Raw genomic sequence first — 57,671 nt, 5'->3', positions numbered from 1 at the left:
GGGCAGTTAACCCAGAGAGAAAATTCAGTGCATTGGTGCCAAACTGAATTTGGGGTTTTATCAGAAACTCACTCATGTCGTTATTACTCCTTACTGTCCCGATAAACCTTCTCAACAATGGCAACCACTGACATCGCTTTGTAACGTTCTTTGTTCAGTGCAAAATATTCTTCAGCCAACACAACATCGTTGATACCTGCACCCACACTATCCACTGCAACATACGTTTTATTTTTCAGTGGCTTAAGCTCATCATCTAAGGTGGCTATCATTAATAAATTGCTACCTTTAAGTTCTGGGCTTTTCTGTGTCGCTACTACGTGTCCGATTACCTTTGCGAGGATCATGGTTTATATCGCCTTATATCAATGAGTTATTTACTCAGACGTCCGAGAACTTCCTTGATAATGCGTTCCACGTTTTCTTCGGTAATATCACCTTGTTCAACCACTTGTTGCGCACAAGCACTGACCGTCGTTGCATAAGGAGATGCACCAAAGCGATCATCACCTTGAGTTTGACGTTGTGCAGTTGCGCATTCCGCATGAACAGGGGTTAAAGAAGGTGTACGAAAACGGTCATCATCAAGAATGCTGGTCTGGTGATTTGCGCTAGAAACAGAGCAAGCAGAAACAGCAGGTTGAGCAGCTTCTTGTGCTAAAGGACAAGGTTGTTTCAGCTCTTTAACGGTACGCACGCCATAACCTACTTTGCGAATATTCAGTAAGTTCATTGGACCGACATTGTCAGAGCTAGAACCACCACCTACAGCCCCACAGCCTAAAGTTAACGCTGGAGTAATATTAGTGGTTGCACCGATGCCACCTAATGCCGCCGGGGTATTAATCAGAATACGGTTAACCGGTTTTTCTAGAGAGAACTGACGAATAACATCTTCATTTTTGGTATGAATAACCAAGGTATGACCTAAACCTTCATTAGTCAGCAATTGCACCACGCGATCGCACGCTGATTTCCAATCTTCTTCAATATACATTCCTAAGATTGGGCATAATTTTTCGCGTGAATACGGATTTTTTGGTGAAACAGTATCTTGTAATGCGATTAATACACGCGTATTTGCTGGCACACTAAAACCTGCACGCTGACTTAAATAAATCGCATCTTTACCCACTACAGCAGGGTTAATTGTGCCGTTAGCACGCAGTAACATTGAAGCCACTTTGGTTGCTTCTTCATCATTCATAAAGTAAGCACCTTGCGCTAATAGCTCACGGTGAACTTCGTTATAAATGCAACGTTCAACGATAATGGATTGCTCTGATGCACAGATAACCCCATTGTCGAATGTTTTACTGGTGATGATATCGCTCACTGCTTTTTTGATATCTGCACTGCGTTCGATAAAGGCTGGGCCATTACCTGGACCACCACTGATGGTTGGCGTACCTGATGCATAAGCAGCACGTACCATACCTTCGCCACCAGTCGCTAAAATTAATGACACATCTTTGCTGTGCATTAATTCTTTTGTCGCTTCCAGTGTCAGTAATGTCACACCATCAACAATACCTGCTGGCGCTCCAGCCTCTAAAGCTGCTTTTTTAACAATTTCTAATGCACGGAAACTGCACTGTTTTGCATTTGGATGCGGAGAGAAAATAATCGCATTACCCGCTTTCAGTGCAATTAGGGTTTTATAGATAATGGTTGATGTTGGGTTAGTTGAAGGAACTAACGCCGTGATAACACCTAAAGGCACGCCAACATCCATGACTTTTTTCACTTTATCGTCATTGATAATGCCAACGGTCTTCATGTCTTTCATATGTTCATACACACGCAATGACGCGAAGGTATTCTTCAGCACTTTGTCTTCCCACTTACCAAAGCCTGTTTCTTCGTTCGCCATTTTTGCCAACTCTTCTGCATGACGAGCGGCTTCAAATGCAATGTGTTTTACAATACTGTCGATTTTTTCCTGCGAAAATTTAGCATAAACAAGTTGTGCATTTTTCGCGTTACGAACTAGCTCACGAGCCAGTTGTCTGGATTGCAAATCTTTATCTAATGCAACCATGTCTTCCTCCATACAGGAGTTAAAAAATTTAGCTGAATAACTTATTTCTTTGTTTTACAGCACGCCTGAAAAATCAGGCTTTGTGCTGTTGTGCGATTTTCTCGATATCGTTATGCGGTCTTGCAATAACACGAGAAGTCACCACGGTGCCGATACGTTTTGCCGCTTCAACACCTGACTCAACCGCTGCATTTACTGCACCGACATCGCCTTTCACCATTGCTGTCACTAAACCTGAACCGACGTTTTCATAACCAATCAGTTCAACATTGGCTGCTTTGCACATTGCATCAGCAGCTTCAATGCAAGCGACAAGACCTTTGGTTTCAACTAGACCTAGTGCTTCTTTCATATTTATTTCCTTCGTTATTCAGTCACTTTGTACTGGGCAACGATTTTTTGAATATCGTTATGTGGACGAGCGATGACTAATGAAGTCACAACAGTACCAACACGTTGAGCAGCTTCTAAGCCAGATTCCACAGCGGCTTTAACGGCACCTACATCACCTTTCACCATTGCAGTCACTAAACCTGAACCCACATTTTCGTAGCCGATTAACTCAACATTTGCCGCTTTACACATCGCGTCAGCGGCTTCAATACATGCCACCAGCCCTTGAGTTTCAATAAGTCCTAATGCATCACCCATACGTTCTCCTAAGGCAAAAACTATGCCTTGTGTTTGATAACAATTTTGTTGATGTCATTGTGAGGACGAGCAATCACGAGCGATGTAACAACTTCACCCACACGTTGTGCTGACTCCACACCTGAATCCACAGCAGCTTTCACTGCGCCTACGTCGCCTTTCACCATCGCAGTCACGAGACCTGAACCCACATTTTCATAGCCAATAAGTTCAACGTTCGCGGCTTTACACATAGCGTCAGCGGCTTCAATACATGCCACCAGACCTTTGGTTTCGATCAGACCTAATGCATCACCCATTTTCATTTCCTCCGAGAAGCCGTTTAACGGTTTACGTTTGCCCATTGTGTCTGCGTGGTGATTTTTTAAACGCAGACGTTGGTTTCAAAATCACTATAACGCGCAAAAAAGAAAACAAAACATAAATCCATAATATGAACACATATAGAATTTAACTCTATAATTTAGTGTTATTTATCTCTAAATTTATTTAATCATGCTGTTTATTTATTTTTTTCATCGTTATAAGTTTATTAATTTCCACAAAAAATAGATGGAAAAATAGACGAGTTAACTTTGTTAGGAGGATGTTGAAAAGGTGAAAAAAGGCAGTACATATTGGAAGAAAAGATGTGCGAGATATCACTGATATTTCAATGTGAGATCAATAATTGAAAAAGGCTAAATCGAGTCTATATACAAATCGTGCTATTTTGTGTTGATAACGTATTTATTTCATCTAGCTCCTTACAACAGGTATAGAAAAGTGGAAAGGAGCACGCTTTATCTAATATCTATATACAAGGCTTACACGAATAATAAAGTGGGGGGAGGTATCGTTTACTGGAAAGGCACAAACCTACGACTGAGCATTTATGCTTATTTAAGGAAAGCTTTCAGTTTGTACAACAAGAGAAGGTAAAAGAGAGAGAGTCATCACACAATAACAGTGAATATAAGTAAAAGAATGAAGCGTAATAAATTAGATCTTAAAACACTGAAAAGGTGGAAACAGATGTACCCACCTTATAAAAACAAGATTAGATAGGATCAGTTAATCAAATTTACTACCTGGTTTTAAGGTACAAATATAGAGGGGGGAATTGAGCGAACTTAATAGTAAAGTTTTCTCATTAAGCTTTTGTGCATTAATAAATAACCCATCATGACTATCTGACATTTCGCGCATAAAATAATCAAAAATCACATCAGGAGATTCATCAATTGATGATGCACTAGAATCCCATTGACTAACAAAATAGTGACGCTCTGTCGGTGAAACACGCTTGGTCGTATAATCAAATTTCACATAACGTTGTAAATACAACCATCCGGCTTTTGAAGTAGTATAGCCTTCAACAACAATTGATCCTTTACCATTGGCACCAAATGAAAAATGAATATTGCCATTTACATTTTCATCTTCCATATTTTCAAAACGCATAATGCCTTTGGTTGAGCAAACCATGACACCTTCATTTTTAATCGTTAATAATCTTGTTGCAGCATAAGTAGCGACCAAGATAAAAATCAGGGCCGATAAAAAACATAAAAGTTTCCCTGAAATTTTCATTAGTATTTCCAAGAATAGTAAAAGTAATTGTCGCAATAACTAAATGGATTATCTTCGTTCTTTGCACAGTGCGCTAAAAACACTCGCCCCAATCCATTTGTTTGTAATTTATCACCATAAAAGAAAACGAATCGCTCACCTTTCACACACTGTAAATTAAGCTTCTTTCTTACTGCGTCAAAATTGCGAACATAATTATCACTTACTGCAGAATTAATCATAGCTTCATTAGAAAGTAACTCACAATCATTGTGTGTTAATGGTGTCAATGAAATTGGCTTTGATTGATGTTGATTAAAAAAGATGATCACCGCAAGAAATACGGCACCTAATAGAAAACCAATGCTGGCTAAATACCAACAAATTTCTGGTTTTTGTTTTTGTTGCGGTGTTTCTTCTTGTGTAGGCTCTAAAGGTGTTTGCGTTAAAGATAAAGGTGTCGCTGTTTCAACAGCTATTTGATTTTCATCTTTAACTAAAATAGGTGCTTCTTCATTCGTTTGAGTTGAAGGTAATAGCGTTGAGTCATCAATGAGTTCAACTGAAATATCCGGATTAAACTCTAATCGCCCTTTCGCAATAGTGACAATGATATTTTCAATACCATAATGGCGAAATGTTTTTCGTAATAAACTCAAATATTGGTTTAAATTACTGTTTGATGAAACCAGCCCATTATCATCCCAAACACGTTTTAATACTTCATCACGGTTGACCACTCCAGGATGCTGAATAAAATAAAAAAGTAACGCATTTGCGGTAATAGAAAGATGTGTATCAACACTCTCTTTTTCTAATGATATCGCGCCATCCGTTGCGTCGTAATAAATTAAGGCATTTATTTTGTATTTCATTGTGCCCTCATTCATCCTGATTAAAATTACTGATTTGCTGTGTTTGCCATGTAGTCAAATGTCATTTCAGATAATCTTTCAACTAATGCGCTACGCTCCTCTTGTGAGATAGTAGGGCCTTCTGTTAATTCAGATAACCAAAGACCATCTGCGGCATAACGAATTAAAGTACCTAAATAACTATTATCTAATTTATCGCCTTTGGCTAAATGATCTAACATCCAATCTCGCCAGCATTTACGCATAATAGGCTCGTTTGGCATTGCTAAAGACAGTATGGCTAATTGGCGACTTTCGTCTGACTGTTTTAAATCAGAAATATAAGTTAAATATGCGCGAGAAAAACGCCCTGCTTCAATAGGATCATTTTCCATAATAACTGCAATTCGGCTATCCATAATCCCCAATAGCCGTTTAAATACTGCCTGCACTAATTCTAATTTTCCGGGGAAATGATGAAGTAGACCACCTTTACTAACACCCGCTTCTTTTGCTACGGCATTTAAAGAAAGAGAGGCTATTCCTTCATTAGCCACAATAATGCTTGCCGCTTCCAATAATTGCTCTTGAACTCGGATAGGGTCTTTTTTTCGGTGATGTGCAGTTGTATTCATGCATAGGATAATACCGACCAGTCGGTATGTTCCTTATTGATCAAAATCAATCCCTTTTAGACTCGTACTTATTATATGTAAATAATGTAGTTGACTTCACATTCCTTTATTTTTCAATCAAACTTAATTTAAAAAAATAAAATTATTTTACAGATTTGATCTTGATGATAAAGTAATAAATTTCAGATAAGGTGAATTTGATTTTTATCAAAAATCACTGTATTGATTAACTGTTTCATTAATAATGATAAATAAAATAAAGAAATCAATATTAAATTAATCTCTTTATTTAAAATTAAATTTATTTTTTATAAAAATAGAATTAGCATTATTTAAAGAGTATTAAATTTAGTGCCATTTTTAATTTTACTAAGAAACAACCTAAGAAGTTCATCATCTGTTGGAATGGTATCATAACTATTTTCCTCAGATAACGTATCACCAGAAGGTGAAGTATAAATATCCTCCTCATAAAAATCAATAGAATCAAAAACCTCACTATATGTATTATCAACTGTGACTAAGTTATTTTCTTCTATTGATTCATATATATTTTCTTCTGGAATATTTATTCCTTCATATTTATGTTCTTTTGGATTACCTATTTCTTCATATATATTTTCTTCTGGATTTTTTATTTCTTCATATATATGTTTTTCTGGATTATCTGTTGATTCATATCCACTTTCACTTGAATCATATATTGAATTATATCCACTTTCAACTGAACCATATATTGAATTATATTCACTATCAACTGAACCATATATTGAATTACATTCACTTTCATCTGAATCATCCATTTCACATTGGCTATTTAAAAACATTTTTACAGAAGAGAGCGAGCCACCTCCTAAGTGCTTGATATTATTACAGAAATTAACAAGCTCAAACTCATCGGATTTCGAACTTGTTGAAACCTGTCTAAAAGGCGTATTGCTATTAAATAAACCCGTTATACCAGAACTAAGATTAGAGAAAAAATCAACAATGTTATTTATTACTTTCCCTACTCCCGTTGTCAGTTGATTCGCCGTATCTCTAAATATAGAGGCAACATTCATAATATATCCTTATATTAATATCAATCAATTCAAATAACCTAAAAATACTAATAAAACCAAGAATTTTAAATATAAAAAAACCTCCTTTAAATAAAGAAGGTTTTTAATTCTTAGCGTGATAACTTTAATTAAATACTGGCTTTTAATGCTTGTTCTAAATCTGCAAGAATATCGTCGATATGTTCAATACCAATAGATAAACGGATCAAATCTCGTGAAACACCAGCGCGTTCTAATTCTTCATCATTTAATTGGCGATGTGTGGTTGATGCTGGATGACATGCTAATGATTTTGCATCACCAATATTCACAAGGCGAACAATGAGTTGTAATGCATCAATAAATCTAGCACCTGCTTCTGCACCCCCTTTGATACCAAAAGAGAGAATACCTGCGGGTTTACCTGACATATAACGTACCGCTAAATCATGCTCAGGATGATTGCTTAAACCTGCATATTTCACCCATGCAACTTGAGGGTGATTTTGCAGGTATTCTGCCACTTTCTGTGCATTTTCAGTGTGTCTTTCCATACGTAGTGCCAGTGTTTCTAAGCCTTGTAGGATCAAGAATGCATTAAAGGGGGATAATGCCGCACCTGTTCCGCGCAAAGGTGCAACACGACAACGGGCTATATAGGCAGCCGCACCAAAATGCTCAACATAATTGACCCCGTGATAAGAAACATCGGGCGTATTTAATATTTCAAAACGTGTTTTGTGTTCTGCCCAAGGGAATTTACCTGAATCAACAACAATACCACCAATTGAATTACCGTGACCGCCAATATATTTAGTTAACGAGTGAATAATAATATCTGCGCCATGTTCAAAAGGACGGCACAAATAAGGTGTTGCAACCGTATTATCAACAATTAAAGGTACACCATGGCGGTGAGCAACATCAGCCAATGCTTGAATATCGACAATATTTCCGCTTGGATTTGTGATGGTTTCACAAAATACTGCTTTTGTTTTATCGTCAATTAATGCTTCTAATGCAACAATATCATCATGGGGGGCAAAGCGTGCTTCAATACCAATACGAGGAAATGTATGCGCCATTAAATTATAAGTACCACCATAAAGTTTAGCGACAGAAACAATATTGTCACCCACTTGGGCAATAGTTTGAATAGCGTAAGTAATAGCAGCCATACCCGATGCCACAGCCACAGCCGCAATCCCGCCCTCTAAGGCGGCAACACGTTTTTCTAATACGTCATTGGTTGGATTCATTATGCGGGTATAAATATTACCAGGCACTTTTAAGTCGAAGAGATCAGCGCCATGCTGTGTATCATCAAATGCATAAGATGTGGTTTGGTAAATAGGTACAGCTACCGCTTTTGTGGTTGGATCAGGTGAATAACCGGCGTGAACAGAAAGTGTTTCAAGTTTCATTGCAATCCCTTTTTGTTGCATTTGTTCTTATCGTATTACTTATATTTTAAATAACTTAAATCAAAGTAAGCATTCTCAGTATATAAGTCATATAAATAAGCGCATATTGTCTATGTCGTATAGTGAAAAAATTTCAACTTAGATTAATGCGACCAAAGTACCATACCGCCAATAATGCAAAACGCCGCTTTTCACTGTTATATTTGAGTTAAGGATCTTGTTTTTCTCTCTATTTTATCGTTTTGAGTACTTTTATCTTTTTTTGACGAGTCGCTAACCAGCAAATTAAAGAGCCACCTGTCACCATCATTACACCCTGCCAAAATGAAAAAGAAAGTGCGGTAGACAATAATATTGAGGAAAATGCAGTAGAAATAACAGGAGTAAAGTAGGAAAGTGTGGCTAATAAAGTCACATTGCCTCTGATCATACCAATTGTCCATGCTGCATTAGCAAGCCCAATTGCTGCCCCCGTGATTAACAAAAGCGTGATGCTTTTTGTATCAATAATCCATTCAACTGGTGTTGAAAATAGGTATTGCCCCCATAATGCAAGTGACGTTAATAAGAAAAAAGGTACAATTCCATTATTCCCACCAGAAATAAGACGAGTTAAATTGCTATAAAACGCCCATAGAATGGCACCTGAAAACGCCAATATATAGCTTAATGGATTGTTTTGAATATTTTGCCATAAGCCTTCAATAGTTAGAGGATTATCTCCACTCACAACCCAGACTAATCCACTAAATGAACATAATAACCCTACGATCAGTAAAATAGAGAATCGTTGTTTATTGACTATGACAGCAAGTGCTAAGGTAAAACTAGGCCATAAATAATTCACCATTCCTAGCTCTATGGCTTGTGTTCTATCTGTTGCAAATCCTAATGCCAAGGATAAACACACTTCATAAGTAACAAATAATAGCGCTCCCCAAAAAAGGTAGCGTTTAGGAAAAAGTGATAGTTTAGGTACACCTAAGATCAAGATAAGAAACACTGTTCCTGTGGTATAAATCAATGCTGCACCACCAACAGGGCCAAAATACTCACTGATATTGCGAATTAAACCAACAATAGTGCTCCAAAGAAAAATAGCAACAATGCCATATAACGTCCCTTTTGATGCGCTAGATATCATTTTATGCCTTCAATTAAGTTTATTAACTCATTAATAAAAAGTTTTAATTACCTTTACGCTTTCAGCAAATAAATTCAACTTATATCCTTAAATAAAAATGCAATTTTCACCATAAAAAAGCCACCTTAAAAGGTGGCTCAGAACTATATTCAAATGTGATTAGCGTCCAGCTTTTAATTTTTGGTAATAGCTTTCGTATAATACAGTTGCATCACCCACATCATTTTGCCATTCACCTTTATTAATGATCTCTTCTGTTGGATAAAGAGAATTATCTTTAGTGATCACATTTGGCAGTAATTTTTGTGCAGCTAAGTTTGGCGTCGGATAACCAATATTCTCCGCAACTTTGGCTGCTATTTCTGGGCGTAATAAGAAATCGATAAGTTTATGAGCACCTTCGACATTCTTAGCATTAGCTGGAATAGCTAAGCTATCCATCCAGAAAATACCGCCCTCTTTTGGCCACACCATTTCAATCGGTGCCCCAGCATCACGAGCAATAAATGCAGAGCCATTCCAAATCATTCCTAAATTAACTTCCCCTTGCATATAAGGGTTAGCCGGGTTATCTGAGTTGAAAGCCAACACATTTGGCATCAACTTCTGTAGCTCTTTGTAGGCTTCTTCTATCTCTTTAGGATCGGTCGTGTTACCTGAATAACCTAGTTTTAATAATGCCATTTGGAAAACTTCACGCGCATCATCAGTTAATAACAGGCTATCTTTATATTCAGGTTTCCATAAATCTGCCCATGAAGTAATACTACTCACATCAACTTCATCACTATTAATACCAATAGCGGTCGCACCCCAAATATAAGGGATAGAGTAATCATTTTCTGGGTCGAATGACTTATGTAATAAGCTAGGATCGAGATTATCAAAATGTGTTAATTTTGATTTGTCGATTTTTTGTAACATCCCTTCATGGCTCATTTTAGAAATAAAATAAGTGGAAGGAACGACCAAATCATAAGCACCTTCTTTATAGGTCTTTAACTTGGTATACATGCTTTCATTGGATTCATAGGTGGAATAAATCACCTTAATCCCAGTTTCTTTCGTAAACTGTTCAAGCAAACCAGGCGGCACATACTCCGTCCAGTTGTAGAAATATAATGTCTTACCATCATCAGCCGATGCTGTGCTGATACTTAATGCCATTACGCTGGCAGCAAGTACAGAGGACCACTTTTTCATTTATGTTTCCTTCAGTGGTTGATGCGTTAATATCAAATAGGCAGCTAGCCTACCTCCAACAGATTGGTCATCAAGACCCCAAAAAGTGCGAGAAACTCGCACTAATACATGTCATTACGCTTTGCCAGTTCGGTCTCTTAAGATCAACTGACTAATTAACACTAATACTAAGGATAGACCTAAAAGGATGGTTGCAAGCGCATTCACTTCAGGTGAAACCCCAACTTTCACCATTGAATATATTTTTAATGGCAAAATCTCATAGCTTGGTCCCGTCACAAAAGAAGAAACCACCACGTCATCCATGGATAACGTAAAGCTTAATAACCAACCTGAAGCCACTGCTGGCATGGCTAATGGCATAATGATTTTACGTAAAATAGTAAATTCACCCGCGCCTAAATCTTTGGCAGCCTCCAACATCTTCACATCAAATCCACTTAATCGTGAATACACCGTTACCACAACAAAAGGTAGGCAAAATGTAATGTGTGAAAATAAAAGCGACCAAAATCCCAATGAAACACCTAGGATCATAAATAGAACAAGTAATGAAATTGCCATTACAATATCAGGTGACATCATGACAACAAACAACATACCACCGACAAATTTTTTGCCACGAAAACGGTAGCGATAGAGTGCAACCGCTGCTAATGAGCCAATTAATGTCGCAAATGTCGCAGAAGTGACCGCCATCGTTAATGAATGCCCAGCAGCTTGAAGCAGGCTGTCATTATTAAATAAAATGGCATACCAATCTGTGGTAAATCCTTTCCAATTAATCCCGAAACGCGATGAGTTAAAAGAGTTAACTATCAGAATGATAATCGGGATATAAAGATACGCGTAAATAATGGACATAAATCCACCACGCAATAACCGTCCTATCATTCTATTTCTACCTTCTTATGCAGTAGCTTCACGGCTCGGTAATACACAAACAGCATTAATCCCATCACTAATGTTAAGCAAATACTGGTTGCCGCACCGAAAGGCCAGTCACGAATATTTAAGAATTGGCTTTTTATTACGTTACCAATTAATAAATTCTTCGCCCCTCCCATTAAGTCAGCAACAAAGAATAAGCCCATGGCAGGTAACATTACGAGTAAACAACCCGCAATAATGCCTGGCATCGTTAATGGAATAATAATACGGATAAAGGTCTGAAATTTATTAGCCCCCAAATCACGCGCTGCTTCTAAACAAGGTTTATCTAACTTTTCAATGCTGGAATATAACGGCAGTACCATAAAGGGTAATAAAATATAAACCAATCCCAGTACAACTGCCTCTGGGGTATAAATAATCCTGAGTGGTTTATCAATAAGTCCTATCCACAACAGGAACTCGTTAAAATAACCTTTAGTGCTTAGGAATATCTTTAATCCATAAATACGAATAAGCGAGTTTGTCCAAAAAGGTACAATCAATAAAAACAACATTAATGGCTGTATTTTCTTAGGCATTTTTGCAAGGAAATAAGCAAAAGGATAACCTAATAATAAACAAGCTAATGTTGCTACCACCGCCATATTGATTGAATGCAGTAATACTTCTGCATACATAGGATCAAATAAGCGATAGTAGTTATCGAGTGTAAAGACCATCTCGACAAGATTGGCATCATCACGCGTTAAAAAACTAGTCGCAATGATCATGATATTCGGCAAGAAGACGAACACCATCAACCAACCCACAACACCGGTAATTACGATGTTTTGAAATAGTTTACGTGTTTTCTTCATCTGCCAGCACGACCTCCCAGCTTTCAACCCAAGTCACTGCAATTTTTTGGTCTAACGAGTGATCAACATCTGGATCATCTTCATTAAAGAACTCACTGACCATCACCACCTTGCCATTTTCCATTTCAACAACAGAATCTAGCGTCATGCCTTTATAGTTACGTTCACGAACATAACCAATCAGACCAGGAAGGTTTTCAAGATCATGAATTTCTTCAACACGAAGATCTTCAGGCCGAAGCAATACTTTGAGTTGCTGATTTTGAGTTACAGGCAATGAGGTATAAATATCACATTCATGGCCTTCAACATCAGCACGAATACGCGCCTCATCAATACGATGTAAAACACGTGCATCAAAGATATTAATTTCACCTATAAATTGCGCAACAAACAGGTTTGTTGGCTCTTCATAAATTTCACGCGGTGTCCCATCTTGCTCAATACGCCCTTCACGCATCACCACAATTCGGTCTGACATAGTCAGCGCTTCTTCTTGGTCATGAGTCACGAAAATAAAGGTTATTCCTAATTTACGTTGCAAGGCTTTTAATTCATTTTGCATTTGCTTACGCAATTTGTAATCCAGTGCAGATAATGATTCATCAAGCAATAAGACTTTTGGTTTATTCACAACAGCACGCGCAATCGCAACACGTTGTTGTTGTCCACCAGAAAGGTGTGCAGGACGGCGTTGGGCGAAATCTTCAAGTTGCACCATACGCAAGGCTTCTTCAACGCGAACATTAATCTCTTCTGCAGGCGTTTTTTGCATGCGAAGACCAAATGCGACGTTTTCAAAAACAGTCATATGAGGAAAAAGTGCGTAACTTTGGAAAACCGTATTTACAAAACGTTGTTCCGCTGGGATATCCGTAATATCTTGCCCATCAAGAATTATTTTTCCATCGTCAACGTCTTCCAAACCCGCAATTAGACGCAAAACCGTCGTCTTACCACAGCCCGAAGGACCAAGGATGGTTAAAAACTCGCCATGGTTGATAGTAAGATCGAGGCGGGAAATAATTTGTTTTCCGTCGAAACCTTTACTTAAGGATTTTAATTCGACAACTGGTGTCAGAGATGTTTTCTCAGTCATTTAAGGTAATACTCTATCCCGAAGAATAATGCAGATAGAACCGCCACTGGAAAAGACTGTGTGAGCTGCCGGAGCATTATGCTCCACAGAAGCCCAAAACCAGCGACGCCGTATGTATAGTACAAGCGGAAAATGATAAACGCAGTGGCGTGAAATTGAAAGCAAAAAGGCGTATAAACAGTGAAAAACTATTCATATTTAAGTTTTTCCTCATAAATCAGGCTTTTTTGTTTTCTAATAAAAAGATAATAAAATCAAAATGCTACTTATTCATATAAATATTAGAAATCGACTAAGTTTATGATTAAATAATTTTTCTATTATAAGTCAGCTAATCGGCCTATTTTTCTATAAAAACAGAAAAGGATATTGATTAGTTCAATGCTTTTTTACGACAATTAAAACATGATAACGGCTCTAAAACCCACATAGTTCTCATAAAAGTTTTTATTAATCATAATGATATTTATTAGAAAACACCTTCCAAACAGTAGAAGGTGTTTTGTTGATAACTATTTTTTCAATAATATTTTATTAATTTTTTTAAATATAAAATTGCATTATTCACATTGGGTAATGGACCAATCTTGTCATTTAATAGTGGGAAAGTACCTGTTCTAATTAATAAATCTCGCATTTGTATTGGTGTTAAGACTCTATTTGTTTTGCCTTTATACCAAGATTGGATCATGGCTGCCGCCCCCGCCACCAATGCACTCGCAGACGAAGTTCCACTAAAACTGGCGGTATAAGTATGATTATCATCACTTCGAAAGAGATCACCATAACCTGCTGTTACGACAGCTTCACCCCATGCTTGTACATGAATGGGTGAACCATGCGTTGAAAAAGGTAAGCGATTTAATGTATAAGGTGAACCAGCGCCGACACGTATCGAATTGTTGTCATGACGTTGGCGATAACTTTTATAAGCAGGCAAATCAAGATCAACACCACCATTACCAGCTGCCATAATCACAATAATACCTGCATCTGTTAGTGCGCGTGTCGCTTCCCAAATATGCATTTCATAGTCAGCGGGCACATAAGCTTGGTGCTCACAGATGGTTTGCATTTCATATAAAACGATATCACCCGCATGTAATATGCGTTTACTGGCAATAATCGCATCAATACGTCCACAGGTTAATTCAGAGATGGCATAAAACATATCGAGTTTATACGCTAGCCCTGTGATCCCTTTACCATCCTTTTTTCCCATAATTAATCCTGCAACCGCGGTACCGTGATCTGCCTGACTCGTTTTTTCATTAAAAGGGAGTAATGGTGTAATATTATCAGTTGATAAATCATGGTGAGATAGATTGAAATCCCATTCAATATCGGCAACTTGGATACCTTGACCATATGCTTCTTGTTTCCATGCACCTAAAATCCCCAATCCTATAATCTTATTAATATTGGTTGTTCTTTCTGGATCATCTAAATATTGCTGATACTGAGTGAAATCAGGTGTAATATTAGGAGGTTCAATAGGTTGTATCGGTACAGATTGCACATATTCAATATCAGGATGCTGTGTTAATATTTTGATGATACTTTCTAATGAATATTGATTATTATCTGGTAAATTAAGGTAATAGTATTTATTTAAGTCGTTAAAGCTTATTGGAATAAAACTAATATTGTTTTTAGGAGGTAATTGATGAATAGAAGAAATAATAGGAACCAAGGATATATCAGATAATAAAGAACAATGTTTTTCATGGGAAATAGGGAATAACAGATTTTTATTATCATAATCAGGATTTTTAAATTTTATAAGAATTTTTCTTTTAATGTTCATATTCAATGCTCCTCTTTTTATTTTTTTGCTTTATAGCGTAAAATATTGAGCAGTGACCATTTCCATTTTTAATAGAGATAATATAAATAGGTTGTTTTATAAAAAATAATATCAAGCCTACACTCTAAAGTAGACTTAATATTATTTGAATGATATTTATTAACTAAAATCAATATGTAGACGTAACTTTCCACAACAACAGCATTTAAATAAATAACCTTGGCAACCACTATCATCCCATAAACGCTCTGATAAATCAGAAAGTTCAAAACCAACGTCTTGAATATCTTGCTCTAAAGAAGCAAATTGTTTTAATTTATCTTTAATATCGTCCCATTCTACATAATCAATAAAGGCACAAGGTTCATCACAATGTATTAGCCAATGTTCTTGTTGCCAGCCATGATAACTAGGTGTTCGTTTTGTTAATTCATCGAGTTTGTTTTTATCTATAGGAGGTAAAGTAGAACCACAATACTCCCCCTCTTCGTCATAGAGAGCTTCTCCGCCTTCAATGCTTGCAATATCTTGAAATTCACCATCAAACTTTTCACTTGCAGAACCATCAGCAATACACCATGGACATAGTGCATCAATATCTTCTACTGAGTAGAAAGGGCTACCATAATAGATATCGGTTTCCTTTCCACAACAATCACATATAACGGTATCATCTGTGATAAAAGCACCTGTTTTTATCGGTTCAGGATGATATTTGAAATAAGGTAATGCTCTTTTTTCAGCTGGCATTATGTTTTCCTATTTTATGATTTATTATTACTTATCTTCAGCTTCGTAAAATAATCCTAGCATCAGATCCAGCATGTGTAAGCTATCCTCTATGCTATAATGCGCGCTCATTTTATCTCCTTTAATAGTTTAGAGATAATCACTGCCTAAATAGACGAAAGAATTACAACATGTCAGAAAATATAGAACTCAATAAATCAACAGAAAATCATGGTGTTAATAGCAATTCAAAAAAATATAATTTGAACCGCTTCTCTGTTGCACCAATGCTCGACTGGACTGATCGTCATTGTCGTTATTTCTTTCGTCAATTAAGTAAAAATACGTTACTTTATACTGAAATGGTTACAACAGGTGCCATTATTCATGGTAAAGGCGACTATCTAAAATACAGCGAAGAAGAACATCCTGTTTCATTACAATTGGGTGGAAGCGATCCTCAAGCTTTAGCGCAATGTGCAAAATTGGCACAAGAGCGTGGCTATGATGAAATTAATTTAAATGTAGGTTGTCCTTCAGATCGCGTACAGAATGGGCGTTTTGGTGCTTGTTTAATGGGGGATGCACAATTAGTTGCTGATTGTGTGAAAGCCATGCGTGATGTGGTTGATATCCCTGTCACAGTAAAAACACGCATTGGGATCGATGACCAAGATAGCTACGAATTTTTATGTGATTTTATTGATACTGTTAGTCGCAATAATAATTGCGACACTTTTATTATTCATGCACGTAAAGCATGGCTATCAGGTTTAAGTCCAAAAGAGAACCGTGAGGTTCCACCTTTAGATTATCCCCGTGTTTATCAATTAAAACGTGATTTCTCACATCTTACCATGGCGATTAATGGCGGAATTAAATCGTTAGAAGAAGCGAAGGAACACTTAAAATATATGGATGGTGTGATGGTGGGTCGTGAGGCTTATCAAAACCCGTCAATTTTAGCGCATGTTGATCATGAACTTTTTGATAATCAATTGCCTATTGCTGATGCTGCCGCTGCTGTAAGAGCAATGTATCCTTATATTGAAAAAGAGCTATCACAAGGTACGTATTTAGGACATGTGACTCGTCATATGTTGGGAATTTTCCAAGGTATTCCAGGCGCTAGACAATGGCGTCGTCATTTAAGTGAAAATGCCCATAAGCAAGGTGCTGATTTATCTGTTTTAGAAAATGCGCTTAAATTTGTGACTGAAAAATAATTAAAAAATAAATATTTAAAACCTGTCTAATTTATTTTAAACAGGTTTTAAATCTTACAAACCATAATTAAGGAATAAGTAGACTTGATCCTTGAGATTGTCGGCTTTCAAGATAACGATGCGCTTCTTTTGCATCTGCTAATGCAAATTTCTGATTATCTGGCACACTGACATCAATTTTACCACTACCAATTAATGCAAATAGTGCTTCACTTGCAGTATCTAGCTCTTCACGGGTTGTGATATAACCCGAAATAGATGGGCGCGTCACATATAAAGAACCTTTTTTATTGAGAATACCTAAATCAACACCCGTTACTGCACCTGATGCGTTACCGAAACTCACCATTAAACCTCGGTGCTGCAAACAGTCTAACGAGTCTAACCAAGTCGCTTTACCGACAGAATCATAAACAACTGGCACTTTTTGGTTATTAGTCAAGGCCAATACACGCTCAACTATTGATTCTGTTTGGTAATTAATTACTTCCCATGCACCTGCGGCTTTTGCTCTAACAACCTTTTCATCACTGCCTGCTGTACCTATCATTTTTGCACCAATGGCTTTAGCCCATTGGCTTGCAATTAAACCAACGCCACCCGCTGCTGCGTGGAATAAAAAGACTTCACCCGCTTGTAATTTATAGGTTTCATTGAAGAGATAATAAACCGTTAATCCTTTTAAAAAAGAGGCTGCAGCTTGTTCAAAAGAGATATTATCAGGCAGACGCGCCACTTTATTTTCTGGTACATTATGCGTATCGCTATAAGCCCCTAGCGGAGATTGCGCATACACAACTCGGTCCCCTTCTTTTAGTGAAGTCACTTTAGCGCCTGTTTTGATAATAATACCCGCTGCTTCAGTGCCTAATCCACTTGGAAATTGGCTTACAGGATATAATCCGCTACGTACATAAGTATCAATATAGTTAATACCTATTGCCTTATTGGCAACTTGAACTTCGTGATCACCAAGAGGAGCGGGTGTAAATGTTGCTAACTCAAGAACATCTGCATCACCATGAGTTGCAAATTGAATACGTTTAGCCATTACTATCTCCTTTGTAGGATAAGAGGTTAAATAAACGAGCGCAAAAAGACCTTTAGAGATAATGACAAAGGATAGCTATTTCTACAAGGCACAGATAATTGGGTTAGCGTATACTAATATGCTGACTGAGACTTTTTCGATTTTATGCAGGATTTATGGCCAGAAATAAGACCACTGACAAACTGATGTCTGATATTAAAGACCGACAAATGGAGGGATTAAAGCTACCTCCCCATTCGCTGGAAGCAGAACAGTCCGTGTTAGGCGGTCTGATGATAGATAATGAACGTTGGGATAATGTTTCTGAGCGTGTTACCGCAGAGGATTTTTATAGCCGACCTCATCGTACTATTTTCTCGCAAATGCAACGCTTGCTGGAGTTAGGTAAACCTATTGACCTAATTACACTCTCAGAAGCATTAGAACAAAATGCCGAATTAGACAGTGTTGGCGGTTTTGCTTATTTAGCAGAACTTTCTAAAAATACGCCAAGTGCGGCGAACATCAATGCTTATGCCGATATTGTCCGAGAACGTGCAGTCGTTCGCGATATGATAAAAGTCGCCAATGAGATCGCGGATGCCGGTTTTGATCCTCAAGGACGCACCAGTGAAGATCTACTCGATTTTGCCGAATCTAGAGTGTTCCAAATTGCTGAGACTCGTGCCAATAAGGATGAAGGTCCGAAAGCGATAGAAGCTATTTTAGAAGAAACCGTTGAAAAAATAGAACAGCTCTATCAAAAACCTCACGATGGTGTCACCGGAGTTTCTAGTGGTTATCAAGATCTTGATAAAAAAACCGCTGGATTACAAAAATCAGATTTAATTATTGTCGCAGCACGTCCTTCGATGGGTAAAACCACATTTGCCATGAACTTATGTGAAAATGCGGCAATGACAGAAGAAAAACCCGTACTTATCTTTAGTTTAGAGATGCCCGGCAACCAAATTATGATGCGTATGTTGGCATCATTATCTCGCGTTGATCAGACAAGAATTCGAACAGGCCAGCTTGATGATGAGGATTGGGCGCGTATTTCAAGCACCATGGGTATCTTGCTTGAAAAACGTAATATGTATATTGATGACTCATCGGGTTTAACACCAACAGAAGTACGCTCTCGTGCTCGTCGAATTTATCGTGAACATGGCGGTTTAAGCCTTATCATGATTGACTACCTACAGCTAATGAGAGTACCTTCATTATCTGAAAACAGAACATTAGAAATTGCTGAAATTTCGCGTTCATTAAAAGCATTAGCTAAAGAACTTCAAGTTCCCGTAGTTGCACTATCACAGTTAAACCGTAGTTTGGAACAACGTGCTGATAAGCGTCCTGTTAACTCCGACTTACGTGAATCAGGCTCTATCGAGCAGGATGCGGACCTTATTATGTTTATTTATCGTGATGAGGTTTATCACGAAAGTAGTGATTTAAAAGGTGTTGCAGAAATTATCATCGGTAAACAACGTAACGGTCCAATTGGTACAGTCAGACTTACCTTTAACGGTCAATGGTCGCGCTTTGATAACTACGCTGGTCCTGCTTACGACGATGAATAATCACTAACCTTGATTTAATTAGAGGAAGTATTGAAATAATATGAAAGCGGCAACCGCAGTGATAGATCGCCGCGCTCTGCGTCACAATTTTCAGCATGTGAGAGACTATGCCCCACATAGCCACCTGATAGCTGTCGTGAAAGCAAACGCTTATGGTCATGGGTTATTAGAAACAGCGTATACCTTAATGGATAATGCTGATTGTTTTGGTGTTGCACGTATTGGTGAAGCATTAACCTTACGAAGTGGGGGCGTTGTAAAACCCATCCTCTTATTAGAAGGTTTTTTTGATATTGCTGATTTACCTATTTTGGTTGTCAACCATATTGAAACTGTTGTTCACAGCCAAGAGCAATTAGAAGCCTTAGAACAAGCTAATTTAGATGAACCCGTTAAAGTATGGATGAAAGTCGATACTGGCATGCACCGTTTAGGCATACGCCCTGAAGATGCACAAGCCTTTTATTTACGACTTTCTGCCTGCAAGAATGTACAACAACCTGTCAATATTGTGAGCCATTTTAGTCGCGCTGATGAACCCGATGTTCCTGAAGTAACACAAAAACAAATCTCACTATTTCAAGATTTTATTCAAAATAAAGCTGGTGATAAGTCTATCGCAGCTTCTGCTGGTATTTTATTTTGGCCTCAAGTTCATTATCAATGGGTTCGCCCCGGCATTATCACTTATGGCATCTCTCCTACTGGTGATGAAAGAACGGGCAAAGACTTTGGTTTAACCCCTGCAATGACGCTAAAAACAAGTCTGATCGCCGTTCGCAAACATAAAGCGGGTGAACCCGTTGGTTATGGTGGCACATGGGTAAGTGAAAAAGACACTTATCTTGGCGTTATCGCCATTGGTTATGGTGATGGCTATCCTCGCAGTGCGCCGTCCGGTACTCCTGTGTGGATTAATGGTCGAAAAGTGCCGATTGTGGGCCGCGTTTCTATGGATATGATCAGCGTTGATTTAGGGTCTGAACTTATTGATAGTGTTGGTGATGAAGCCATTTTATGGGGAGATGTGTTGCCCGTAGAAGAGATTGCCAAATATAGTGGCATTAGCGCCTATGAGTTGATTACAAAATTAACCTCGCGCGTCATCATGGAATACCTAGACGAACAATAATACACACGATATTGTATCCCTATGACACACTCAAAGTGATTGGAGAAGAAGCCGTGTTTCAACAGGTTGAAGCGTTTCCGGGAGATCCCATTCTCTCATTGATGGATGTTTATAACAAAGACCCACGTCAGGATAAAATTAATTTAAGCATTGGTCTTTATTATGATGAAGAAGGCAAAACCCCTATTTTAGGAACAGTGTCAGTTGCACGCCAGCAACTCAATGCCATGACACCCACAGCAACACTTTATTTACCAATGGAAGGGCTGGCGCCTTATCGTAGCGAAATTCAAGATCTCCTTTTCGGTACAGATAATCCTCTAATTACAGAAAAGAAAATTGCCACAATACAAACATTAGGTGGTTCAGGGGCACTAAAAGTCGGTGCTGATTTTCTGCATCGCTATTTCCCAAGTTCCGAAGTGTGGATAAGCGATCCTACTTGGGATAATCACGGCTCTATTTTTGCGGGTTCAGGCTTTAAGGTAAATTATTACCCTTACTTTGATCCTGAAACTAAAGGCGTTAAATTTGACGCACTCTTAGATTGCTTTAAAAAACTGCCTGAAAAAAGCATTGTATTAATGCATCCTTGTTGCCACAACCCAACAGGTTCTGATCTGACTAAAGATCAATGGGATCAAGTCACTGAAGTATTAAAATCTCGCCAAGCAATTCCATTTTTAGATATTGCTTATCAAGGATTTGCTGAAAACTTAGATGATGATGCTTACGCTATTCGTACTATGGCAAAAGCAGGATTACCAATACTTATCAGTAATTCGTTTTCAAAAATCTTTGGGATCTACGGTGAACGTGCGGGCGGCTTATCCATTGTTTGTGATAACGCCACTGAATGCGAACATGTATTAGGTCAACTAAAAGCAGGTGTACGTCGCATCTATTCAAGCCCAGCAAATTACGGTGCACAAATTGTCAATAAAGTGCTCTCAGACCAAGTGTTAACAGCACAATGGCAAAAAGAAGTAGCACATATGCGTGATCGTATTAAAGAGATGAGAGTCACTTTAGTGAATGCCTTAAAAGTTGCATTACCTGAAAAGAACTTTGATCACTTATTAACACAACGCGGCATGTTTAGTTATACCGGTTTTACACAGGCACAAGTTGATAGATTACGAGAAGAATTTGGTATTTATCTTGTTGGTACAGGTCGTGTTTGTATGGCTGGTGTCAATACAGGTAATGTTCAGCGCATTGCCCAAGCTTTTGCCGCTGTAAGTATTTAAATTACTCACACTCTTTTACGATAAAAAATACCTGCCTATTCTCATAAGCAGGTATTTCTTTTTTACTGCATAACAACATTCACTGTCATTTTAGGTTTTGACCTTTTATACATTGACAGCCTGCTTCTTTTCCCCGGCATTACGGCGCGCTTTTTCTTCCATAATCTCAATAATTTGAATATCCGTATATTGCATTGCACGACTGGCTAATGCACAAAGGTTTGCAATTGAGCTATCAACATCGTCACTGACAATACCATCAGTACCCGCAACACTTTGATTTTGCATCGCCATTAATACTGCTTTATAAGCACTCGCTGCACTACTCGATACTTTCATTGCACAGCTATTTGATGCGCCATCACAGATAATGCCACTGATATCACCAATCATACTGTTGATAGACATACTCACTGTAGTGAAATCTTTTGTCAGTAACCATGCCATTCCTGCAGCGGCCCCCATTGAAGCTGTGGTTGCAGCACAAAGAGCCGAAAGAGGTGGAAAATGGCTATGGACATAAATAGCCATTAAGTGTGATAAAACTAACGCACGCAATAAAGTTTCATCATCAGCATGGATAAATTCAGCAACAACCATAACAGGTAATGTTGCTGCGATCCCTTGATTACCTGAGCCTGAATTACTCATTGCGGGTAACACCGCACCCCCCATGCGAGCATCAGAAGCAGCAGATGCTCTGATCATGATTTCATTAAGTAAATCTTTACCTAACAAACCTTTCTCTTGTTGCAGAATTAATGTACGACCAATGGCTAATCCATAGGTGTTTTTTAGCCCTTCTTCTGATAAAGCACCGTTTAAATGGGCAGCATTGAGCATAAACTCAATCTCATTCACAGGCACATTAAGTGCGAAGTTATAGATATCTTCGGCACAAACATCAGTAAAAGGTTTTTCATCAGTACATTCACAATTATTGGCAAATGCTGTTTTATCTTCCTCAAAAACAACGTCACCATTACATTCACAACGAACAATATGTGTATGCTCTCTTGCAATACTGACAATGGCATAACCAGATTGGCCATACACTTTTGCTTCAGAATAAAGAACGTCTTCACATGGAGCTTTTACACCAACAGTGACTTTACCTTCAGCAACCAGTGTTTTAGCTTGAGCAACTGCTTCCGCGGAAGCCTTTAGCAAGACTTCCAGCCCTGCATCAGGATCTCCACCCGTTGCACCCAGCGCAGCTGCAATAGGAAGCCCAGCCATTCCCGTTCCAGGTACGGTTACGCCCATTCCATTTTTCATTAAGTTTGGTGAAACCCAAGCCTCAACACGAACAACTGGCTCAACTAAAAGCGCGGTTGCTTTTGCCGCTGCCAGTGCTAATGAAATTGGCTCTGTACAACCTACTGCAGGTTTAACACCTTCACGTAACTGGCGAACAAACTGTGACCATAAATGAGAATTCTTGTTCTTGCTCATAATCTAACACCTTGGATTAATTTAGTTTTTTACAACAACGTCTAACTAGAACCGAAGTTGGCGACTATGAGAATGCCAAGAACGGAGAGATAACGAGCAGTAAACCGGTAAAGATAATCAGGTATAGTGACGCACCTTTGTATTTGTGTAACATAGGTACTTTGTACACTAAGTATGCAGGAATAAGGCAACCCACCATACCGAAGATTGGGCTACAAATTGACGTAAAGCTCAATACAGGCGCATTAAGAATGATGGCACCCCATGCCAGTAGCACGGCGAAAATCATAATGCCGTTTTGTACCCATTTTTGGTTGATTTTTTCAGTAGGGATATAACGTTGCAGAATATTCATCACAATCCCTTGTGTTGCTTCACGGAAACCTAAATAAACACCAAAGAATGCAGTCATTACGGCAAAGATATTAAGCATAACGCTAACAACTGTTACCCAGCCGCCAGGGAAGAATTTCGCCGCAATCGCTAATGCTGAGATATTTTGTTCGTAGGCTTTAACGGCTTCATCATGACCCATTGCTAATGTGAATGAGATTGCATAGAAGAAAACAGTACAGAACAACACACCGAAAGCGATGTTCATTGCTCGTAACGCTTTATGACGAGCAACTTCACGGTTTTTATTACGACCACGGTAAGAGATAACCATTGGGCTTAATGTTTGGATAAACAGAATTGAAGTCAGTGTAAAAGGTAAAGTGATAATAGCTTCTTTAATTAAACGTCCTGCTGGAGGTAATGCTCCCACATTATAAAGATGCCACATACCAATCATGGAGATCCCTAACGCTGCAACAACAAACAGTTTAGTCAGCACCATAAAGCTTGATACTTTAAACAGTAATTGTTCACCACGAGAAGAGATAGCAACTAAGGCACAAATCAGGATCAAACCATAGAATGGATTTTCTGATAGTAAACCTTCAGTAACACCAAATGTTTGTAAGTAAGAAGCACTGTCATTGGTGATTGCTGTTGAGTAAACAAACATCCAAATAACTAACATCACAAAGTAGAGTGCACCTAATAAAATACCCCAGTTTTTACCGAGATAGCCGGTAATAACGCTTGGGTAGTCTTTACACTCTGGAGATTCAGCCAACGTATTGATAAATAAGCGCTGGAAAAGGTACATAGCTGGATAACCAATGATAGAGGATAGTAGGAAAACCCATAATCCCATCAGGCCGACCTGTACAGGTAAAAACACAATACCTGCACCGATAGCCATACCGATACTCATGATAACCCAGCCCACATCATTGCCGTCGAATTTAATAGCCGCACGCCATTCTTGTTCTGTCATACCTGCGCGGCGAGCGCCAGCACTAGTTGCGGGATAGCTTGTGGTCTCTGTTTTTGAGGAAGCCGTTTCCATATTAGTACTCACTTTTTATATTGTAATTGTTAATAGCAAAACGAATTTTGGGGGTAAAAAAGCTCTATCTAACGTTGCGATATCAAAATAACCTTATTATTTGCAGGCGTTATTTATTATGGGTAAATGATAGGGAATATTACGGAGAAAAAAGTTGTTATAAATCGTGATAGCCTGAAATGATTTGGAAAATAATTCTCCCTTAAGGAGAAAAGTAGGATTATCTGTTCAAAGAGCATAGTAAATAATAACCTTCCCTCTATTGTAACCCCCGAAAACACACAACTAATTGATTAATAAATGAAAATATTTATTGTCATACAATAATAATCAAGTATAACAATTGAAACAAATCACCAAACAAACTGTGCTGTCTATCACGATATACTGTGATAATCTTTTCTATTTAGCTTTGTTGTATCGTATTTGGTTAAAATTACGTTACAAAACAGCATGAATAACTATTTAATCTATTTTTTTATAAAAATGAGAATTAATAAGATAAAAATATATAAGGAAGTGAATAGTGAAAAGAGAATACTTTTTTCAATAGAATTAAATTCTATCATTTATGATAGATTTACTTTTCTTGAAGAAAAGCGCTACAAACAATAAAGGGTTTATTATCTGTAGCGCTTAGATTATAAGGTAATAAATAGCCTGGTACTAATAACCACGCTCTAGGATTGGCTTTAAGAATCTTGCGGTATGTGAACCTTCAAATTCGGCAACTTGCTCAGGTGTGCCCGATACCAAAATTTGTCCGCCACCACTTCCGCCTTCTGGGCCGAGATCGACAATCCAGTCTGCAGTTTTAATGACGTCAAGATTATGCTCAATCACCACAATCGTATTACCTTGATCACGTAACTGGTGTAAAACGTCAAGTAACAGTTCAATATCAGCGAAATGAAGTCCTGTTGTGGGTTCATCTAAAATATATAATGTCTGCCCAGTACCACGTTTTGATAGCTCTTTCGCCAACTTAACCCGTTGTGCCTCACCACCTGATAATGTTGTCGCAGATTGTCCCAAACGAATATAAGACAGCCCAACATCAATCAATGTTTGTAACTTACGAGCCAGCGCAGGAACAGCATCAAAAAACTCTCTTGCCTCTTCGATAGTCATATCCAAGGCTTCGTGAATATTTTTCCCTTTGTATTTAATTTCAAGGGTCTCACGGTTATAGCGCTGACCTTTACATTGATCGCAAGGAACATAAACATCCGGTAAAAAGTGCATTTCAACTTTTAATACACCATCACCTTGGCAAGCTTCACAGCGGCCACCTTTTACGTTGAAACTGAAACGACCCGGCGTATAACCACGAGTACGAGATTCTGGAACACCCGCAAATAACTCACGAATAGGTGTAAAAACGCCAGTATAGGTTGCTGGATTTGAACGAGGAGTTCGGCCAATTGGGCTTTGGTTAATATCGATAACTTTATCGAAATACTCGAGACCTTCAACATCTAAATAAGGCGCAGGAACAATAGTTGTAGCACCATTTAATTGACGTTGCGCAATAGGGAATAACGTATCATTGATAAGTGTTGATTTTCCTGAACCTGATACCCCTGTAATACAGGTAAATAAACCTACTGGTAATTTCAGATTTACATTTTTTAAGTTATTGCCTTTTGCACCAAGAATGGTCAGCATTTTTTCTCGATCAACCGGAACACGTTGCTCTGGAATAGCGATACGACGCTCACCACTTAAGAACTTACCCGTTAATGAATTCGGATTATTAATAATATCTTCAAGTGTCCCCTGAGCAACAATCTCACCACCATGAACGCCCGCGCCTGGGCCAATATCGATAACATGATCTGCTGCACGGATAGCATCTTCATCATGCTCAACAACGATCACGGTATTACCCAAATTACGCAGGTGGATCAATGTTTCAAGTAGGCGATCGTTATCTCGTTGATGTAATCCAATAGAAGGCTCATCTAATACATACATAACACCCACTAATCCAGCACCAATTTGGCTCGCCAAGCGAATACGTTGCGCTTCACCACCAGATAATGTTTCAGCTGAACGAGAAAGTGTGAGGTAATTTAAGCCAACATTGACTAAAAACTTCAGTCGATCGCCAATTTCTTTTAACACTTTTTCTGCAATTTTCGCTCGCTGTCCACTGAGTTTTAAGTTTTGGAAAAAGGTCATGGCATGACCAATACTGTAATCTGCAATTTCAGGCAACGTCGTATTTTCAACATACACATGGCGCGCTTCTCGGCGTAAACGCGTACCACCACATGATGCACAAGGACGGTTACTAATATACTTAGAAAGTTCTTCACGCACCGCGCTTGATTCTGTCTCACGGTAACGGCGTTCCATATTATTTAGTACACCTTCAAAAGGATGATGACGAACAACGACATCACCTCGGTCGTTAGTGTATTTAAATTCGATATTCTCTTTACCTGAGCCAGTTAAAACTATTTTTTGGATATTATCTGGCAAAGAATCAAACGGAGCTTCAACATCAAAATGATAATGTTCACTCAGTGAGCGTAGCATCTGGAAATAGTAGAAATTACGACGATCCCATCCTTTAATCGCACCACCAGCAAGAGAGATCTCACGGTTTTGGATCACTAAATCGGGATCAAAAAATTGCTGAACACCTAAACCATCGCAGGTTGGACAAGCTCCTGCTGGGTTGTTAAAAGAGAATAAACGAGGTTCTAACTCGCTCATGCTATAACCACAAACAGGACACGCGAAATTCGCAGAAAAAATAATGTCTTCTGCATTGTTATCATCCATATCAGAGATAACGGCAGTGCCACCTGAAAGTTCTAATGCGGTTTCAAAAGATTCTGCTAAACGTTGAGCGAGATCGTCACGAACTTTAAAACGGTCAATCACCACTTCAATAGTATGTTTTTTCTGTAATTCTAATGTCGGCGGATCAGAAAGATCGCACACCTCACCGTCAATACGTGCACGAATATAGCCTTGAGCGGAAAGGTTATTCAGTAGCTTAATATGCTCACCTTTACGCTCTTTTACTACGGGTGCTAACAGCATTAAACGCTTGCCTTCAGGCTGTTCAAGCACATTATCAACCATTTGACTGACTGTTTGTGCTGCTAATGGAATATCATGATCAGGGCAACGAGGCTCACCAACACGCGCAAATAAGAGACGTAGGTAATCGTGTATTTCGGTAATTGTTCCCACCGTTGAACGTGGGTTATGTGATGTAGATTTTTGTTCAATCGAAATAGCGGGAGATAAACCTTCAATGTGATCAACATCAGGTTTTTCCATTAACGAAAGAAACTGACGAGCATAAGCAGAAAGTGATTCAACATAACGTCGTTGCCCTTCTGCATAAAGCGTATCAAAGGCCAAAGAGGATTTACCTGAGCCTGAAAGTCCCGTAATAACAATAAGTTTATCGCGAGGAATGACCAAATTGATATTTTTTAGATTATGGGTGCGAGCGCCCCGTACTTCGATTTTATCCATGAATATATCCCGGATTGAGAGAGTCGCCGAAAAAGAAATAATCGGATAATTATGACACAAAGTTAACTGAATGGATATACAGTATATATAGTGAAATTGAATGATGATGTAAACCTGTCATTTTGAGACAAAAAAATATCGACAATGTTCACAATTGAGAAATTCATCACACGTCATATTCAAATTTTAGCGTACGTGATAAACTTATTCGCTTATGATTTCAAAAATTTTACTTTCGCAGGAGTACCTCACATGGCGAGCAGAGGCGTAAACAAAGTTATTCTTATCGGTAATTTAGGGCAGGATCCAGAAATCCGTTATATGCCAAGTGGCGGTGCAGTTGCCAACCTAACACTGGCAACATCAGAAAGCTGGCGCGACAAACAAACCGGTGAAATGAAAGAAAAAACCGAGTGGCACCGTGTGGTAATTTTCGGCAAATTAGCTGAAATTGCAGGCGAATATCTGCGTAAAGGTTCACAAGTGTATATCGAAGGTCAATTACAAACACGTAAATGGCAAGACCAAAGTGGTCAAGACAGATATAGCACTGAAGTTGTCGTTAACATCGGTGGCTCAATGCAGATGTTAGGTGGTCGTGGTGGTCAAGATGGTGCGCCTTCACAAGGTGGTCAAGGCGGTTGGGGGCAACCACAACAGCCACAAGCATCACAACAATTTAGCGGTGGTGCGCAATCTCGCCCAGCACAACAACCCGCAGTAGCTCCAGCGCCGAACAATGAACCTCCAATGGATTTCGATGACGATATTCCGTTCTGACGGTTACTTGAGACCTAGTTTTGTTAAGTTTTAGAAAAAATCATCTAAAACCATCTGAAAAATTAACCCAGCTTAGGCTGGGTTTTTTGTTGATAATTATTACAGATCACCATGAAAAGTTATTTTCATAAACCCCACTTTACACAAAGGTTTGCTCTTGAAAAATATGATAGGATCTGTGTTATTAACAACGTCTGAGAGCATCTTATCCCCATGAATGAAGAGAAATTGCTCGCTCAGGCAGAAAAGATCTGCCAGAAACGAGGTGTCCGCCTGACTTCACAACGTCTGGCAGTATTGCGTCTGATAATGCAGCAACCTTCTGCTATTAGCGCATACGATTTATTGGATTTATTACGCCAAGTTGAGCCACAAGCAAAACCACCTACTGTCTATCGCGGGTTAGAGTTTTTACTTGAGCAAGGATTTATCCATAAAATAGAATCCACCAACAGCTATGTGCTTTGCCATCATTTTGATGATGTTGAACATACGTCAGTAATGCTAATTTGTGACCGTTGTTTATCTGTCACTGAAAAGAATAGCCATAAAATCGAAGATGCGATTTCATTACTGGCAAAAGAGAGTGGGTTTTATTTACGACATAGCGTTATCGAAATTCATGGATTGTGTTCACAGTGCCACGAAGCACAAGAGTGTACACATCCTGAAGGTTGTCACCATGATCACAGTATGGATGATAATCTTAAGCAGAGAAAAACCGGCGACTATAAGCCTCGTTGAGCTTATAAAAACAAAAAGCCAGCTAAATGCTGGCTAATACATGTTGTTCTTTTGAATTCTCACTTCAGCTAATGAATAAGCTTTACTCTCTTCACGCTTACCAACAGCAATAACTAAAATCACAACTTCAGAATCAATAACTTGGTAAACCAATCGAAAACCAGATGCTCGTAATTTAATCTTATAGCAACCCGCGAGATCATCTTTTAAGCGAGCTGACTCTATATAAGGGTTTTCCTGTAATTTTTTTAATTTCTTTTTAAATTGTTCTTTAATGCTTTGATCGAGTTTCCGCCATTCTTTCAAGGCACGCTTATCAAACTCAAGATTAAAGATCATCAATATTTACTCTTATACGTTTACTTGGTTTTTTCAAGCGTTCACGTACAACAGCTAAAATATCCTCATCTTCATCCAGCTCCCCAACAACGACAGAAACTTCTGAGAAAGGTAATTTTTCATTTTCAGAAACATAACGTAGAAATAATCTTATGGCATCTGAAGGAGACAGGTTCATTTTTTCAAATACTTGATAAGCTTCTTTTTTGAGCTCATCGTCTACTCTAACTTGTATCGTTGCCATAAGCACCTCCGTAATTAAAACACATCATATTGTAATTACATTTGTAGTGCAATGGTGTTTTTTTATACAAATCAGAAATAAAAAATGCAGATGATTTTGTGGTTTTACACATCATCTGCATTTTTTTAAAATAAGTTGTATTGACTTACTTTGGTACAAATTACAGCCATTCGCCGTTACGAATAACCCCTACTGCTAAACCTTCCACAGTAAAGCTTTGTTCGCGTAAATCGACAATAATAGGTGAAAATTCTGGGTTTTCTGCATGAAGTTCAATTTTATTACCGCTTTTCTTAAAGCGCTTTACTGTCACTTCATCTTCAATACGTGCCACAATCACTTGCCCGTTATGAACATCTTGTGTTTTATGCACAGCAAGTAAGTCGCCATCCATAATACCGATATCTTTCATCGACATACCATTAACACGCAATAAAAAATCTGCACTTGGCTTAAATAGCATTGGGTCAACTTGATAATGGCTTTCAATATGCTCTTGCGCTAAAAGTGGTTCACCCGCAGCAACTCGCCCAATTAATGGCAGTCCTTCTGGCTCTTCTTCCATTAGCAAACGGATACCTCTAGATGCACCAGAGATAATTTCTATCACACCTTTACGAGCAAGAGCTTTTAAGTGCTCTTCTGCCGCATTTGGTGAGCGAAACCCAAGTTGGGAAGCTATTTCAGCCCGTGTTGGTGGCATACCCGTTTGCGAAATGTGATCACGAACCAAATCGTAAACCTGCTGCTGCCTTGCAGTTAATGCTTTCATTCCGCCCCCTGTTTGTTTATACAGTCAGACTGTGAGTATATACAGGTATATGACGATTTGAAACCTTAAATGAATATAAAACACGCATCTTTGGATTATTTTTCGACAAAAATCGAATTTTTTAACTTTATGCGAAGAAATGCCCCCAAAGAATGGTTACCCAAGTAAATAATCCCAATATAATAGCAATGAGAACGGCGGCAGAACCCATATCTTTTGCACGCCCTGATAATTCGTGGTATTCAGATCCAATTCGATCGACAACCGCTTCTATTGCACTATTTACCAGTTCCAAGATCACAACTAATACAACGGAACCAATGAGTAAAATGCGCTCTAGACCACTGACATCTATAAAAAATGAAAGGATAATTGCAACCAAGGTCACAATTGCTTCTTGTCTAAAAGCGGCTTCATTAATCCAAGCGGCACGAATGCCCTTGTATGAATAGCCACCAGCTTTAATGATTCGGGTAAGACCTTTATTTTGATTAGCCATAATAAACTCTATCGAAAACAAACGATTATTTTGCCACTTTTCTCTATTAATATTGTCACAGCACCACAGATCTACGAAAGACTTTCTGTTATGCTTTCGAAGTATTGCTAATAAGAGGCTACAACTATTTATGTCAGCTTGGCGTAAACTATATTATAACACATTGAATTTACCACTAAAATTACTGGTAAAAAGTAAACGAGTTCCGACTGATCCTATCACTGAGTTAGGGTTGGATACGTCGCGATCTTTCCTTTATGTGCTACCTTATCATTCAAAGGCAGACTTACTGACATTAAGACAGCAATGTTTATCTTTAGGATTACCTGATCCACTGCAACCTATTGAGATAGGTGGTACTAAGCTCCCTGCGTATGTCTTTATTGATGACGGTCCAAGAGTATTCCGTTACTACTCACCTGATCCTCGTAAAGATTCCGTGAAAACATTCCACGCTTATCTTGATGCTCATCGTAATAATCCACACCTTGATATCGAGATGTTGCCGGTTTCCGTGATGTTTGGTCGCTCTCCTGGCCGTGAAGGTCATAATGGCGTTCCACATCTGCGCGTACTTAATGGGATCCAAAAATTTATCGCTATCCTCTGGTTAGGTCGTGATAGCTTTGTTCGTTTTTCACCTACTGTATCAATGCGTGAAATGGCAAACGAACACGGTACTGACACCAGTATAGCCCGAAAGCTCGCACGTGTTGCGCGTATCCACTTTTCTCGCCAGCGTTTAGCTGCTGTTGGTCCGAAATTACCAGCACGTCAAGATCTCTTCAATAAATTGCTTTCATCGAAAGCCATTGAAAAAGCAATTGAAGATGAATCAAAAGCAAAAAAAATCTCACTGGATAAAGCACGCAAAAATGCCACTGATATCATGGAAGAAATTGCAGCTAATTTCTCATATGAAGCAGTTCGTATTAGTGATCGCGTATTAAGTTGGACATGGAATAAGCTCTATCAAGGTATCAACGTCTATAATGCCGAACGTGTACGTAAACTCGCGCAAGATGGGCATGAGATTGTTTATGTACCTTGTCACCGTAGCCACATGGACTACCTACTGCTTTCTTATGTGCTTTATCATCAAGGCTTAGTTCCTCCACATATAGCTGCGGGTATTAACCTTAATTTCTGGCCAGCAGGCCCGATTTTCCGCCGTTTAGGGGCTTTCTTTATCCGAAGAACCTTTAAAGGTAACAAGCTATACTCCACTATTTTCCGTGAATATTTAGGTGAGCTATTTACACGTGGCTACTCTATTGAATATTTCGTTGAAGGTGGACGCTCACGTACAGGTCGATTGTTAGATCCTAAAACAGGAACACTTTCAATGACAGTACAAGCAATGTTACGCGGTGAAACACGCCCTATCTCTGTTGTTCCTATTTATATTGGGTATGAACACGTTATGGAAGTGGCAACCTATGCCAAAGAATTACGTGGCGCAACAAAAGAGAAAGAAGGCTTTATGCAGATGGTGAGGGGTTTACGTAAATTACGTAATCTTGGTCAAGGTTATGTTAACTTTGGTGAACCTATCTCTGTTGCGCAGTACTTAAATCAAGCAGTTCCACAATGGCGTGATGATATCGATCCCATTGAGCCACAACGTCCAAGTTGGTTAAATCCAGCTGTAAGCGCACTGGCTGACAATATTATGGTTCATATCAATAATGCGGCCTCAATTAATGCAATTAACTTAGTATCAACGGCATTGTTGGCATCACGTCAGCGAGCACTCACTAGAGAACAGCTGTTAGAACAAGTCGATTGTTATCTGCAATTATTACGTAATGTGCCTTATTCGGCTGACATGATTGTGTCTGATAAAAATGCTGAGGCGTTATTAGAACATGCTCTGCAATCAGATAAATTCTTAGTCGAAAAAGATAGTTTGGGTGATATTGTGGTGCTTCCTCGTGAAAGTGCGGTATTAATGACTTATTACCGTAATAACACGATCCATCTAATGGTTACTCCATCGTTAATTGCTAGCATCATCTTGCATCATGAAAAAATCCATCGTGATGATTTAATGAAACAGGTTGAATTAATCTTCCCTCTAATTAAAGCAGAGTTATTTATTCGCTATGAGAAAGAAGAGCTACCTGAAGTCATTAATACCTTGATAGCAGAACTTTGTCGTCAGCGTCTAATTTGTTGTGATAGTGATGGCTTACTACGCATTAACCCTGCTCGTATTCGTCCATTGCAGCTCTTAGCAGCTAGTGTTAGAGAAACATTGCAACGTTATGGTATTACGCTATCTTTACTCAATTTTGCCCCTGAAATTAGTCGTGCATTATTGGAAAAAGAGAGCCGTATTTTGGCACAACGTCTTTCTGTATTACATGGCATCAACGCACCTGAATTCTTTGATAAAGCCGTATTCTCTACCTTAGTTTCAACACTGCGTGAAGAAGGCTATCTCAACGATAACGAAGATATCCTAAAAGCAGATGCATCTGCTCTTTACCAAGTGATTGCAAAATTAATGTCACCAGAAATTCGCTTAACCATTGAGAGTGTCGGTGTCACTGAAGATAACAATTCAGCACAGATAATTAATGAAAAAAGTGAGCCTAAAGCTGATAAATAATCAGTCATAACGCCATTATTAATAGAAAAGGGATAAGCATTACGCTTATCCCTTTTTGTTTCTACTCTATTGTCGATGATAGCTTAGCGCTTACGATATCTTAGAAATAACTAAATAAAATACCCGCAAATAAAACAAAACCAACATAATTATTATTCATAAACGCTTGAAAACAAGGTGCTCTTTCACGCTCTGCAATCAGTTTTTGTTGATAGATAAAGAGTGCGGTAATCAGTAATATCGACCAATAATAGATGCCTCTCATGTTCAGCAGAACACCAATGCTCACGAGTAGCGCCAACATCACCAGTTGTAAAATACCGATAATAATTTTGTCATAACGACCAAATAAAATAGCGGTAGATTTTACGCCAATCTTTATATCATCATTGCGGTCAACCATCGCATATTGGGTATCGTAAATCACCGACCAGATAATATTGACAAGAAATAATAGCCAACATACTAATGGTAAGCTTTCAGAAACAGCAGCAAAACCCATTGGAATTGACCACCCAAAGGCCATACCTAAAATAAGCTGAGGTAGATTACTGAAGCGTTTAACAAAGGGGTAAAACCATGCTAGTGCAAGTCCTGCTACAGAGAGCCAAATTGTCATCGTATTGAGCGTGAGTACCAAGCCAAATGACAATATAACCAATACAATAAATAAAATTTTACTCTCTTTTTCTGTCACAGCCCCACTAGGTAATGGTCTATTTTTAGTTCGTTCAACGCTGCCGTCAATTTTTCTGTCAGCAAAGTCGTTTATTACACACCCAGCGGCACGCATAGAGAACACGCCAATAGTAAAGACAATCAGAATATGCCAATCAGGAAAACCTTTAGCAGCAATCCATAAAGCCCAATAAGTTGGCCAAAGTAATAATAGCGCTCCGATAGGTTTATCTATACGCATTAAACGGCTATATGCCTGCCATTTATTGTGCGTCATACTTCCCTCCAATTTTAGCTCCCCCTAATTACTTCTCATACATTGGTGATGCAGGTAGAAACACCTCGGTTAATAATAAAGGTTTATCTGAAAGCTGGAAACGAGAACGGCGTAGCCAATACCCATTTTGTTGCCCGATATGAATAAAATCACGGCTTAAGGTTGTTTCCTGAAACAAATAACGTCCAAGAGGGACGGTTCTTAAATTGACCAGTTTTCTATCTTCACCTGTCAGTGTCTCTTCTGGTACTAATGTTCGCCCTAATAACCAAGGAACATTATCACCACACAATACCACTTCTCTTAACCAATAACGCTGACTTTCAGGTAAACATGCTTTTTCGTCAGCAGGCTCAATAACATCAACAAATCCTTCTTGATAAGGCATCACTGTCACTTTTTGACAATGCTGTTCAAACCGTCGCGTCATTGAACCTAATTCCATTAACCAACTTAATGTACTTTCTTGAAGATTTTCATGTTCCTCACTGGGCAACCAATGGATAGGAGCAGGGGTAATTATTGATTTTTTGAACATTATTTCATCATCACGCGTTGATGATCCTAGCTTGTGTGAGTCATGATGCATAAGGATATCATGATGTGACTAAAGGAAGTTAAAAGCTGATAACATTTCGCATAAATAATCTAAAAAAGCGTTAAAAGAAAATCAGATTAAGCACGAAACATCCAAAAAATAAAGGAGGCCATAAAAACCTCCTTTGTATCTAACCGACTACTTATATTCAATTTATTCGGATTAACGCCATGCTTTGTAACGATTAATCAGGTTATTTGTTGAGCTATCGTGGCTGTTAACACTTTCCTTACCTTTTAATTCAGGAAGGATACGATTAGCAAGCTGCTTACCTAATTCAACACCCCATTGGTCAAACGTGAAGATATTGAAAATAACACCTTGTACAAAGATCTTATGTTCATACATTGCAATCAATGCACCTAATGAATAAGGCGTAATTTCTTTTAACAAAATAGAGTTAGTTGGGCGATTACCTTCGAACACTTTGAAAGGTGCAACATATCCCATGACTTTAGGATCTTTTCCTGCTGTGGCAAATTCAGCATCAACTTGCTCACGAGTTTTACCAAAAGCGAGCGCTTCTGTTTGAGCAAAGAAGTTAGACATCAATTTTGCATGGTGATCAGATAATGGATTATGACTAATTGCAGGTGCAATAAAATCACAAGGAATAATTTTTGTACCTTGATGGATCAGTTGATAAAACGCATGTTGACCATTTGTACCCGGTTCGCCCCAAATAATAGGCCCTGTTTGGTAACTGACTTTATTTCCATCACGATCAATATACTTACCATTTGATTCCATATTGCCTTGTTGGAAGTAAGCAGCAAAACGATGCATGTACTGATCGTATGGCAGAATCGCTTCAGTTTCTGTGCCAAAAAAATTGTTATACCAAATGCCAATCAGTGCAAGGATTGTTGGGATGTTATTTTCAGCATCAGCGGTTCTAAAGTGGTTATCCATAGCATGAGCACCTTCCAGTAATTGCTCAAAGTTGTCATAACCAACAGATAACGCGATAGATAAACCAATTGCTGACCATAATGAATAGCGACCACCAACCCAATCCCAGAACTCAAACATATTGGCAGTATCAATACCAAATTTTTCAACTTCAGTGCTATTCGTAGATAACGCAACGAAATGTTTAGCGACAAAAGCACTCTCTTTCGCTGACGCTAAGAACCAATCTCTTGCTGAATGCGCATTTGTCATGGTCTCTTGTGTTGTGAATGTTTTTGACGCAATTAAGAATAATGTCGTTTCGGGATCACATTTTTTCAGTGTTTCAGCAATATGAGTACCATCAACATTCGAAACGAAATGCATAGTAAGGTGATTTTTATACGGGCGTAATGCTTCTGTTACCATATAAGGACCAAGATCAGATCCACCAATACCAATATTTACAACATCAGTAATTGCTTTGCCTGTATAACCTTTCCATTCACCACTAATAATACGCTCACTGAATTTTTTCATTTTATTCAGTACTGCGTTAACTTCTGGCATAACATCTTTGCCATCAACGATAACTGGAGTATTGCTACGATTACGTAATGCAGTATGCAATACAGCACGATCTTCAGTACGGTTGATTTTTTCACCCGTAAACATGCTATTTATCGCACCTTCTACGTCACATTCCTTAGCTAAAGCCTGCAATTTATCTAATGTTTCTTTCGTAATACGGTTCTTTGAAAAATCCACTAGAATTTGGTCTGAAAATATTTTTGAAAATTGCTCAAAGCGTGATGGTTCCTGAGCAAAAAGCATTTTCATATCGGTATCTTTGATAACCGAAAAATGGTTTTCTAATGCCTTCCAAGCTAGGGTTTGAGTTGGGTTTACATTTTTCATTCACAATACTCTCTTAAGATTACAATCCAATATCCTCAGATTGTAGCCTGACATTTAATAGTTACAGTCAATTCTTTCTCATTTGATGATATTGGTCAAAACCAATCAACAAATCTAGTACTAATTACTTACATAGGTAAAACCGATAATGTGGAGCTGATTATTAATTAAATTGATTATTCTTCACTCTGCATTGACTCTCTACTTAATAACCGATATTCCTAATTGTGTCCAACATCTCATTTTTGCCTAAAGGAATACGACAATGACTGATAATACTGCTACGCCTTCATCTTCATCATCACCATACACTATTGCTAAATTTGGTGGCACTAGTGTTGCTAACTATTCAGCAATGGAAAAATGTGCAGATATTATCCTGAAACAAAAGTCAGTTCGTGTCGTCATCCTTTCCGCATCTGCTGGGATCACTAATCTACTGATTGAACTTGCAGCAGGAACTGAACCCTCACAACGAGAAGCTTTACTTTCACAAGTTCGCGATATTGAGTATGCGATTATCAATCAACTCTCTCAGCCAGAAATTATTTCCCAAGAAATAAACCGCCTGCTTGAAAATATTGAAATGCTCTCTGAAGCGGCAGCATTAGCGACTTCTGATGCATTAACAGACGAACTTGTAAGTCATGGCGAATTAATGTCAACCTTACTTTTTGTTGAGTTACTGCGTGAAAAAGGCATACAAGCAGATTGGTTTGATGTCAGAAAAGTGATGAAAACGAACGATCTATTTTGTCACGCTGAGCCAGATATGGGGCAATTGACTGAACTCACACAAAACCTTATTCAGCCTCGTCTAGATGAAACTGTTATTGTTACACAAGGTTTTATTGGTCAAGAACCAAAAGGTAGAACAACAACTCTAGGTCGTGGTGGTAGCGACTATACAGCTGCATTGATTGGTGAAGCACTTGGAATGTCTCGTGTGGATATCTGGACCGATGTACCAGGTATTTACAGCACTGACCCAAGAATAGTGCCAGAGGCACATCGCATTGATCAAATCGCCTTTGATGAAGCAGCAGAAATGGCTACTTTTGGGGCTAAAATTTTGCACCCCGCTACATTATTACCTGCCGTTCGTAGTGGTATTCCAGTTTTTGTAGGCTCAAGCAAAGCCCCTGAAGAAGGCGGTACTTTAGTTTGCGCTCAAACAGAAAACCCACCTGTATTCCGCGCAATTGCACTACGTAGAAAGCAAACATTACTCACATTACATAGTCTAAAAATGCTTCATGCGCGTGGATTCTTGGCTGAAATTTTTACCATTTTATCGCGCCACCATATTTCGGTTGATGTGATAACAACATCAGAAGTCAGTATTGCTTTAACCCTTGATACAACGGGTACAACAAATTCATCAGGTAGCTTATTAACCAATGCATTATTAACCGAGCTTTCTGCATTATGCCGTGTTGAAGTAGAAGATGATCTGGCATTGGTTGCCGTGATTGGTAATTCACTTTCACAGGTAAATGGTTTAGGTATTAAGATTTTCGGCACATTAGAAGATTACAATATTCGTATGATTAGCCACGGTGCAAGTACTCATAATTTATGTTTATTAGTTGATGGCAAAGATGCGGATAATATTGTACGTAAATTGCATGATACTTTGTTTTAGCAAATTCACATTGAAAATTGAGAAAGATAAACTTTTTACCTCTCTCAATTTTCAACCTTTATTTCTGAAAAGGTGTAAGCTTTAAAGAACTTCATTTAATAATAATTAGAATCAAAATCTAACTTTATTAATGGAGTAATAAAAAATGAAAATTTATGATAATCTTTGCAGTATTATAAAAAATAACGCAGAAAAAGTAACATGCTCTAACGCAGATAATACTTTAAAAAAAATAAAAAATCAGCTTTCCTCGGTCGAAAACTCTAATCAAATTTATACAACAGTAGAGAAAAGCACACTCTCTATTTTAAAAAATATTGAGTTAAATAAGACTTCTTCTAATGATATAAAAGATAGTTCTTTATTAGATCAACAATGTATTGAATCAATAATAAAAATAAATAATATGTGTAAGCATAAAGATATTTTCTCAATAGGACAATACAACAAAATATTAAGTAAAATTGAAAAAGAGAATATAAAAAAAATAAGTCAAGAAAGTGAAGCAAGTAAAAAAGAAACTCTTTTAAAAATTAAAGAAGAGCTATTTAATAAAATAAAAGGACCCAACGAGAAAATAAAAGAACTCATTGATGTACATTATCAATGCTTTCAGGAAATAACAAAAGAAATTGAAAACACTAATGATAAAAACATCCCTGAAAAAATATATGAATATAACAAATACAAATCCAAAATTATCGATAAAATAAACAACCATGAAATTAACAATGAAGATTTAACAGATCCTACTGAACTCAGACAATATATAAAAGAACTTCAAGAATATAATAAAAATCTAAATAAATTTATTGAAATAATAAATGGTATTACTCACAGATATGAAAAAGAATTAGGAATACTTAGCGATCACCATTTTAAATTACCTGATGATAAAATTTTAAATATGCTAAACTATCATCTAGATAAATTAAAAGAAGTGAGCTTACAAATTAATTAATCTTTTAAATAAATCCAAACTAAAGTTTTCTAATAGGCTTCTTTTTAGAAGCCTATTTTTTAATAATTTAATAAACCCGATAACCACCATATTTTTTTGCAAATTGATTAAATTTACCAAAATCAATTAAAGCGATTTCTAAAGAACGATGTGCAAGATGTGACATTTTTGCGATTTTTTCAACAAAAACTCGGTTATCTTCTAGTAATTTAGCGGTAAGTGTAGCAGCAATTATTTCGCACTCTTTTGGCGTCACTATCCAACCATCATTAGTAGCAAATTTATGGATAGGAATATTACCGTCTTTCTCACTTTCTTTTGCTAATAGCGCCTCTTCTTCTTTCATAGCCTGTTTAAATAATTCTATTTCTTCTTTAACAGGTTCTGGAGTAGTAGGAATTTGATGATAAATATAATCGCCCACTTCTTCGATCCGTGCCGGTGTCATTTCGGCTTTCAGCCAAATTTTATCAAATGCTTTTTCGTCTAAAATTGCCTCTGTATCTAAACTTCCGGTTAATTGCATCAGATTTAAAAAAGCATTAATTAACACTTCATTTAATGGATAGCCCCCTTTCACTAAAGAAGGGAAGGGGATTTCAGTGCCAGCGGGCGGAGTTTTCTGAAGATACAAAGTATAACTCATCGTTATGTCCTTTTTTTCTGATACAAGTTCTCAGCTTAAACACCTTTAATGGGAACTGCTAGAGAAAATAACAAGGGGATATTACTATCCCCTTGTTATTTATTGCATTATTGAGATCTGAAAATAAAAATAAACTAAGAGTCATACCCTAAATTAGGCGCTAACCAACGTTCAACTTCACTGACACTCATTCTTCGGCGTTTTGCATAATCTTCAACCTGATCTTTTTGAATTTGAGCAACGGCGAAATATTTACTGTCAGGGTGGCTAAAATACCAACCCGACACTGAAGCACCGGGCCACATAGCATACGCATCAGTTAGTTTCATCCCAATGCGATTTTCAACATCAAGTAATTGCCAAATTTTTGCTTTTTCTGTGTGTTCAGGACAAGCAGGGTACCCCGGTGCAGGTCTTGTTCCTTGATATTTTTCTCGAATAAGTTCGTCATTAGAGAGGTTTTCATTAGGGCTATAACCCCAAATTTTTGTTCTCACTTGTTGGTGAAGGTATTCCGCAAATGCTTCAGCAAGACGATCCGATAGTGCTTTCACCATAATTTTATTGTAATCATCATGGGCATTATCATAAGCATTGGCGAGCGTGTCTTCCTCTAACCCTCCTGTTACAGCAAAAGCACCAAAATAGTCAGGAACACCGCTTTCTATGGGAGCAATAAAATCTGCTAAACAGTAGTTAGGAAACTCTTTTTTCTCTGTTTGCTGACGTAAATGGCAACTGTACAATAATTCATGCTGCCGGCTTTCATCTTGATAAATAACAATATCATCACCCAGACGATTAGCAGGGAAGATCCCCATAATACCTTTAGGTGTGAGTAAGTTTTCATGACTTAGCTTATCCAGCATCGCGTTCGCATCAGCAAATACCCGTTTCGCCTCTTCACCCACCACATCATCTTCTAAAATACGCGGATATTTTCCTGCTAAAGACCATGTCATAAAGAAAGGCGTCCAGTCGATATATTCACGCAACACATCAATACTTGCAGTAATTTCTTGCACACCAAGTTGATTCGGTTTTGGGGGCGTGTAATTTTGCCAATCAATTTTAAGTGCATTGGATCGTGCAATGTCTAAAGAGACTGGCGGTGTACGTGGTTTTTTTCTAGCGTATTGTTGGCGCACTACTTCATATTCACGCCGTGTTTTTGCAACAAAATCAGCTTTTTGAGTTTCAGATAACAGCGCTGCGACAACACCTACCGTACGTGATGCATTCTGCACATAAACAGTAGGGTGGCTATAATTTGGCTCTATTTTTACGGCAGTATGGGCTTTAGATGTTGTTGCACCACCAATCATTAATGGCAACGAGAAACCTCTCCTTTCCATCTCTTTCGCCACATTCACCATTTCATCAAGTGATGGGGTAATCAGACCTGAAAGACCAATAATATCAACTTTTTCATCAATCGCCGTTTGCAGGATCTTATCGCAAGGTACCATCACCCCCAGATCGATAATCTCATAGTTATTACACTGCAAAACAACACCCACAATATTTTTACCAATATCGTGAACATCCCCTTTTACGGTAGCGAGTAAAATTTTACCTGCGGAAGTACCTGCTTGTTTTGTTGCTTGAATATAGGGTTCAAGATAAGCAACCGCTTGTTTCATCACCCTTGCTGATTTCACAACTTGAGGTAAAAACATCTTCCCTTCGCCAAACAAATCACCCACTGTATTCATACCATTCATCAGTGGCCCTTCAATAACTTCAATTGGGCTTGATACTTGTTGACGACAAGCTTCTGTATCTTCAACAATAAATTCGGTGATCCCTTTAACTAAAGCGTACTCTAGACGTTTCTCTACATCCCATTGTCGCCATTCAGCAAGTTGATGGTTTTGTTCATCGCTTTTCGTTCCACGATAACGCTCTGCCAATGCTAATAGATTATCTGTGCTTTCTTCATGGCGATTTAAAATAACGTCTTCTACAGCGTTACGTAGTTCATCAGGTAATGAGTCGTAAATAGCAAGTTGCCCTGCATTCACAATCCCCATATCCATACCATTTTTTACGGCGTAATAAAGAAAAACAGAGTGAATAGCTTCACGAACAGGATCGTTACCCCGAAATGAGAATGAAACATTAGAAACACCGCCAGAAATTAAGGCATATGGGAGTTGAGATTTAATATCGGCACAGACTTCAATGAAATCAACAGCATAATTATTATGTTCTGCAATCCCTGTAGCGACAGCAAAAATATTAGGATCGAAAATAATATCTTCTGGTGGAAAACCTGCTTGTTCTGTTAATAGTTGATAAGCTCGACGACAAATTTCGATTTTACGCTCTCGAGTATCCGCTTGGCCCACTTCATCAAATGCCATAACAACGACAGCGGCACCATATTTACGCACTAATTTAGCATGTTCAAGAAAAGGAATTTCTCCCTCTTTCATAGAAATCGAGTTAACAATTCCTTTGCCTTGAATACATTTCAAACCTTCTTCAATGACTTCCCATTTGGAAGAGTCAATCATTACAGGGACTTTAGCAATATCAGGTTCACCAGCAATAAGATTGAGAAAACGTGTCATGGCTTCAACCGCATCGAGCATACCTTCATCCATGTTGATATCAATAATTTGAGCACCGTTTTCAACTTGTTGACGTGCAACATCTAAGGCTTCTTGATAATTACCTTCTTTTATCAATCGCTTAAATTTAGCAGAACCTGTTACGTTAGTTCGCTCCCCCACATTCACAAATAGTGAATTCTCATCAATCACTAAAGGCTCTAAACCTGAAAGACGACACGCTTTCTTAAGGGGCGGTAATACTCTTGGCGCAATACCTTCTACTGCTTGTGAAATTGCAAGAATATGTGCAGGTGTTGTTCCACAACATCCCCCCACAATATTAAGAAAACCAGCTTGCGCCCACTCTTTAATTTGCTCAGCCATTTCTTGAGCATCTAAGTCATAACCTCCAAATGCGTTAGGTAAACCCGCATTAGGGTGAGCGCTGACATAGGTCTCAGAAATTTGCGAAAGTGTTTGAATATATTGGCGTAATTCTTTAGGGCCTAATGCACAGTTTAAGCCAAATGAGAGTGCATCAGCATGGCGCAAAGAGTGGTAGAACGCTTCTGTTGTTTGACCCGTTAAAGTTCTTCCTGAGGCATCTGTAATAGTGCCAGAGATCATCACAGGTAATTCAATATTCAGCGCTTCAAATTCACATTTAATCGCAAAAATAGCTGCTTTCGCATTTAATGTGTCGAAAATAGTTTCAACCATAATTAAATCGACGCCGCCTTTAATTAATCCTCGAATCGCTTCTCGATAAGCATCCACCAGCTTATCAAATGAAACATTACGAAATGCAGGATCATTAACATCAGGAGATATGGACGCCGTTCTATTTGTTGGTCCTAAAACACCAGCAACATAACGCGGTTTATCGGGTGTTAAGGCACTCCATTTATCTGCACAGGTTTTCGCTAATTTTGCGGCTTCTTCATTCAACTCAAAACAGAGCGACTCCATCTGATAATCAGCCATCGCAATGGAGGTTGAGTTAAAAGTGTTGGTTTCAACAATATCAGCACCCGCTTGAAAGTAGGCATCATGTATATCTGCAATAATCTGAGGTTGTGTTAACACTAAAAGATCATTATTTCCTTTAACATCACAACCCCAATTAGTAAAACGCCCACCTCGATAATCAGCTTCTGTTAGTTGGTATTGCTGGATCATTGTACCCATTGCGCCATCGAGTACTAAGATACGTTTTTCTAATGCTTCCACCAGTTGTTGTTTTATGTTTGCCACGTTGTTTCCTCTTAACCGAGAATGTTTTTATTCTTATTTCTTTATTTTTCTTTCGTTGTTTTTTTATCCTACCATATCTTTTTATAAAGATTTCGAAGACGAAGATGAGAGATTTTCACTCAGTGATAAATGCTTTTAATAAATATTTCTTATCACACACTTTGTTTTGAAAAATGCAGTGATCGGAGGAGTTTTATTATGCGAGATAGTTCATAATAGATATTAATATGGATAGCATTTCTGGAGTGTATGCATGACAGTTTCCCCTACAAATAAAAAAGTGCGTAAGACGAAAACAACTGCCACTCAAAGTACCGCACAAGGAGGCCCTGTTCAGTCATTAAGTCGTGGGCTAACATTATTGGAATATATTTCCGAATCTCCTGGTGGTATCGCCTTAACAGATCTCGCCTTTCAAGCTGGGTTGCCTAATTCCACAACACACCGCTTACTCACTACACTTCAGCAACATGGTTTTGTCCGTCAAGTTGGAGATTTAGGCTTGTGGGTTGTTGGTACGCACGCTTTTATTGTTGGCAGTAGCTTTCTGCAAACTCGTAATCTTTTAGTAATGGTGCATCCTATTTTGCGTCAGTTGATGGAAGATTCTGGTGAAACCGTCAATCTGGCGATCCTTGACCAAATTGAATTTGATGCCGTGATTGTCGATCAAGTGCAATGTAATGCACTAATGAGAATGTCGGCGCCTATTGGTGGTAAATTACCGATGCATGCATCAGGTGCCGGTAAAGCATTTCTTTCAACGTTACCAGAAAATAAATTGCTACCGCTACTTCAGAAAAAAGGCTTAATGGCCTATACACCTCACACCAAAACACTCCCTTCTTCTTTAAAAGAAAATTTGGAGCAAGCCCGTAAACAAGGCTTTTCTTTCGATGACGAGGAGCATGCTTTAGGCTTACGCTGTATTGGTGCTTGTATTTATGATGAACACCACCAGCCTTTTGCTGCAATTTCACTTTCAGGCCCTGTTTCTAGAATGACTGATTCACGTATCACTGAATTAGGCGCTATGGTTATCAAGGCTGCAAAACAAATTAGCCGTGAATACGGTGGTGTAAAAAGCTGATCCTATCTTTCACCTTCCTCATTACCAAACAATGAGGAAGGAACTCCATAATTAAACCGATTCAGCTTTTTAAAAAGACAGCGTTTCGGCTTTATATTCGTTAAATATTAAAAAACTGTTATTTATCACCTAAAAAAATTGATGTTGATCACAGATGTTGTTTAAGACGCATTAAGAGTATTGCAACTCTTCTTGTTACCCGTAACAATGTTACCGGTAACAAATACTATAGCTAAATTCAAATACTCTCTTTTCATAGCCAATAGTAACGCTCATCACCCTGTGTGAATAAAGGAAGCATCATTATGAACCCTAAAAACCATGATCCAATTCAGAACGACTTTGTTCCGCTTAACGAGACTGTAAAACAGGTAACAGAGCGCATTATTGCTCGCTCACAATTGACTCGTCGTGCTTATCTGAAAAAAATCGAAGCCGCAAAAAGCCAAACAGTACATCGCGCTCAATTGGCCTGCGGTAATTTAGCTCATGGTTTTGCTGCTTGTCAGGCTGACGATAAAAATCGCCTGAAAAATATGGTTCATAATGATATTGCCATTATCACTGCTTACAATGATATGTTGTCAGCTCATCAGCCGTATGAAAATTATCCTCAAAAAATTAAAAAGGCATTGCATGCTGTTGGTGCCGTGGGGCAAGTTGCAGGAGGCGTTCCTGCTATGTGTGATGGTGTAACTCAAGGTCAAGATGGGATGGAATTATCACTCCTGAGTCGTGATGTGATTGCGATGTCAGCAGCTGTCGGTTTATCCCATAATATGTTTGATGGTGCACTCTATTTAGGGATCTGCGATAAAATTGTTCCTGGACTGACGATGGCTGCGCTCTCTTTTGGTCATCTTCCTGCTATTTTTGTTCCAGCGGGTCCTATGACGAGTGGTTTACCAAATAAAGAAAAAGTGCGAATTCGCCAGCTTTATGCTGAAGGTAAAGTGGATCGTCATGCTTTGTTAGAAGCCGAAGCTGCGTCTTACCATAGCATTGGCACATGCACTTTTTACGGTACAGCGAACTCAAATCAGATGGTCATGGAAATGATGGGGTTACATTTACCCGGCGCTTCTTTTGTTCATCCAGATACACCATTGCGTGACGCATTGACTGATGCAGCTGCTAGCCAAATAGTACGTCTTACTGAAAACTCAGGTAATTACCTCCCTATCGGTCAATTAGTTGACGAGAAGGTAATTGTAAACGGCATTATTGCTCTATTAACAACCGGAGGATCAACCAATCTAACAATGCACTTAGTTGCAATGGCACGCGCGGCCGGCATTATCATTAATTGGGATGATTTCTCTGAACTTTCGCAAGTTGTACCACTTATTGCTCGTATTTATCCTAATGGCCCTGCCGATATCAACCAGTTTCAAGCGGCAGGTGGTATCGCACTAATTATTCGTGAACTACTGAAGAAAGGCTTAATTCACCGTGATGTCAATACTGTTGCAGGATTTGGCATTGAGCGTTATACCTTAGAACCTTGGCTAAATGAGGGCAAACTTGATTGGCGCGAGGGTACGATAAGCTCTTTAGATAAAGACGTCATTGCTGATATCAATACACCATTTTCATCACATGGTGGTACACAAGTGATGCAAGGTAATTTAGGCAGAGCTGTAATGAAAACTTCTGCCGTACCTGATGAAAATAAAATTATTGAAGCCCCAGCTGTGGTGTTTAATAGCCAACATGATATTGCCGCTAAATTTGAAGCTGGTGAGCTAAATAAAGATTGTGTTGTGGTTGTGCGTTATCAAGGGCCACAAGCCAACGGTATGCCAGAATTACATAAATTAATGCCACCATTAGGGGTACTAATGGATAAAGGCTACAAAGTAGCATTAGTTACCGATGGCCGACTTTCAGGCGCATCTGGTAAAGTACCCGCTGCAATTCACGTCACTCCTGAAGCCATTAATGGTGGTTTATTATCCAAAGTGCACGATGGTGATATCATTCGTGTTAATGGTAAAACAGGTGAGTTAACACTCCTTGTTGATGAACAAACACTCAATGCTCGCCAAGATAAAATGCCTGATTTAAGTACGAACAATATAGGCTGTGGCCGTGAACTGTTTGTGAATTTGCGTCGTCATTTATCCGGAGCTGAACAAGGTGCTTGTTGTATCGATTTTTAATACCAACAAGTTTTAATGCCTAACGAGGAGCAGATTTAATTCATTTGCTCACCATTTTCTAATTAGGAAATACAAATGATGAATCATTGGAATACAAGTGCAGAGTCTGTACTAAAATCAGGGCCAGTTGTTCCTGTTATTGTTATTAATCATATTGATGAAGCTGTACCTGTTGCCAAAGCATTAGTTGCAGGTGGCGTAAAAGTTTTAGAAGTCACATTACGTACTGATTGCGCTATTGAAGCTATTCGCCGTATTGCGAAAGAAGTCCCAGAAGCCATTGTAGGTGCAGGGACCGTGATTAATCCGCAACAGTTAGCACAAGTTACTGAAGCAGGTGCTCAATTTGCTATTAGCCCAGGGTTAACAGAAGCGCTACTCAAAGCAGCTGTAGCTGGAACGATCCCTTTAATTCCGGGTATTTCAACAGTTTCTGAGCTAATGCTAGGTATGAGTTATGGCTTAAATGAATTTAAGTTTTTCCCTGCTGAAGCCAACGGGGGTGTTAAGGCATTAAAAGCGATTGCAGGACCATTCTCAAAAGTTCGCTTCTGTCCAACCGGAGGCATATCACCAGATAATTACCGTAATTACCTAGCGCTAGAAAGTGTACTTTGTATTGGTGGCTCTTGGTTAGTCCCTAATGATGCGGTTAAAGCAGGTGATTTTCAGCGTATTACTGAATTAGCTAGAGAAGCTGTTGCTGGTGCTCAGTGCTAATTTTTGCAATAAAATATAGTTAGCCCAATAAAGATAGGTATCCCCTTTATGCCTATCTTTGTTTTAACCTTTTTATCCTGACGGATCACGATAAGCAAATCGCTTAGTTTGAGAATAAGCGTAAACATCTTCAATATACCCTTCTTTAATTCTTTGCTGTTGTTGTTGCCAATATTCTGGTGATAAAAGATCACGATGTTGAGCCTCAAAATAATGACAAACTTGCTTATCGCTGCATAAGAAATAACGAAATTCTTCGGGAAAAACATCATTAAGCGCAACGCTATACCAAGGTTCACTGGCTAATTCGTCTTCAGGATAGCGGGCCGGAGGGATCGCCCGAAAATTCATATCTGTCATATAACTAATTTCATCATAATCATAAAAAATAACACGATGATGGCGAGTCACTCCAAAGTTTTTAAATAACATGTCACCCGGAAAAATGTTTGCAGCAATAAGCTCTTTTAATGCTTGCCCGTAGTCTTCGACGACAGCCTTGAGTTGATTATCATTACATTGTGCCATATAGATATTAAGAGGTGTCATTCTGCGTTCCATATAAAGATGGCGGATCAGTAGTTTATCGCCTAGATCTTCCAATTTATTTGGGATCTCCTGTTCAAAGACAGCCATTAGCTCAGGGCTAATTCTTTTTTTATCGACCACAAAATTCTCAAATTCTTGAGTATCTGCCATTCGTCCAACACGATCGTGCTCTTTAACTAATTGATAGCACTCTTTTACGCGCTCAGAGGTGATCGTTTTTTGTGGCGCAAATTTATCTTTGATCACTTTAAAAACGCGATCATACGTCGGTAATGTAAATACCAACATCACCATACCTTTTACTCCAGGTGCTTCGATAAATTGCTCCGATGAAAAATTCATAAAAGCAAGGTATTCGCGGTAGTATTCTGTTTTACCGTGCTTTTGACATCCAATAGACATATAAAGCTCAGCGATAGATTTCCCCGGTAATATATCTCTTAACCATGCAACTAATGCCGCAGGAAATGGCGCATAAACCATAAAATAAGAACGGGCAAAACCAAAGACAATGCTGGCCTCATCTGCGGTTATCAAACAAGTATCAATCAATAATTGTTGTTCAATATTATGAATAGGTAATAGAAACGGAATATATTGATTACCAATAACAATTTTACCTATTAGCCAAGCAGCTTTATTGCGATAAAAGAGTTCATTTGCAATATGAAATTCCGCATTACGTAACTGCAAAGCAGAAAACTGGGCGTTTAGCACATTACAGATTGAATTAATATCTCGTTGCTTATTTTGCCACGGCAACCGTAAAGGTAAGCGCGATAAAATATCTTGCAATAATGTCGGTAAATCACTTTGAATAACAAACTGCTTTGATAATGGTCGAGGTGCTTGTGTAAAGCGATAAGCAGGTTGTGATGAAAAAACAAAAAGATTTTTTTTATTCAATTCACGATGGTGAAACAGACGACAATAGACAGAATTAAAAAAGCTTTCTGCAATCTCAAATCGAGGGTAATTGGGGAGTAATAATGTATATTTTTCTTTTACTTTTTGTAAAAAAAGGCTTTCTTTATCAATGTCGTGACGAATACATCTGAGTTGTTCAACCACTAATCCAACATGATTATCATATAAACGGATGCGCTCTTTCATCGCCAGTTGAGTACTATGCCAATCTGCTTGTTCAAAACGATATTGAGCTCCTGACGTTATCTCAAGAAAACGACCATATTGAGCATCAAAACCCTGTAAAATTGTTTGAGCAATCAAATCTTCTGGCGTCATTCACAACCTCACGAAAAAGAGGAGCATCCTGCTCCTGAATTATCACCACAAAAATAGATAATAATATTTTTAAACTTTAGAATTGCTGCTCTTCTGTTGAGCCTGTTAGTGCCGTTACAGAAGACATACCACCTTGAATAATCGTCGTGACTTTATCAAAATATCCTGTTCCCACTTCTTGTTGATGTGATGAGAAGGTATAGCCTTGATTAAGTGCAGCAAATTCTTTTTCTTGTACTTTTTCAACGTAATGCTTCATACCTTCGCCTTTAGCGTAGTCATGTGCCAAATCAAACATGTTGAACCACATGCTATGAATACCCGCTAAAGTAATAAACTGGAATTTATATCCCATTGCAGAAAGCTCATCTTGGAAATGCGCAATCGTGCGATCATCAAGATTCTTTTTCCAGTTAAAGGAAGGAGAACAGTTATAAGCCAACATTTTCCCTGGATATTTATCGTGAATAGCTTCAGCAAACTTAGCCGCCATTTTCAGATCAGGGAGAGATGTTTCACACCACACCAAATCGGCATAAGGCGCATAAGCAAGGCCACGGCTAATGGCTTGATCAATACCCGCATGGGTACAGAAGAAACCTTCAGGTGTACGTTCTCCTGTTAAGAACGAACTATCATAAGGATCGCAATCTGAAGTTAAGAGATCCGCGGCATCGGCATCTGTTCTTGCAACTAACAAAGTTGGTACATCAGATACATCAGCGGCTAAACGTGCCGCAACCAGTTTTTGTACAGCTTCTTGAGTTGGAACAAGCACTTTCCCACCCATATGACCGCATTTTTTCACTGCTGCTAACTGATCTTCAAAGTGAACCCCCGCAGCCCCAGCTTCAATCATAGCCTTCATTAATTCAAAGGCATTTAATACGCCACCAAAACCAGCTTCCGCATCAGCCACAATAGGAAGGAAAAAATCAATATAGTCTTTATGTTGAGGACCAATACCGTTAGACCACTGAATTTGATCTGCTCGTCTAAAGGTATTATTAATACGCTGAACAACATTAGGTACCGAATCAACCGGATATAAAGACTGATCAGGATACATGCTTGCCGCAGTGTTAGCATCAGCAGCGACTTGCCAGCCTGAAAGATAAACCGCTTCTAACCCGGCTTTTGCCTGTTGCAAAGCTTGCCCACCGGTTAAAGCCCCTAATGCATTCACATAACCTTTTTTCGATTTTCCATTTAATGATGACCAAAGCCTTTGAGCGCCGCGTCGTGCTAAGGTATGTTCTGGGTTAACCGAACCTCTTAATTTAATGACATCTTCAGCGCTATAAGGACGAGTAATCCCTTTCCATCGAGGTTGTTCCCACTCTTTCTCTAATTGGGCGATTTGCTCTGATCTACTAATAGTCATAAAAACAGCTCCTATAAATACGGTAGTGATGATGTTTGCAGTTTATAAATACGTTTTGACGTATCTTTTTTAATTTAAAAGTTGATAACCCGGTAAAGTCAGAAAATCGACTAATTCATCTTGGGTTGTAATGTTATCCATCAAAGAAGCGGCTTCTTTAAAACGCCCTTCTTCAAAACGAGTATCACCGATTTCTTGGCGTATCACCTCAAGCTCCTCTTTCAACATTTTACGAAAGAGAACTTTAGTCACAATTTGTCCATCAGACAGCGTTTTTTGGTGGCGTATCCATTGCCAAATAGAAGTACGTGATATTTCTGCCGTTGCCGCATCTTCCATTAATCCATAGATAGGTACGCAACCATTACCAGAGATCCACGCTTCGATATATTGCACAGCAACACGGATATTAGCTCTCATGCCTTCTTCAGTTCTTTCGCCCGTACAAGGTGCTAATAACATTTCTGCCGTTATTTTTTCATTACGTTGTACATCGAGTTGATTTGAACGAGATCCCAATACCGCATCAAAAGCAGCTAATACGGTTTCAGCAAGCCCAGGATGGGCAATCCAAGTACCATCGTGGCCATTTGTTGCTTCAAGCTCTTTATCATCGAATACTTTTTTCAAAATGACGCCGTTTTGTTCCGGATCTCGACTTGGAATAAATGCTGACATTCCACCCATCGCAAAAGCGCCACGCTTATGGCAAGTTTGAACAAGCAGACGAGAATAAGCACTCAAGAAAGGCTGAGTCATCGTGATCCCTTGTCTATCTGGTAATACACGATCAGGATAATTTTTTAATGTCTTGATATAGCTAAAAATATAATCCCAACGGCCACAGTTAAGCCCAACAATATGCTCTTTCATGTGGAAAAGAATTTCTTCCATTTGGAAAACAGCGGGTAAGGTTTCAATTAATACCGTGGCTTTAATAGTTCCTGTTGCTAAACCAAAGCGCTTTTCAGTGAAATGAAAAACATCACTCCACCATTTCGCCTCTTGCCATGTTTGCAATTTAGGAATGTAGAAATATGGCCCACTTCCTTTTTCTAACAGCGCTTTGTGGTTATGATAAAAATACAATGCAAAATCAAATAACCCCCCAGAAATAGGTTTCCCCTGCCATAACACATGTTTTTCAGGAAGATGTAATCCTCTAACTCTGGCAATCAATACTGCCGGTGACGCTTTAAGTTGATAGCATTTACCCTGCTCATTGGTATAAGAAATAGTACCTTTAACGGCATCGCGTAAATTGATTTGCCCATCAATCACTTTGTCCCATGTAGGAGCCAAGGAATCTTCAAAGTCCGCCATAAAGACTTTTACATTGGCATTTAATGCATTGATAACCATTTTGCGATCAACAGGTCCTGTTATTTCAACACGACGGTCTTGAAGATCTTTAGGTATTGGATTGACTTTCCATTCCGATTTTATAATGGAATCTGATTCCGAAATAAAATCAGGAAGCTCACCATTATCAACTCTGTGTTTCCAGCTATCCCTTTCGGCTAATAAAGTATGGCGTCTATCTGAAAAGTGATTTACCAAATCAGTTAAAAATGACTTAACATCTTGATTTATTATCTCTTTTTCCTGTTCATCAAAAGATTGCGTAAAATTTAATTCTTCTGTTATTAACGATTGTGACATTCTGCATTCCCCTAAAATCGTTTACACACCTGATTAAGATTAATGCAGTTCTCACAAAAATCAAAAATGAATTCCATTTTTATTTAAATATTTTTTAACAATGTGATTACAATAATGTTTTTTTATTGTACAAAAATGAAAGTTTCAAAAATAACTCGAGGGATCTAGAAGAGATCGCTAACGAAAGGAAAAAAAGAATGTCCATACTTGATAATTTTACCTATATAGCTTTTTCTTATATGAATATTCTTCATACACAACATGAAGACCTCGACATTCAAAAAGTTATTAGCTAAATTTAGGCTTCTAGATGTCTAGATGTTTTTTAGAGGTTATTGAAATGCCAATTAGAGTACCCGATGAGCTACCCGCAGTCAGTTGTTTACAAAAAGAGAATGTCTTCGTCATGACATCCAGTAGAGCAAGTATTCAAGATATTCGCCCTTTAAAAGTGCTTATCCTTAATTTAATGCCAAAGAAAATAGAAACAGAAAACCAATTTCTGCGGTTGCTTTCTAATAGCCCTCTGCAAATTGATATTCAATTATTACGTATTGATTCTCGTATCCCTAAAAATACGCCTGTAGAGCATCTCGATACTTTCTATTGCGATTTTGACCAAATTAAAGAACAAAACTTTGATGGTCTTATTGTTACAGGGGCACCATTAGGATTAGTCGAATTTGAAGATGTGGCTTATTGGGGTGAAATAAAGGAAATTATTACATGGGCTAAAGAGCATGTCACTTCAACGCTTTTTATTTGCTGGGCAGCTCAAGCTGGGTTAAATATTTTATATGGATTACCAAAATATACGCTAGAACAAAAAATTTCAGGAGTATATCGTCATAGCACTTGCTCGCCTCTTTCATTATTAACTCGCGGATTTGACGAAACTTTTTTTGCACCTCATTCTCGTTATGCTGGGTTTCCTATCGATTTTATTCAACATAATACTGATTTAGAGATCCTTGCGACTTCAGAAGAAGCAGGCGCTTATTTGTTTGCATCAAAAGATAAAAGAGTCGTCTTTGCAACTGGGCATCCAGAATACGATCCCAATACACTAGCAGATGAATATCATCGCGATGTTAAAGCAGGGCTAGATCCTCAATTACCAGAAAATTATTTTCCTAATAATGATCCAAGTAAAAAACCTATTGCTTCTTGGCGTAGTCATGGCCATTTATTGTTTGCAAACTGGTTGAATTACTATGTTTATCAGATAACACCGTTCGATCTTGCTCATATGAATCCAACCTTAGATTAAAGAAAAACCCCAAAATCAATTTGGGGTTTTAAGATAATCATTTACCAAGCTAAGAATTATTTATAGCGATGAGCCAATGCGTTAGCAGCGATCATTGCATTATAAACATCGTCTTCAGTAACTTTCATTGGCATATTACCCATGGTATCACCTTCAGCACAGGCAATTTTCGCCACGGTACGCCATTCGCTTTCAATGAATTCTTTCATACCCATATCTTCAAGTGTCAGTGGTAATTCTGCCGCTTTAATAATACGGATCACTTCATCAATTTCTTCTTGTGGTGCATTTTCTAATACTAATTGTGTTAGTAAACCAAAGACAACTTTTTCACCATGTTGAACGCGATGTAAAGACTCAACTGCAGACATACCATTGTTGACCGCATGAGCAGCGGCTAATCCGCCAGCTTCGGCACCAACACCACTAAGATAAATTGTTGCTTCAATAGTTTGTTCTAATGCAGGTGTAGTAATTTTATGACGGATAGCATCCATTGCTTTATCAATGTTTTCACTTAACATCTCAAAACATAATTGTGCTAAACCGAGGCCTGTACGTGATGGGCGTTGATTGACTAAGTTTAAACCGTCTGCTTGATAGCAAGCACGTGCTTCAAAGTAAGTTGCTAGAGCATCACCAACACCTGCTGAGAAAAAACGTTGTGGAGCAGAGGCAATAATCGCCGTGTCTGCAATAACAACATCCGGGTTTTGTGGTAAAAATAAATATTTATCAAATTCACCATTTTCTTTGTATAACACAGAAAGTGCAGTGCAAGGTGCGTCAGTAGAGGCAATTGTAGGGAATAAAATAACAGGAATATGTTGATAGTAAGCAACCGCTTTAGACACGTCTAATGTCTTTCCGCCCCCAATACCAATAATAACGTTAGCTTTATTCTTAACCGCAATTTGGCCAAGGCGATTAACTTCAGCTTCAGTACATTCGTAATTAAATTTTTCAACAATCGCTTCAATTTTATTTTCTTTTAGAGAAGGAAGTGCTTCTTTAGTTACTTTTTCTAAGAAAAATTCATCACTAATAATAAAAGCATTATCACCAAAATCTTTAACGTATTTACCAACAGAAGCAAGAAGTTGGCTACCAATAAAGAATTTTTTTGGGGAGGTTACAGAACGAGGTAATATAGACGACATAACTAAATTCCTTTATTTTAGATTTTGCTATAAACAATAGCAGAATTAGTATTTCATCTTACCTCTCATCAGAATATGAATCTAGTAAACTCTCTGATAGATATTACCTTATATATTGATATTTCCTTATTTAAAGTCATATAAAACAAATGGTTATTTTTAAATAATTTTGAAATAGCAGATTAATTACGTATTTATATCTATAATATAAGCATTGTTTTATAACTAAAATAACGCAGTTTAGGATCATCAATGACACTTATACGAGAAAAACTGACATTACCTGCAAATGCCAATAAACTCTTATTACACTCTTGTTGTGCCCCTTGTTCTGGTGAAGTCATGGAAGCATTACAAGCTTCAGGCATTGAATATACAATCTTTTTTTACAACCCCAATATTCATCCTCAAAAAGAGTATTTAATTCGTAAAGAGGAAAATATCCGTTTTGCTAAGAAACATAATATTCCTTTTGTTGATGCCGATTATGATACTGACAATTGGTTTGAAAGAGCTAAGGGAATGGAAAAAGAACCTGAACGTGGTATCCGATGCACAATGTGTTTTGATATGCGTTTTGAAAGAACAGCTCTTTATGCCGCTGAAAATGGTTTTTCTGTTATTTCAAGTTCACTTGGGATCTCTCGGTGGAAAGATATGAAACAGATAAATAGTTGTGGGGAAAGAGCCGTAGCACCTTATCCAAATATGGTTTATTGGGATTATAATTGGCGTAAAAAAGGTGGCTCAGCCAGAATGATAGAAATAAGTAAGAGAGAACAGTTCTACCAACAAGAATATTGTGGATGTATTTATTCGTTAAGAGATACAAATAAATATCGTAAATCACAAGGTCGAGAACTTATTAAGATTGGTGTTCAATATTATACTGCTTAGATCTTTTTTCCTTTTATTCTAGGCATTACAAACGTGATGCCATAAAAAGGACAACACAGTAAATCGTTATTTGATATACAGACATGTTATATTCACGCTATAACAACATATTATTTTATTAAGGTGATTTCTTGTGGAAGACGCTGTTATTCTCGTAGATAAAAATGATAATGAGCTGGGAACGATGCCAAAGCTTGAAGCTCATATTGTAGGCGCCTTACATAGAGCCTTTTCAATATTTATTTTTAATTCAAAGCAGCAATTACTTATTCAACAACGTGCAATATCTAAATATCACTCTGGTGGTTTATGGGCAAACACTTGTTGTAGTCATCCGCTTCCAAACGAATTAGTTTCAAATGCTATTCATCGTCGTTTAGATGAAGAATTAGGCATGAAATGTGATATGCAATCTATTGGAACTATTCTGTATAACGAGAAAGTGACAGATGATCTGATAGAACATGAATTTGATCATCTATTTCTTGGGTTTAGTGACGAATTACCACTGAGTAATCCAGATGAAGTGATGAATTATCGCTGGATCTCTCTCGATTCTCTTTATCAAGATATTGAAGAGAACGCACAAAATTACAGTGTTTGGTT

General features: G+C 38.2%; 50 protein-coding genes (1 of these 50 running past the window's edge). 15 read left to right on the top strand and 35 right to left on the bottom strand.

The features are described from left to right. The 18 genes from ABN256_RS10300 to cbrC all read right to left on the bottom strand — a co-directional run. On the bottom strand, window positions 1–76 hold the beginning of the coding sequence (locus ABN256_RS10300; protein ID WP_349439453.1) for a 1-propanol dehydrogenase PduQ. The gene continues 1,073 nt to the left of window position 1, outside the view; 76 of the gene's 1,149 nt are visible here — the first part of the coding sequence; the start codon lies at window positions 74–76; the stop codon falls past the left edge of the window. Window positions 77–83: 7 nt separating this feature from the next. Continuing rightward, on the bottom strand, window positions 84–347 hold the full coding sequence (locus ABN256_RS10295) for a EutN/CcmL family microcompartment protein (RefSeq protein ID WP_036934514.1): 264 nt from the start codon (window positions 345–347) through the stop codon (window positions 84–86). A gap of 26 nt (window positions 348–373) precedes the next feature. Continuing rightward, complete coding sequence (locus tag ABN256_RS10290) at window positions 374–2,041, bottom strand: acetaldehyde dehydrogenase (acetylating) (protein ID WP_349439452.1); 1,668 nt, start codon at window positions 2,039–2,041, stop codon at window positions 374–376. Between the two features lie 73 nt (window positions 2,042–2,114). Beyond that, entirely contained in the window at window positions 2,115–2,393 is a 279-nt protein-coding gene (locus ABN256_RS10285; RefSeq protein ID WP_006536328.1) for a BMC domain-containing protein, read from the bottom strand. 14 nt (window positions 2,394–2,407) lie between these two features. Then, on the bottom strand, window positions 2,408–2,692 hold the full coding sequence (locus tag ABN256_RS10280; protein WP_006536329.1) for a BMC domain-containing protein: 285 nt from the start codon (window positions 2,690–2,692) through the stop codon (window positions 2,408–2,410). Between the two features lie 20 nt (window positions 2,693–2,712). Next, on the bottom strand, window positions 2,713–2,991 hold the full coding sequence (locus ABN256_RS10275) for a BMC domain-containing protein (RefSeq protein ID WP_004249182.1): 279 nt from the start codon (window positions 2,989–2,991) through the stop codon (window positions 2,713–2,715). A gap of 754 nt (window positions 2,992–3,745) precedes the next feature. Then, a complete protein-coding gene (locus ABN256_RS10270) occupies window positions 3,746–4,264 on the bottom strand; it encodes a FidL-like protein (RefSeq protein WP_196554555.1) in 519 nt (172 codons plus the stop codon). After that, window positions 4,264–5,118, bottom strand: coding sequence for a transcriptional regulator (locus tag ABN256_RS10265; RefSeq protein WP_196554556.1), 855 nt, complete (start codon window positions 5,116–5,118; stop codon window positions 4,264–4,266). The genes ABN256_RS10270 and ABN256_RS10265 overlap by 1 nt, the downstream gene beginning before the upstream one ends. A 26-nt stretch (window positions 5,119–5,144) precedes the next feature. Then, a complete protein-coding gene (locus tag ABN256_RS10260; protein ID WP_072069149.1) occupies window positions 5,145–5,732 on the bottom strand; it encodes a TetR/AcrR family transcriptional regulator in 588 nt (195 codons plus the stop codon). Window positions 5,733–6,064: 332 nt separating this feature from the next. Beyond that, window positions 6,065–6,796, bottom strand: coding sequence for a hypothetical protein (locus tag ABN256_RS10255; protein WP_349439451.1), 732 nt, complete (start codon window positions 6,794–6,796; stop codon window positions 6,065–6,067). A gap of 128 nt (window positions 6,797–6,924) precedes the next feature. Beyond that, window positions 6,925–8,199 (bottom strand): bifunctional O-acetylhomoserine aminocarboxypropyltransferase/cysteine synthase, encoded by a 1,275-nt coding sequence (locus ABN256_RS10250; RefSeq protein WP_196554558.1) that lies wholly within the window; start codon window positions 8,197–8,199, stop codon window positions 6,925–6,927. Window positions 8,200–8,428: 229 nt separating this feature from the next. Continuing rightward, window positions 8,429–9,343: an aromatic amino acid DMT transporter YddG gene (gene yddG / locus ABN256_RS10245; protein ID WP_197269824.1), complete on the bottom strand. Its 915-nt coding sequence runs from the start codon at window positions 9,341–9,343 to the stop codon at window positions 8,429–8,431. A 159-nt stretch (window positions 9,344–9,502) separates the two neighbouring features. Next, window positions 9,503–10,546 carry a spermidine/putrescine ABC transporter substrate-binding protein PotD gene (potD, locus tag ABN256_RS10240; RefSeq protein ID WP_115350310.1) on the bottom strand — a complete coding sequence of 348 codons (1,044 nt, stop codon included), beginning with the start codon at window positions 10,544–10,546 and terminating at the stop codon, window positions 9,503–9,505. A gap of 114 nt (window positions 10,547–10,660) precedes the next feature. Beyond that, window positions 10,661–11,440, bottom strand: coding sequence for a spermidine/putrescine ABC transporter permease PotC (gene potC / locus ABN256_RS10235; RefSeq protein WP_036934543.1), 780 nt, complete (start codon window positions 11,438–11,440; stop codon window positions 10,661–10,663). Further along, window positions 11,437–12,297, bottom strand: coding sequence for a spermidine/putrescine ABC transporter permease PotB (potB, locus tag ABN256_RS10230; protein WP_023583058.1), 861 nt, complete (start codon window positions 12,295–12,297; stop codon window positions 11,437–11,439). The genes potC and potB overlap by 4 nt, the downstream gene beginning before the upstream one ends. Continuing rightward, complete coding sequence (potA, locus tag ABN256_RS10225) at window positions 12,281–13,396, bottom strand: spermidine/putrescine ABC transporter ATP-binding protein PotA (RefSeq protein WP_072069153.1); 1,116 nt, start codon at window positions 13,394–13,396, stop codon at window positions 12,281–12,283. Before potA ends, potB begins: the two co-directional genes overlap by 17 nt. Window positions 13,397–13,916: 520 nt before the next feature. Further along, on the bottom strand, window positions 13,917–15,203 hold the full coding sequence (locus ABN256_RS10220) for a S8 family serine peptidase (protein WP_196554561.1): 1,287 nt from the start codon (window positions 15,201–15,203) through the stop codon (window positions 13,917–13,919). Window positions 15,204–15,362: 159 nt separating this feature from the next. Next, the gene (cbrC, locus tag ABN256_RS10215; protein WP_349439450.1) at window positions 15,363–15,953 is read right to left on the bottom strand and encodes a PF03691 family colicin E2 tolerance protein CbrC; all 591 of its coding nucleotides are present in this window, start codon (window positions 15,951–15,953) and stop codon (window positions 15,363–15,365) included. Window positions 15,954–16,123: 170 nt separating this feature from the next. On the opposite strand from cbrC, the gene dusA reads away from it, so the two are divergent. Then, window positions 16,124–17,158: a tRNA dihydrouridine(20/20a) synthase DusA gene (dusA, locus tag ABN256_RS10210; protein WP_197269821.1), complete on the top strand. Its 1,035-nt coding sequence runs from the start codon at window positions 16,124–16,126 to the stop codon at window positions 17,156–17,158. Window positions 17,159–17,225: 67 nt separating this feature from the next. Here dusA and ABN256_RS10205 read toward each other — a convergent pair whose 3' ends face one another. Next, a complete protein-coding gene (locus ABN256_RS10205) occupies window positions 17,226–18,209 on the bottom strand; it encodes a quinone oxidoreductase (RefSeq protein WP_196554564.1) in 984 nt (327 codons plus the stop codon). Window positions 18,210–18,364: 155 nt separating this feature from the next. Between ABN256_RS10205 and dnaB the strand changes: the two genes are divergently transcribed. Genes dnaB through ABN256_RS10190 form a run of 3 tightly spaced genes read left to right on the top strand, consistent with a single transcriptional unit; the run spans window position 18,365 to window position 22,156 of the window. Continuing rightward, window positions 18,365–19,774, top strand: a complete 1,410-nt coding sequence (gene dnaB / locus ABN256_RS10200) for a replicative DNA helicase (RefSeq protein ID WP_036934568.1) — start codon at window positions 18,365–18,367, stop codon at window positions 19,772–19,774. Between the two features lie 40 nt (window positions 19,775–19,814). Continuing rightward, window positions 19,815–20,906: an alanine racemase gene (gene alr / locus ABN256_RS10195; RefSeq protein ID WP_072070927.1), complete on the top strand. Its 1,092-nt coding sequence runs from the start codon at window positions 19,815–19,817 to the stop codon at window positions 20,904–20,906. A gap of 53 nt (window positions 20,907–20,959) precedes the next feature. Further along, complete coding sequence (locus ABN256_RS10190) at window positions 20,960–22,156, top strand: amino acid aminotransferase (protein ID WP_197269819.1); 1,197 nt, start codon at window positions 20,960–20,962, stop codon at window positions 22,154–22,156. A gap of 105 nt (window positions 22,157–22,261) precedes the next feature. On the opposite strand, the gene ABN256_RS10185 is transcribed toward ABN256_RS10190, so the two are convergent. The 3 genes from ABN256_RS10185 to uvrA all read right to left on the bottom strand — a co-directional run bounded on the left by ABN256_RS10185 (window position 22,262) and on the right by uvrA (window position 28,508). After that, entirely contained in the window at window positions 22,262–23,611 is a 1,350-nt protein-coding gene (locus tag ABN256_RS10185; protein WP_349439449.1) for an L-cysteine desulfidase family protein, read from the bottom strand. Window positions 23,612–23,675: 64 nt separating this feature from the next. Beyond that, complete coding sequence (locus ABN256_RS10180) at window positions 23,676–25,007, bottom strand: SLC5/6 family protein (protein WP_072070930.1); 1,332 nt, start codon at window positions 25,005–25,007, stop codon at window positions 23,676–23,678. Window positions 25,008–25,673: 666 nt separating this feature from the next. Beyond that, window positions 25,674–28,508, bottom strand: a complete 2,835-nt coding sequence (uvrA, locus tag ABN256_RS10175; protein WP_072070931.1) for an excinuclease ABC subunit UvrA — start codon at window positions 28,506–28,508, stop codon at window positions 25,674–25,676. A 252-nt stretch (window positions 28,509–28,760) separates the two neighbouring features. Here uvrA and ssb1 point away from each other — a divergent pair, with 252 nt between their 5' ends. Beyond that, entirely contained in the window at window positions 28,761–29,288 is a 528-nt protein-coding gene (gene ssb1 / locus ABN256_RS10170) for a single-stranded DNA-binding protein SSB1 (protein ID WP_210813114.1), read from the top strand. Window positions 29,289–29,501: 213 nt separating this feature from the next. Continuing rightward, entirely contained in the window at window positions 29,502–30,032 is a 531-nt protein-coding gene (gene zur / locus ABN256_RS10165) for a zinc uptake transcriptional repressor Zur (RefSeq protein ID WP_072070933.1), read from the top strand. Window positions 30,033–30,065: 33 nt separating this feature from the next. On the opposite strand, the gene ABN256_RS10160 is transcribed toward zur, so the two are convergent. The 4 genes from ABN256_RS10160 to ABN256_RS10145 form a co-directional block, all read right to left on the bottom strand. Further along, window positions 30,066–30,371 carry a type II toxin-antitoxin system RelE family toxin gene (locus tag ABN256_RS10160; RefSeq protein WP_196554567.1) on the bottom strand — a complete coding sequence of 102 codons (306 nt, stop codon included), beginning with the start codon at window positions 30,369–30,371 and terminating at the stop codon, window positions 30,066–30,068. Further along, window positions 30,361–30,615: a type II toxin-antitoxin system RelB/DinJ family antitoxin gene (locus ABN256_RS10155; protein WP_196554568.1), complete on the bottom strand. Its 255-nt coding sequence runs from the start codon at window positions 30,613–30,615 to the stop codon at window positions 30,361–30,363. The genes ABN256_RS10160 and ABN256_RS10155 overlap by 11 nt, the downstream gene beginning before the upstream one ends. 160 nt (window positions 30,616–30,775) lie before the next feature. Further along, entirely contained in the window at window positions 30,776–31,387 is a 612-nt protein-coding gene (lexA, locus tag ABN256_RS10150) for a transcriptional repressor LexA (RefSeq protein ID WP_072070935.1), read from the bottom strand. Between the two features lie 127 nt (window positions 31,388–31,514). Continuing rightward, entirely contained in the window at window positions 31,515–31,886 is a 372-nt protein-coding gene (locus ABN256_RS10145) for a diacylglycerol kinase (protein ID WP_006536373.1), read from the bottom strand. Window positions 31,887–32,016: 130 nt separating this feature from the next. On the opposite strand from ABN256_RS10145, the gene plsB reads away from it, so the two are divergent. After that, complete coding sequence (plsB, locus tag ABN256_RS10140; RefSeq protein WP_197269817.1) at window positions 32,017–34,500, top strand: glycerol-3-phosphate 1-O-acyltransferase PlsB; 2,484 nt, start codon at window positions 32,017–32,019, stop codon at window positions 34,498–34,500. Window positions 34,501–34,600: 100 nt separating this feature from the next. On the opposite strand, the gene ubiA is transcribed toward plsB, so the two are convergent. The 3 genes from ubiA to pgi all read right to left on the bottom strand — a co-directional run bounded on the left by ubiA (window position 34,601) and on the right by pgi (window position 37,862). Next, entirely contained in the window at window positions 34,601–35,455 is an 855-nt protein-coding gene (gene ubiA / locus ABN256_RS10135) for a 4-hydroxybenzoate octaprenyltransferase (RefSeq protein WP_197269816.1), read from the bottom strand. A gap of 28 nt (window positions 35,456–35,483) precedes the next feature. Continuing rightward, window positions 35,484–35,993 carry a chorismate lyase gene (gene ubiC, locus ABN256_RS10130; RefSeq protein WP_349439477.1) on the bottom strand — a complete coding sequence of 170 codons (510 nt, stop codon included), beginning with the start codon at window positions 35,991–35,993 and terminating at the stop codon, window positions 35,484–35,486. A 222-nt stretch (window positions 35,994–36,215) separates the two neighbouring features. Next, entirely contained in the window at window positions 36,216–37,862 is a 1,647-nt protein-coding gene (pgi, locus tag ABN256_RS10125; RefSeq protein ID WP_349439448.1) for a glucose-6-phosphate isomerase, read from the bottom strand. Window positions 37,863–38,127: 265 nt separating this feature from the next. Here pgi and lysC point away from each other — a divergent pair, with 265 nt between their 5' ends. Both lysC and ABN256_RS10115 read left to right on the top strand, forming a co-directional pair. After that, the gene (gene lysC / locus ABN256_RS10120; protein ID WP_196554572.1) at window positions 38,128–39,507 is read left to right on the top strand and encodes a lysine-sensitive aspartokinase 3; all 1,380 of its coding nucleotides are present in this window, start codon (window positions 38,128–38,130) and stop codon (window positions 39,505–39,507) included. Window positions 39,508–39,652: 145 nt separating this feature from the next. After that, window positions 39,653–40,468, top strand: a complete 816-nt coding sequence (locus tag ABN256_RS10115; protein ID WP_196554573.1) for a hypothetical protein — start codon at window positions 39,653–39,655, stop codon at window positions 40,466–40,468. 67 nt (window positions 40,469–40,535) lie between these two features. Here ABN256_RS10115 and ABN256_RS10110 read toward each other — a convergent pair whose 3' ends face one another. Together ABN256_RS10110 and metH are read right to left on the bottom strand one after the other, a co-directional pair. Further along, window positions 40,536–41,114 (bottom strand): hypothetical protein, encoded by a 579-nt coding sequence (locus ABN256_RS10110; RefSeq protein WP_231619351.1) that lies wholly within the window; start codon window positions 41,112–41,114, stop codon window positions 40,536–40,538. Between the two features lie 134 nt (window positions 41,115–41,248). Continuing rightward, a complete protein-coding gene (gene metH / locus ABN256_RS10105; protein WP_340894136.1) occupies window positions 41,249–44,926 on the bottom strand; it encodes a methionine synthase in 3,678 nt (1,225 codons plus the stop codon). A gap of 253 nt (window positions 44,927–45,179) precedes the next feature. On the opposite strand from metH, the gene iclR reads away from it, so the two are divergent. From iclR to ABN256_RS10090, 3 genes are all read left to right on the top strand, one after another. Next, window positions 45,180–46,016, top strand: a complete 837-nt coding sequence (gene iclR / locus ABN256_RS10100; protein WP_072070943.1) for a glyoxylate bypass operon transcriptional repressor IclR — start codon at window positions 45,180–45,182, stop codon at window positions 46,014–46,016. A 305-nt stretch (window positions 46,017–46,321) separates the two neighbouring features. Continuing rightward, the gene (gene edd, locus ABN256_RS10095) at window positions 46,322–48,178 is read left to right on the top strand and encodes a phosphogluconate dehydratase (RefSeq protein WP_340894139.1); all 1,857 of its coding nucleotides are present in this window, start codon (window positions 46,322–46,324) and stop codon (window positions 48,176–48,178) included. A 78-nt stretch (window positions 48,179–48,256) separates the two neighbouring features. Then, complete coding sequence (locus tag ABN256_RS10090; protein ID WP_197269992.1) at window positions 48,257–48,898, top strand: bifunctional 4-hydroxy-2-oxoglutarate aldolase/2-dehydro-3-deoxy-phosphogluconate aldolase; 642 nt, start codon at window positions 48,257–48,259, stop codon at window positions 48,896–48,898. A gap of 72 nt (window positions 48,899–48,970) precedes the next feature. Here the strand turns inward: ABN256_RS10090 and aceK are convergent, their stop codons facing one another. The 3 genes from aceK to aceB all read right to left on the bottom strand — a co-directional run bounded on the left by aceK (window position 48,971) and on the right by aceB (window position 53,738). Next, window positions 48,971–50,692, bottom strand: a complete 1,722-nt coding sequence (gene aceK, locus ABN256_RS10085; protein ID WP_349439447.1) for a bifunctional isocitrate dehydrogenase kinase/phosphatase — start codon at window positions 50,690–50,692, stop codon at window positions 48,971–48,973. Window positions 50,693–50,768: 76 nt separating this feature from the next. Next, on the bottom strand, window positions 50,769–52,076 hold the full coding sequence (gene aceA, locus ABN256_RS10080; protein WP_072065199.1) for an isocitrate lyase: 1,308 nt from the start codon (window positions 52,074–52,076) through the stop codon (window positions 50,769–50,771). Between the two features lie 69 nt (window positions 52,077–52,145). After that, on the bottom strand, window positions 52,146–53,738 hold the full coding sequence (aceB, locus tag ABN256_RS10075; RefSeq protein WP_349439446.1) for a malate synthase A: 1,593 nt from the start codon (window positions 53,736–53,738) through the stop codon (window positions 52,146–52,148). Between the two features lie 340 nt (window positions 53,739–54,078). Here aceB and metA point away from each other — a divergent pair, with 340 nt between their 5' ends. Next, a complete protein-coding gene (gene metA, locus ABN256_RS10070) occupies window positions 54,079–55,008 on the top strand; it encodes a homoserine O-acetyltransferase MetA (protein ID WP_072070953.1) in 930 nt (309 codons plus the stop codon). Between the two features lie 56 nt (window positions 55,009–55,064). On the opposite strand, the gene ABN256_RS10065 is transcribed toward metA, so the two are convergent. Next, on the bottom strand, window positions 55,065–56,168 hold the full coding sequence (locus ABN256_RS10065) for a glycerol dehydrogenase (RefSeq protein ID WP_072070947.1): 1,104 nt from the start codon (window positions 56,166–56,168) through the stop codon (window positions 55,065–55,067). A 252-nt stretch (window positions 56,169–56,420) separates the two neighbouring features. On the opposite strand from ABN256_RS10065, the gene ABN256_RS10060 reads away from it, so the two are divergent. Both ABN256_RS10060 and idi read left to right on the top strand, forming a co-directional pair. Continuing rightward, window positions 56,421–57,065: an epoxyqueuosine reductase QueH gene (locus ABN256_RS10060; RefSeq protein ID WP_349439445.1), complete on the top strand. Its 645-nt coding sequence runs from the start codon at window positions 56,421–56,423 to the stop codon at window positions 57,063–57,065. Window positions 57,066–57,198: 133 nt separating this feature from the next. Next, on the top strand, window positions 57,199–57,671 hold a 473-nt coding region (gene idi / locus ABN256_RS10055; RefSeq protein ID WP_349439444.1), incomplete at its 3' end, for an isopentenyl-diphosphate Delta-isomerase.

This window comes from Proteus sp. fly-1008 (assembly GCF_040140305.1).
GTDB classification, from domain to species: Bacteria; Pseudomonadota; Gammaproteobacteria; order Enterobacterales; family Enterobacteriaceae; genus Proteus; species Proteus vulgaris_B.
This window is presented reverse-complemented; position numbering and strand designations above follow the sequence as displayed.

Bases quoted from the DNA above. Each gene is read 5' to 3' on its own strand.
- plsB (WP_197269817.1), top strand. From the start codon at position 32,017: ATGTCAGCTTGGCGTAAACTATATTATAACACATTGAATTTACCACTA.
- ABN256_RS10155 (WP_196554568.1), bottom strand. From the start codon at position 30,615: ATGGCAACGATACAAGTTAGAGTAGACGATGAGCTCAAAAAAGAAGCT.
- potA (WP_072069153.1), bottom strand. From the start codon at position 13,396: ATGACTGAGAAAACATCTCTGACACCAGTTGTCGAATTAAAATCCTTA.
- ABN256_RS10205 (WP_196554564.1), bottom strand. From the start codon at position 18,209: ATGGCTAAACGTATTCAATTTGCAACTCATGGTGATGCAGATGTTCTT.
- dusA (WP_197269821.1), top strand. From the start codon at position 16,124: ATGTCAGAAAATATAGAACTCAATAAATCAACAGAAAATCATGGTGTT.
- ubiA (WP_197269816.1), bottom strand. From the start codon at position 35,455: ATGACGCACAATAAATGGCAGGCATATAGCCGTTTAATGCGTATAGAT.
- aceA (WP_072065199.1), bottom strand. From the start codon at position 52,076: ATGACTATTAGTAGATCAGAGCAAATCGCCCAATTAGAGAAAGAGTGG.
- uvrA (WP_072070931.1), bottom strand. From the start codon at position 28,508: ATGGATAAAATCGAAGTACGGGGCGCTCGCACCCATAATCTAAAAAAT.
- ABN256_RS10220 (WP_196554561.1), bottom strand. From the start codon at position 15,203: ATGAACATTAAAAGAAAAATTCTTATAAAATTTAAAAATCCTGATTAT.
- ABN256_RS10255 (WP_349439451.1), bottom strand. From the start codon at position 6,796: ATGAATGTTGCCTCTATATTTAGAGATACGGCGAATCAACTGACAACG.
- ABN256_RS10275 (WP_004249182.1), bottom strand. From the start codon at position 2,991: ATGGGTGATGCATTAGGTCTGATCGAAACCAAAGGTCTGGTGGCATGT.
- ssb1 (WP_210813114.1), top strand. From the start codon at position 28,761: ATGGCGAGCAGAGGCGTAAACAAAGTTATTCTTATCGGTAATTTAGGG.
- lexA (WP_072070935.1), bottom strand. From the start codon at position 31,387: ATGAAAGCATTAACTGCAAGGCAGCAGCAGGTTTACGATTTGGTTCGT.
- potD (WP_115350310.1), bottom strand. From the start codon at position 10,546: ATGAAAAAGTGGTCCTCTGTACTTGCTGCCAGCGTAATGGCATTAAGT.
- ABN256_RS10265 (WP_196554556.1), bottom strand. From the start codon at position 5,118: ATGAAATACAAAATAAATGCCTTAATTTATTACGACGCAACGGATGGC.
- ABN256_RS10065 (WP_072070947.1), bottom strand. From the start codon at position 56,168: ATGTCGTCTATATTACCTCGTTCTGTAACCTCCCCAAAAAAATTCTTT.
- ABN256_RS10290 (WP_349439452.1), bottom strand. From the start codon at position 2,041: ATGGTTGCATTAGATAAAGATTTGCAATCCAGACAACTGGCTCGTGAG.
- ABN256_RS10110 (WP_231619351.1), bottom strand. From the start codon at position 41,114: ATGAGTTATACTTTGTATCTTCAGAAAACTCCGCCCGCTGGCACTGAA.
- iclR (WP_072070943.1), top strand. From the start codon at position 45,180: ATGACAGTTTCCCCTACAAATAAAAAAGTGCGTAAGACGAAAACAACT.
- ABN256_RS10060 (WP_349439445.1), top strand. From the start codon at position 56,421: ATGACACTTATACGAGAAAAACTGACATTACCTGCAAATGCCAATAAA.
- potB (WP_023583058.1), bottom strand. From the start codon at position 12,297: ATGAAGAAAACACGTAAACTATTTCAAAACATCGTAATTACCGGTGTT.
- ABN256_RS10250 (WP_196554558.1), bottom strand. From the start codon at position 8,199: ATGAAACTTGAAACACTTTCTGTTCACGCCGGTTATTCACCTGATCCA.
- lysC (WP_196554572.1), top strand. From the start codon at position 38,128: ATGACTGATAATACTGCTACGCCTTCATCTTCATCATCACCATACACT.
- potC (WP_036934543.1), bottom strand. From the start codon at position 11,440: ATGATAGGACGGTTATTGCGTGGTGGATTTATGTCCATTATTTACGCG.
- aceB (WP_349439446.1), bottom strand. From the start codon at position 53,738: ATGTCACAATCGTTAATAACAGAAGAATTAAATTTTACGCAATCTTTT.
- ABN256_RS10295 (WP_036934514.1), bottom strand. From the start codon at position 347: ATGATCCTCGCAAAGGTAATCGGACACGTAGTAGCGACACAGAAAAGC.
- aceK (WP_349439447.1), bottom strand. From the start codon at position 50,692: ATGACGCCAGAAGATTTGATTGCTCAAACAATTTTACAGGGTTTTGAT.
- zur (WP_072070933.1), top strand. From the start codon at position 29,502: ATGAATGAAGAGAAATTGCTCGCTCAGGCAGAAAAGATCTGCCAGAAA.
- ABN256_RS10180 (WP_072070930.1), bottom strand. From the start codon at position 25,007: ATGGAAACGGCTTCCTCAAAAACAGAGACCACAAGCTATCCCGCAACT.
- ABN256_RS10115 (WP_196554573.1), top strand. From the start codon at position 39,653: ATGAAAATTTATGATAATCTTTGCAGTATTATAAAAAATAACGCAGAA.
- ABN256_RS10270 (WP_196554555.1), bottom strand. From the start codon at position 4,264: ATGAAAATTTCAGGGAAACTTTTATGTTTTTTATCGGCCCTGATTTTT.
- ABN256_RS10145 (WP_006536373.1), bottom strand. From the start codon at position 31,886: ATGGCTAATCAAAATAAAGGTCTTACCCGAATCATTAAAGCTGGTGGC.
- ABN256_RS10260 (WP_072069149.1), bottom strand. From the start codon at position 5,732: ATGAATACAACTGCACATCACCGAAAAAAAGACCCTATCCGAGTTCAA.
- cbrC (WP_349439450.1), bottom strand. From the start codon at position 15,953: ATGCCAGCTGAAAAAAGAGCATTACCTTATTTCAAATATCATCCTGAA.
- dnaB (WP_036934568.1), top strand. From the start codon at position 18,365: ATGGCCAGAAATAAGACCACTGACAAACTGATGTCTGATATTAAAGAC.
- ABN256_RS10090 (WP_197269992.1), top strand. From the start codon at position 48,257: ATGAATCATTGGAATACAAGTGCAGAGTCTGTACTAAAATCAGGGCCA.
- edd (WP_340894139.1), top strand. From the start codon at position 46,322: ATGAACCCTAAAAACCATGATCCAATTCAGAACGACTTTGTTCCGCTT.
- ABN256_RS10280 (WP_006536329.1), bottom strand. From the start codon at position 2,692: ATGGGTGATGCATTAGGACTTATTGAAACTCAAGGGCTGGTGGCATGT.
- ubiC (WP_349439477.1), bottom strand. From the start codon at position 35,993: ATGTTCAAAAAATCAATAATTACCCCTGCTCCTATCCATTGGTTGCCC.
- ABN256_RS10160 (WP_196554567.1), bottom strand. From the start codon at position 30,371: ATGATCTTTAATCTTGAGTTTGATAAGCGTGCCTTGAAAGAATGGCGG.
- alr (WP_072070927.1), top strand. From the start codon at position 19,815: ATGAAAGCGGCAACCGCAGTGATAGATCGCCGCGCTCTGCGTCACAAT.
- metA (WP_072070953.1), top strand. From the start codon at position 54,079: ATGCCAATTAGAGTACCCGATGAGCTACCCGCAGTCAGTTGTTTACAA.
- ABN256_RS10285 (WP_006536328.1), bottom strand. From the start codon at position 2,393: ATGAAAGAAGCACTAGGTCTAGTTGAAACCAAAGGTCTTGTCGCTTGC.
- ABN256_RS10185 (WP_349439449.1), bottom strand. From the start codon at position 23,611: ATGAGCAAGAACAAGAATTCTCATTTATGGTCACAGTTTGTTCGCCAG.
- yddG (WP_197269824.1), bottom strand. From the start codon at position 9,343: ATGATATCTAGCGCATCAAAAGGGACGTTATATGGCATTGTTGCTATT.
- pgi (WP_349439448.1), bottom strand. From the start codon at position 37,862: ATGAAAAATGTAAACCCAACTCAAACCCTAGCTTGGAAGGCATTAGAA.